The sequence below is a fragment of the Lachnoclostridium sp. An138 genome (assembly GCF_002160765.1).
Taxonomy (GTDB): Bacteria; Bacillota; Clostridia; order Lachnospirales; family Lachnospiraceae; genus Laedolimicola; species Laedolimicola faecalis.
In genome coordinates this window covers 171617-224678 of record NZ_NFLF01000005.1, presented here as the reverse complement: position 1 = coordinate 224678, position 53062 = coordinate 171617, and the positions used below count along the sequence as shown (strand labels likewise).

The 53062-nt window shown below is 51.9% G+C and carries 52 protein-coding genes and 3 tRNA genes (1 of these 55 only partly in view); 49 read left to right on the top strand and 6 right to left on the bottom strand.

Going from position 1 to position 53062, the window contains the following annotated elements; translation table 11 throughout:
• Positions 1-187: 187 nt before the first annotated feature.
• From B5E82_RS06600 to B5E82_RS06560, 9 genes are all read left to right on the top strand, one after another.
• Positions 188-259: transfer RNA gene (locus tag B5E82_RS06600), tRNA-Asn, on the top strand.
• Between the two features lie 462 nt (positions 260-721).
• Positions 722-1426 carry a response regulator transcription factor gene (locus B5E82_RS06595; RefSeq protein ID WP_087306766.1) on the top strand — a complete coding sequence of 235 codons (705 nt, stop codon included), beginning with the start codon at positions 722-724 and terminating at the stop codon, positions 1424-1426.
• Between the two features lies 1 nt (position 1427).
• Positions 1428-4094, top strand: coding sequence for a sensor histidine kinase (locus tag B5E82_RS06590; protein WP_087306765.1), 2667 nt, complete (start codon positions 1428-1430; stop codon positions 4092-4094).
• A gap of 231 nt (positions 4095-4325) precedes the next feature.
• Positions 4326-6611 carry a hydratase gene (locus tag B5E82_RS06585; RefSeq protein WP_087306764.1) on the top strand — a complete coding sequence of 762 codons (2286 nt, stop codon included), beginning with the start codon at positions 4326-4328 and terminating at the stop codon, positions 6609-6611.
• A 249-nt stretch (positions 6612-6860) separates the two neighbouring features.
• Positions 6861-7889 carry a cell wall hydrolase gene (locus B5E82_RS06580; protein ID WP_087306763.1) on the top strand — a complete coding sequence of 343 codons (1029 nt, stop codon included), beginning with the start codon at positions 6861-6863 and terminating at the stop codon, positions 7887-7889.
• A 245-nt stretch (positions 7890-8134) separates the two neighbouring features.
• Positions 8135-9106, top strand: coding sequence for a CPBP family intramembrane glutamic endopeptidase (locus tag B5E82_RS06575; RefSeq protein ID WP_087306762.1), 972 nt, complete (start codon positions 8135-8137; stop codon positions 9104-9106).
• 83 nt (positions 9107-9189) lie between these two features.
• Positions 9190-9630, top strand: a complete 441-nt coding sequence (locus B5E82_RS06570; RefSeq protein ID WP_087306761.1) for an NfeD family protein — start codon at positions 9190-9192, stop codon at positions 9628-9630.
• A 3-nt stretch (positions 9631-9633) separates the two neighbouring features.
• Positions 9634-10569 (top strand): SPFH domain-containing protein, encoded by a 936-nt coding sequence (locus tag B5E82_RS06565; RefSeq protein ID WP_087306760.1) that lies wholly within the window; start codon positions 9634-9636, stop codon positions 10567-10569.
• 125 nt (positions 10570-10694) lie between these two features.
• Positions 10695-11897, top strand: a complete 1203-nt coding sequence (locus tag B5E82_RS06560; protein WP_087306759.1) for a patatin-like phospholipase family protein — start codon at positions 10695-10697, stop codon at positions 11895-11897.
• 96 nt (positions 11898-11993) lie between these two features.
• Here B5E82_RS06560 and B5E82_RS06555 read toward each other — a convergent pair whose 3' ends face one another.
• A complete protein-coding gene (locus B5E82_RS06555) occupies positions 11994-13241 on the bottom strand; it encodes an IS110 family transposase (RefSeq protein ID WP_087306758.1) in 1248 nt (415 codons plus the stop codon).
• A gap of 338 nt (positions 13242-13579) precedes the next feature.
• On the opposite strand from B5E82_RS06555, the gene argF reads away from it, so the two are divergent.
• The 15 genes from argF (at position 13580) to B5E82_RS06485 (ending at position 27043) form a co-directional block, all read left to right on the top strand.
• Positions 13580-14569: an ornithine carbamoyltransferase gene (gene argF / locus B5E82_RS06550; RefSeq protein ID WP_087306782.1), complete on the top strand. Its 990-nt coding sequence runs from the start codon at positions 13580-13582 to the stop codon at positions 14567-14569.
• Positions 14570-14571: 2 nt separating this feature from the next.
• Complete coding sequence (locus B5E82_RS06545; protein WP_087306757.1) at positions 14572-14859, top strand: hypothetical protein; 288 nt, start codon at positions 14572-14574, stop codon at positions 14857-14859.
• A complete protein-coding gene (locus B5E82_RS06540; protein ID WP_087306781.1) occupies positions 14859-15863 on the top strand; it encodes a biotin--[acetyl-CoA-carboxylase] ligase in 1005 nt (334 codons plus the stop codon). Before B5E82_RS06545 ends, B5E82_RS06540 begins: the two co-directional genes overlap by 1 nt.
• Before the next feature lie 19 nt (positions 15864-15882).
• Positions 15883-16221, top strand: coding sequence for a DUF6145 family protein (locus B5E82_RS06535; protein WP_087306756.1), 339 nt, complete (start codon positions 15883-15885; stop codon positions 16219-16221).
• The gene (locus B5E82_RS06530) at positions 16214-17020 is read left to right on the top strand and encodes a prolipoprotein diacylglyceryl transferase (protein WP_087306755.1); all 807 of its coding nucleotides are present in this window, start codon (positions 16214-16216) and stop codon (positions 17018-17020) included. Before B5E82_RS06535 ends, B5E82_RS06530 begins: the two co-directional genes overlap by 8 nt.
• Complete coding sequence (locus B5E82_RS06525) at positions 17013-17279, top strand: hypothetical protein (protein ID WP_087306754.1); 267 nt, start codon at positions 17013-17015, stop codon at positions 17277-17279. The genes B5E82_RS06530 and B5E82_RS06525 overlap by 8 nt, the downstream gene beginning before the upstream one ends.
• A gap of 17 nt (positions 17280-17296) precedes the next feature.
• Positions 17297-18274 carry a tRNA dihydrouridine synthase DusB gene (dusB, locus tag B5E82_RS06520; protein ID WP_087306753.1) on the top strand — a complete coding sequence of 326 codons (978 nt, stop codon included), beginning with the start codon at positions 17297-17299 and terminating at the stop codon, positions 18272-18274.
• Positions 18275-18346: 72 nt separating this feature from the next.
• Positions 18347-19666 carry a transposase family protein gene (locus tag B5E82_RS06515; protein WP_087306752.1) on the top strand — a complete coding sequence of 440 codons (1320 nt, stop codon included), beginning with the start codon at positions 18347-18349 and terminating at the stop codon, positions 19664-19666.
• Between the two features lie 404 nt (positions 19667-20070).
• Positions 20071-20553: a transcription elongation factor GreA gene (greA, locus tag B5E82_RS06510; protein ID WP_087306751.1), complete on the top strand. Its 483-nt coding sequence runs from the start codon at positions 20071-20073 to the stop codon at positions 20551-20553.
• Between the two features lie 26 nt (positions 20554-20579).
• Complete coding sequence (gene lysS / locus B5E82_RS06505) at positions 20580-22532, top strand: lysine--tRNA ligase (protein WP_087306750.1); 1953 nt, start codon at positions 20580-20582, stop codon at positions 22530-22532.
• Positions 22533-22761: 229 nt separating this feature from the next.
• Complete coding sequence (locus B5E82_RS06500) at positions 22762-23877, top strand: Fic family protein (RefSeq protein ID WP_087306749.1); 1116 nt, start codon at positions 22762-22764, stop codon at positions 23875-23877.
• Between the two features lie 33 nt (positions 23878-23910).
• On the top strand, positions 23911-24066 hold the full coding sequence (locus B5E82_RS18105) for a hypothetical protein (RefSeq protein WP_162610727.1): 156 nt from the start codon (positions 23911-23913) through the stop codon (positions 24064-24066).
• Positions 24050-24589, top strand: a complete 540-nt coding sequence (locus tag B5E82_RS06495; RefSeq protein WP_087306748.1) for a hypothetical protein — start codon at positions 24050-24052, stop codon at positions 24587-24589. Before B5E82_RS18105 ends, B5E82_RS06495 begins: the two co-directional genes overlap by 17 nt.
• Before the next feature lie 197 nt (positions 24590-24786).
• On the top strand, positions 24787-25665 hold the full coding sequence (locus B5E82_RS06490) for a DUF3737 family protein (protein WP_087306747.1): 879 nt from the start codon (positions 24787-24789) through the stop codon (positions 25663-25665).
• The gene (locus tag B5E82_RS06485) at positions 25634-27043 is read left to right on the top strand and encodes an MATE family efflux transporter (RefSeq protein ID WP_162610726.1); all 1410 of its coding nucleotides are present in this window, start codon (positions 25634-25636) and stop codon (positions 27041-27043) included. The genes B5E82_RS06490 and B5E82_RS06485 overlap by 32 nt, the downstream gene beginning before the upstream one ends.
• Here B5E82_RS06485 and B5E82_RS06480 read toward each other — a convergent pair.
• A complete protein-coding gene (locus tag B5E82_RS06480; protein ID WP_087306745.1) occupies positions 26999-27535 on the bottom strand; it encodes a transcription repressor NadR in 537 nt (178 codons plus the stop codon). The genes B5E82_RS06485 and B5E82_RS06480 overlap by 45 nt on opposite strands.
• A 194-nt stretch (positions 27536-27729) precedes the next feature.
• Here B5E82_RS06480 and B5E82_RS06475 point away from each other — a divergent pair, with 194 nt between their 5' ends.
• The 12 genes from B5E82_RS06475 (at position 27730) to B5E82_RS06420 (ending at position 37494) form a co-directional block, all read left to right on the top strand.
• Positions 27730-28152: a PPC domain-containing DNA-binding protein gene (locus B5E82_RS06475; RefSeq protein WP_087306780.1), complete on the top strand. Its 423-nt coding sequence runs from the start codon at positions 27730-27732 to the stop codon at positions 28150-28152.
• Between the two features lie 47 nt (positions 28153-28199).
• Positions 28200-29165 (top strand): D-2-hydroxyacid dehydrogenase, encoded by a 966-nt coding sequence (locus B5E82_RS06470; RefSeq protein ID WP_087306744.1) that lies wholly within the window; start codon positions 28200-28202, stop codon positions 29163-29165.
• A gap of 113 nt (positions 29166-29278) precedes the next feature.
• Positions 29279-30436, top strand: coding sequence for a glycerate kinase family protein (locus B5E82_RS06465; protein WP_087306743.1), 1158 nt, complete (start codon positions 29279-29281; stop codon positions 30434-30436).
• Between the two features lie 120 nt (positions 30437-30556).
• A tRNA-Glu gene (locus B5E82_RS06460) sits at positions 30557-30628 on the top strand.
• A 51-nt stretch (positions 30629-30679) separates the two neighbouring features.
• Positions 30680-30750 (top strand) — tRNA-Cys (locus B5E82_RS06455).
• A gap of 117 nt (positions 30751-30867) precedes the next feature.
• Positions 30868-31233, top strand: a complete 366-nt coding sequence (locus B5E82_RS06450; protein WP_087306742.1) for a NusG domain II-containing protein — start codon at positions 30868-30870, stop codon at positions 31231-31233.
• A gap of 26 nt (positions 31234-31259) precedes the next feature.
• Positions 31260-31820 carry a Gx transporter family protein gene (locus B5E82_RS06445; protein WP_330398287.1) on the top strand — a complete coding sequence of 187 codons (561 nt, stop codon included), beginning with the start codon at positions 31260-31262 and terminating at the stop codon, positions 31818-31820.
• Positions 31821-31995: 175 nt separating this feature from the next.
• Positions 31996-33375 carry an electron transport complex subunit RsxC gene (rsxC, locus tag B5E82_RS06440; protein WP_087306741.1) on the top strand — a complete coding sequence of 460 codons (1380 nt, stop codon included), beginning with the start codon at positions 31996-31998 and terminating at the stop codon, positions 33373-33375.
• Positions 33372-34334 (top strand): RnfABCDGE type electron transport complex subunit D, encoded by a 963-nt coding sequence (locus B5E82_RS06435; RefSeq protein WP_087306740.1) that lies wholly within the window; start codon positions 33372-33374, stop codon positions 34332-34334. Before rsxC ends, B5E82_RS06435 begins: the two co-directional genes overlap by 4 nt.
• 107 nt (positions 34335-34441) lie before the next feature.
• Positions 34442-35872 (top strand): FMN-binding protein, encoded by a 1431-nt coding sequence (locus tag B5E82_RS06430; protein ID WP_087306739.1) that lies wholly within the window; start codon positions 34442-34444, stop codon positions 35870-35872.
• Between the two features lie 18 nt (positions 35873-35890).
• Positions 35891-36658, top strand: coding sequence for a hypothetical protein (locus tag B5E82_RS06425; RefSeq protein ID WP_087306738.1), 768 nt, complete (start codon positions 35891-35893; stop codon positions 36656-36658).
• Positions 36659-36888: 230 nt separating this feature from the next.
• Entirely contained in the window at positions 36889-37494 is a 606-nt protein-coding gene (locus B5E82_RS06420) for a copper homeostasis protein CutC (protein WP_087306778.1), read from the top strand.
• Between the two features lie 52 nt (positions 37495-37546).
• On the opposite strand, the gene B5E82_RS06415 is transcribed toward B5E82_RS06420, so the two are convergent.
• Positions 37547-38587, bottom strand: coding sequence for an FAD:protein FMN transferase (locus B5E82_RS06415; RefSeq protein WP_087306737.1), 1041 nt, complete (start codon positions 38585-38587; stop codon positions 37547-37549).
• A gap of 165 nt (positions 38588-38752) precedes the next feature.
• Here B5E82_RS06415 and B5E82_RS06410 point away from each other — a divergent pair, with 165 nt between their 5' ends.
• Positions 38753-39373: a PepSY domain-containing protein gene (locus B5E82_RS06410; protein ID WP_087306736.1), complete on the top strand. Its 621-nt coding sequence runs from the start codon at positions 38753-38755 to the stop codon at positions 39371-39373.
• Between the two features lie 79 nt (positions 39374-39452).
• Here the strand turns inward: B5E82_RS06410 and B5E82_RS06405 are convergent, their stop codons facing one another.
• The gene (locus tag B5E82_RS06405; protein WP_087306735.1) at positions 39453-40205 is read right to left on the bottom strand and encodes a sulfite exporter TauE/SafE family protein; all 753 of its coding nucleotides are present in this window, start codon (positions 40203-40205) and stop codon (positions 39453-39455) included.
• Between the two features lie 318 nt (positions 40206-40523).
• Between B5E82_RS06405 and B5E82_RS06400 the strand changes: the two genes are divergently transcribed.
• From B5E82_RS06400 to B5E82_RS06380, 5 genes are all read left to right on the top strand, one after another.
• Positions 40524-40751 (top strand): hypothetical protein, encoded by a 228-nt coding sequence (locus tag B5E82_RS06400; protein WP_087306734.1) that lies wholly within the window; start codon positions 40524-40526, stop codon positions 40749-40751.
• A gap of 4 nt (positions 40752-40755) precedes the next feature.
• The gene (locus B5E82_RS06395) at positions 40756-41526 is read left to right on the top strand and encodes a 4'-phosphopantetheinyl transferase family protein (protein ID WP_087306733.1); all 771 of its coding nucleotides are present in this window, start codon (positions 40756-40758) and stop codon (positions 41524-41526) included.
• Positions 41527-41623: 97 nt separating this feature from the next.
• Entirely contained in the window at positions 41624-42421 is a 798-nt protein-coding gene (gene srtB, locus B5E82_RS06390; protein WP_087306732.1) for a class B sortase, read from the top strand.
• Positions 42422-42449: 28 nt separating this feature from the next.
• The gene (locus tag B5E82_RS06385; RefSeq protein WP_087306731.1) at positions 42450-43175 is read left to right on the top strand and encodes an NAD-dependent protein deacylase; all 726 of its coding nucleotides are present in this window, start codon (positions 42450-42452) and stop codon (positions 43173-43175) included.
• Positions 43165-43359 (top strand): DUF951 domain-containing protein, encoded by a 195-nt coding sequence (locus B5E82_RS06380; RefSeq protein WP_087306730.1) that lies wholly within the window; start codon positions 43165-43167, stop codon positions 43357-43359. The genes B5E82_RS06385 and B5E82_RS06380 overlap by 11 nt, the downstream gene beginning before the upstream one ends.
• Before the next feature lie 196 nt (positions 43360-43555).
• Here B5E82_RS06380 and B5E82_RS06375 read toward each other — a convergent pair whose 3' ends face one another.
• Positions 43556-44686, bottom strand: coding sequence for a pyridoxal-phosphate-dependent aminotransferase family protein (locus B5E82_RS06375; RefSeq protein WP_087306729.1), 1131 nt, complete (start codon positions 44684-44686; stop codon positions 43556-43558).
• A gap of 236 nt (positions 44687-44922) precedes the next feature.
• Here B5E82_RS06375 and B5E82_RS06370 point away from each other — a divergent pair, with 236 nt between their 5' ends.
• The 6 genes from B5E82_RS06370 to B5E82_RS06345 all read left to right on the top strand — a co-directional run bounded on the left by B5E82_RS06370 (position 44923) and on the right by B5E82_RS06345 (position 51097).
• The gene (locus B5E82_RS06370; protein ID WP_087306728.1) at positions 44923-45603 is read left to right on the top strand and encodes a hypothetical protein; all 681 of its coding nucleotides are present in this window, start codon (positions 44923-44925) and stop codon (positions 45601-45603) included.
• A 5-nt stretch (positions 45604-45608) separates the two neighbouring features.
• On the top strand, positions 45609-46160 hold the full coding sequence (lepB, locus tag B5E82_RS06365; RefSeq protein ID WP_087306727.1) for a signal peptidase I: 552 nt from the start codon (positions 45609-45611) through the stop codon (positions 46158-46160).
• 438 nt (positions 46161-46598) lie between these two features.
• Positions 46599-48263, top strand: a complete 1665-nt coding sequence (locus B5E82_RS06360) for a putative manganese-dependent inorganic diphosphatase (protein WP_087306726.1) — start codon at positions 46599-46601, stop codon at positions 48261-48263.
• Positions 48264-48355: 92 nt separating this feature from the next.
• A complete protein-coding gene (locus tag B5E82_RS06355) occupies positions 48356-49066 on the top strand; it encodes a flavin reductase family protein (RefSeq protein WP_206415639.1) in 711 nt (236 codons plus the stop codon).
• On the top strand, positions 48954-49436 hold the full coding sequence (locus B5E82_RS18455) for a shikimate kinase (protein ID WP_242966257.1): 483 nt from the start codon (positions 48954-48956) through the stop codon (positions 49434-49436). The genes B5E82_RS06355 and B5E82_RS18455 overlap by 113 nt, the downstream gene beginning before the upstream one ends.
• Positions 49437-49474: 38 nt before the next feature.
• Entirely contained in the window at positions 49475-51097 is a 1623-nt protein-coding gene (locus tag B5E82_RS06345; RefSeq protein ID WP_087306724.1) for a peptidoglycan DD-metalloendopeptidase family protein, read from the top strand.
• Between the two features lie 493 nt (positions 51098-51590).
• Here B5E82_RS06345 and B5E82_RS06340 read toward each other — a convergent pair whose 3' ends face one another.
• Positions 51591-51995, bottom strand: a complete 405-nt coding sequence (locus B5E82_RS06340) for an amino acid-binding protein (RefSeq protein ID WP_087306723.1) — start codon at positions 51993-51995, stop codon at positions 51591-51593.
• Between the two features lie 267 nt (positions 51996-52262).
• Here B5E82_RS06340 and B5E82_RS06335 point away from each other — a divergent pair, with 267 nt between their 5' ends.
• A protein-coding gene (locus tag B5E82_RS06335) for a class I SAM-dependent methyltransferase (protein WP_087306722.1) crosses the window boundary here: on the top strand, positions 52263-53062 show its 5' portion. It continues 442 nt past the right edge of the window; the window shows 800 of its 1242 coding nt (coding positions 1-800); it begins with the start codon at positions 52263-52265; its stop codon lies beyond the right edge, outside the window.

The following is a 53062-nucleotide window of genomic DNA, read 5'->3' as shown; positions in this document are numbered from 1 at the left end:
TAGATAGGGCAGAGGTGGAAGCACGGTAACGTGTGGAGCTGACTGTTACTAATAGGTCGAGGGCTTGACCAAAAAGCGAAGAAAGCGAAAGCACTTCGCAAAGCGTCATAGGATAGAAAGAAAGTCTTAAAAATGGATTGACAGTATATAGTTTTGAAGGTATAAGGGAAGAACTTATGCCAGATAATCCTCGATAGCTCAATGGTAGAGCACACGGCTGTTAACCGTGGGGTTGTAGGTTCGAGCCCTACTCGGGGAGCTTCAGAGGAGAAAAACCTGCCGGCAGAATTGCCGGCAGGTTTTTTGTATGCTGGCGGAAAGACGGAATATTTTTCATTGCTTTTCCTTACCCTTAATTGACAAGGGCATACTCGCCTCCAGCGGTTTGGTTTCGGCCTTTTCCGCGTCATCGTCAATCGGCGTACGTCCGGTACGCCTCATTCCGTTTCCTTGAAAAGGTCGAAACCAGACCTACTGGAGGTCAAAGAGTCAGGCAGAGGCTGTTCCAGCGTCCTGCAAGGCGCTTGAACGACGCGTACTGGGTGTACGCGGAATGAAAAGCAACACAGCAGGACACCGGAACAGCCCTGCTCTGACCGAACATGCCCTTGTTAATTAAGGGTATCTCAATAAAATCTTAAGAATTCCCGGCCCCAGAAATTAAAAAAGCCTTGTTATAACTGATTACAGACAGTAAAATGGGAGTTAAGAGGTGAGAAGGATGACAAAAACCAAAAATACAATTCTGGTGTGTGATGACGATAAAGAAATTGTGGATGCTATTGAGATCTATCTGTCTCAGGAGGGATACCGGATTCTGAAAGCCTATGATGGCCTGCAGGCCGTGGAGATGCTGCAGAAGGAGGACGTACAGCTGCTTCTGATCGATATCATGATGCCGAAGCTGGACGGCCTGCGCGCGACGCTGAAGATCCGTGAGAAGAGCAGTATCCCGATTATCATTCTGTCTGCGAAATCGGAGGATGCGGACAAGATTCTGGGGCTGAACATCGGAGCGGACGATTATGTAACGAAGCCGTTTAATCCGCTGGAACTGGTAGCCCGGGTGAAATCCCAGCTCCGTCGCTATACAAAGCTGGGAACAGCGGCAGGAGAGAATCAGAAGGTCTACCAGACCGGAGGCCTGATTATCAATGATGATCTGAAAGAAGTTACAGTAGACGGAGAGCCTGTGAAGCTGACTCCCATTGAGTACAATATTCTTCTGCTCCTGGTGAAGAATCAGGGAAAGGTGTTTTCCATCAACCAGATTTATGAGAGTATCTGGAATGAGGACGCAATCGGAGCGGATAATACGGTGGCGGTGCACATCCGCCATATTCGTGAAAAGATAGAGATTAACGCGAAAGAGCCCCGTTACCTGAAAGTAGTCTGGGGAATCGGCTATAAGGTGGAGAAGCTGTAGAATGAAATGGGAGTATTCAAAAACCTGGAAAGCGCTGGCCATCGTTGTCAATCAGATTTGTGCGGTGGTTCTGGTTCTGTCCGTCGTTGTCTGTACCGTGTATGTGGGGAGCAGCGGCTTTGGCTGGGTCGGAAAAGATCAGAGTTTTGAGAGCACCGCTTATTATCAGAATGAGGTGCTGGAACAGATTTACCGCTGTATCCGCGCAGCCAGCCGGGAAAGCAAATTTGAAAAGAATGGCGTCTATGATGGAAGCCTCCTTGTAAATGTGGAAGAGTATGCGGAAAATAATACGATTATGGACAGCAATCCGGAGAGCGGAGGCCTGTATTACCGGCTGACGGATCTTCTGAACTGGTCCTTGGACGGGTTTGAGACCACTACCCTGATGAAGCTGACCTATGAAGACGGCTCAGTAGGATATTTGACGAAGGGCTCCCGGAATTATACGGAACAGTCATTGTATGAAGATGGCTCGGCGGTGGCTTCCATTTCCACAGTGGGGGGCAATAATGAGGAGTATTCCGAAGAAATCTTTGAAGATAGCGCGGATGAGAGCGAAATAAGCGCAGATACAGAAGAAGCGCAGGAGCCGGCAGAGAGCAGCACCACGGACGGTATGTGGGAAGAGGTTATCACGGAAGCGGACTCGGAAGCGCTGGCGGATATGGGGCTTTTTGACGCAGGCCAGGGGACTGTACAGAATGTGGAGCAGATAGAGGCGGTGGAAGAGCGCTACGCGCCAGTGGGGTATGACAGCATTACCTCCTATGCGGAGGAGCAGAAGCTGACCACCGGGCAGCTGCAGGCTCTCTACTATGATTTGGAAAATATTATTCCTGTCATTTACAATGATTTTTATGCCTATAAAGAAAATCTGGAGCTTTTCAGTCCCAGCATGACAAATATGCGGTATCTGCTGATTCCCAAATCAGTCACTGAGGTGACGCCGGATGATTTTGAGGAAAAGATCTACACAAATATCATGACCTTTGGGACAGCCGAATTTAAAGACACGGAAGGAATTCTGAATTATATCCGGGGATTTAAAGATTATCTGATTTATGACAGCTCCAATATGGACTTTCAGCCAAGCAATATGCCCATTTCCTTAAGTGAGCTGAGCAGCTATGTGAAGAGCTATCCACCCTCCATAGAAGGCGATTATATTCTGGCGATTGCTGTTGATCCCCAGTATATGGCCAGCGACAATCTGCAGCAGTATAAACAGCAGTTTGAGGAGATACGGCCTATCAGCCGGCTGGCTGTCTACGGTGTAGTGCTGGGAGCAGTGCTCTATCTTCTTACGATGGTGTATTTGACCATGGCTGCAGGCCGGAGCACAGAGGAAGAGGGAACGATCCGGTTGAACCGGTTTGATCATATCCGGACGGAAGCGGCGCTGCTTATGATTGCGCTTCCTTCGCTGGCCCTTTTGTTCGCGGCTACGCTGCTTTCTATCAGGAATCTGAGCATGACAGAGTTTGCCCTGTCCGGCGGCGGAATTGCTTTTCTGTTTAATCTGCTGTTTCTGAGCGGTTATCTGAGTCTGGTGCGGCGGCTTCGCAGCAAAACGCTGTGGTCGAACAGTATGCTGTGCAGAATGGTGGAAGGGTTCCGGAAGGCGCTTCGAAACCGGAAAGCGACGACCAAGTCTCTGCTGAGCTATGGCACGTTCCTGCTTATCAATATTGCATGTCTTTGTCTGGGAGGCGTGGGAATGTTCCTGGCGGTGCTGTTTGATATTGGGACAGGAGTTTTTCTGATAAAGCAGGCGGTGCAGCGCCAGAAAATTCTTGATGGAATCGCAAAGATTTCGGAGGGCGATCTGAACCATCAGATTCCTGTGGATAAGCTGGGAGGAGATAATCAGGTTCTGGCGGAAGCAGTGAATCAGATTGGAAAGGGACTTTCCATGGCAGTGGAAAAAAGCATCAAGGATGAACGTCTGAAATCAGACCTGATTACGAATGTGTCTCATGATATCAAGACTCCGCTGACATCGATCATCAACTATGTGGATCTGCTGAAGCGGGAGGATATTCAGAATGAACGGGCGAAGAACTACATTGCCATTCTGGAGGATAAGGCCCTGCGTCTGAAACATCTGACGGATGACCTTGTAGAAGCCTCAAAGATAAGCTCCGGAAATGTAAAGCTGGAGATGACCCGCATTAATTTCCAGGAGCTGATCAATCAGACAAACGGAGAATTCAGCGAGAAATTTGAGGATAAGGGACTGCAGTTCGTGATCAATATGCCACAGGAACCCGTGGTGATCGAGGCAGACGGACGGAGACTCTGGCGTATCGTAGAAAACCTGTATAACAACGCCGCCAAATACGCAATGCCCAATACCCGGGTCTATGTGGATCTGACGATTGTAGGACATATGGTGCGCTTCAGTATTAAGAATATTTCTGAGCAGCCTCTGAATATTGACGCGGGAGAGCTGACGGAGCGGTTTATCCGGGGCGACGTGGCCCGCAGCACAGAAGGAAGCGGTCTGGGCCTGTCCATTGCGAAAAACCTGACAGAGCTTCAGAAAGGAAGCTTCGACATCTATCTGGATGGAGATTTGTTCAAGGTAACGATCATTTTCCCGGAAGCGCCGGAACTCCGGCGGGATACGGCAGGCGGAGCCGGCCAGAAGGAACCGGAAGCGTAAATACGGAAGAAACCGGAAGCAGAAAGCGGCTTATAGGGAAGGAGCCGGAAGCAGAAAGCAGCTTATAGGGAAGGAGCCGGAAGCAGAAAACAGCTTGCAATCTTCAGGTTCTATATTTATAATAAATATAATGCGGGCCCTGCACGGGGAAGTGCAGGGCCTGCTTCTGTATGACAGAGAATCTGCAGAGCGTTTGCATGGCAGAGATTTTATCTGACAGGAGGAGAGAGCATGGTTCAATTATTGGAAGGCGGAGCATATCTGCTGAATGGAACGGAGATCGTTCCGGATACGAAGGACGCGGCCAGCGTGCTGGAGAGCCAGCTGGGCAGCGTGCCGTCCAAAGAGGATGCGAAAAAGCAGACCATTGCTTATGGCATTCTGGAGTCGCATAATACTTCCGGCAATATGGAAAAGCTGGAGATTAAGTTTGACAAGCTGACATCTCATGATATTACATTTGTGGGCATTATTCAGACGGCCCGCGCTTCAGGGCTGGAGAAATTCCCGATTCCTTATGTCTTGACAAACTGCCACAACAGTCTGTGTGCGGTAGGCGGTACGATCAATGAAGACGATCACATGTTCGGCCTGACCTGCGCCAAGAGATACGGCGGAATCTATGTGCCGCCTCATCAGGCAGTCATCCACCAGTTTGCCCGTGAAATGCTGGCAGAGGGCGGCAAGATGATTCTTGGCTCTGACAGCCATACCCGTTACGGAGCGCTGGGTACCATGGCTATGGGAGAAGGCGGACCGGAGCTGGTCAAGCAGCTTCTGAACAAGACTTATGACATTAATATGCCGGATGTGGTGGGCGTATACCTGACCGGAAAGCCCCAGAAGGGCGTGGGTCCCCAGGACGTGGCGCTGGCGATTATCGGCGCAGTCTTTGAAAAAGGATATGTAAATAATAAGGTAATGGAGTTCGTGGGCGACGGCGTCGGAAACTTAAGCGCGGATTTCCGTATCGGCATCGACGTCATGACCACGGAGACCACCTGCCTGTCCTCGATCTGGCAGACAGATGATACCATTAAGGATTTCTATGAGATTCACAAGCGGCCGGAGGCTTATAAAGAGCTGAAGCCGGGCAGCGTAGCTTACTATGATGGAATGGTTTACGTAGATCTGAGCGCAGTAAAGCCGATGATCGCAATGCCTTTCCATCCCAGCAATACCTATACCATTGAAGAACTGAAGGCAAACCTGGGCGATATTCTGCGGGATGTGGAGAAAAAAGCTCTGGTATCCCTGGGAGGAGCTGTGGAATATCATCTGACCGACAAGATTCATGATGGAAAGCTTTATGTAGACCAGGGAATCATTGCCGGCTGCGCAGGCGGCGGCTTTGAAAATATCTGCGCGGCAGCGGATATCCTGAAGGGCGCCAGCATCGGCCCGGATGAATTTACTTTGAGCGTATACCCGGCAAGTATGCCGGTTTATATGGAACTGGTGAAGAACGGGGCGGCAGCCACGCTGATGGAGACAGGCGCGGTCATGAAGACGGCCTTCTGCGGACCCTGCTTCGGCGCGGGCGATACGCCGGCCAACAATGGCTTCAGCATCCGCCACTCCACAAGAAACTTCCCGAACCGGGAGGGCTCCAAGCTCCAGAGCGGCCAGATCGCGTCCGTAGCGCTGATGGATGCCCGTTCTATCGCGGCGACAGCGGCGAATAAGGGATATCTGACAGCTGCCACAGAGATGGATGTGGATTATTCCAACCCGCGGTACTTCTTTGACAGCAAGATTTATGAAAACCGCGTCTTTGACAGCAAGGGCGTGGCGGACCCCTCCGTGGAAATCAAGATGGGTCCCAATATCAAAGACTGGCCTGCCATGCCGGCGCTGCCGGAGCACCTGATTCTGAAGGTGGTTTCCGAGATTCACGATCCGGTTACGACGACGGACGAGCTGATCCCGTCCGGAGAGACCTCTTCCTACCGTTCCAACCCTCTGGGACTGGCAGAGTTTACCCTGTCCCGCAAAGACCCGGCCTATGTGGGCCTGGCAAAGGAGATTCAGAAGGCGGAAAAGGCCATCGAGGCCGGAAACTGTCCCGCAGAGGCGGTGCCGGAGCTGAAAGGATTGTTCGCAGCTATCGATACCTGGTATCCGGGCGTCAATAAGACGAACCTGGGCGTGGGAAGCACAATCTTTGCGGTGAAGCCGGGAGACGGCTCCGCCAGAGAACAGGCGGCTTCCTGCCAGAAGGTGCTGGGAGGCTGGGCGAATATCGCCAATTCCTATGCCACCAAGCGTTACCGCTCCAACCTGATCAACTGGGGCATGCTGCCCTTCCTGATCGACGAGGGTGAGCTTCCGTTTACAAAGGGTGATTTCCTGTTTGTGCCGGATATCCGCAAGGCCATCGAGGACAGGCAGAGTGAGATTAAGGTCTATGTGAACGGCGAGAAGGAGCGTAAAGTGACGCTGCGCCTGGGCGGACTGACCGATGATGAGCGCGAGATCATTCTCAAGGGCTGCCTCATCAATTATTACAGAGGATAAATTTATTCATGACAGAATTGCGGAAGGCGGCGCCCGGGTGACGGACGCCGCCTTCCGCGTTTATCCGTAACTAAGCCGCCTTCAGAGGCTTTTCTGGCCTGGCTGGACAGAATTGTATGTTTTCAGATGAAGGCTTGACAAAAGGGAAAGCCTCTGTTACAATACCTCTCGTAACAGAAATGTAACATTTGTAATAATAATTGTAATAAGTGAAATAAAAATGTTACATCATTGTACAGGGAGGTTGTTATGAGCTTTATCAGCAAAAAGGTGCTGGCGCTTGGCGCTCTGGCGGTGCTCTGGGTCATGGGCTCCGGTTTTACGGGACTGAACGTGGAGATGGCGGCTGGCATCGAGTCCGTAATGGACGATCTGACAAGCGAGGATTTTGAAGAAATACAGGCGCAGAACGAATGGGACAGCAAAGTGCTTGCCGATGTGGAGGATTATGTGACGGTGCGTTCCGAGCCCAGCTCTGAAGCGGAAGCGGTGGGCCGCATGTTCAAGGGAGACGGCGGCGATATCGTAGAGCAGACAGAAGGATGGACCAAGATCAGCTCTGGAAATGTGGAAGGCTATGTGAGCAACGAGTATCTGCTGTTCGGTGAGGAAGCATACAATCAGGCACAGACGGAAGCGGAGCTTACAGCCACGTCGCTGACCGGAGGCCTGAGAATCCGCGAGGAGGCCAGCACAGACGCGAAGATCCTCAAGAATGTGGAGGAAGGCGCGAAGCTTGATGTGGTGGACGCCGGCGGCGAAGGATCGGAATGGGTCCAGGTAGAGTACGCGCAGGATAAGACAGGTTATGTCTCTGCCGAGTATGTGGATGTACAGTATGAACTGGGCGAAGCCATGACGATGGAAGAGATAGAGAAAAAAGAAGAGGAAGAGAAGCGAGAGGCTCTGAAGCAGCAGCTGGAGGCCTTTAAGGCAAATGGTGATGATGTGACTCTTCTGGCGGCTTTGATACAGGCAGAGGGCGGCAATCAGCCCTACGAAGGCCAGGTGGCCATCGGCGCGGTGGTTATGAACCGGGTAAGAAGCGGACGTTACGGAAGCACGATTGCAGACGTCATTTATGCTCCGGGCCAGTTCGGCGTGGTAAGCAATGGAACGATTCTGCGGTATACCAGCAGCCCCAAGGCAAGCTGTGTGCAGGCGGCGCAGGAGGCGATTAACGGCTATACCAATGTGGGCGGCTTCACCCATTTCAAGAATGCAAGATCGTCTGTAAGCTCTGATCACATTGTGATTGGAAACCATGTATTTTATTAAATCAGAAAGAGAATGCCGGCGTGTCAGAGGGGCGTACTGCTCCTGGTACGCCGGCGCTGGTTTTATATTGGGCAAGGAGCTCCGGGGAGAACCTGGGGCTCTTTGTCTGCCCGCCTCTTCTGCGATTCTTAAGAAAATCTTTCGTGTGAAAGAAAGAAGTCTGTGCTACAATAAAACACAGAAATATAGAAATACAGAAATACAGATACACAGACAGAGATTCTGGATGACGGAGGAAAAGAGGTATGAATGTGAAACTGGAGACGCCGACGGCGGTTCTGAAGGCCAGGGAGGCGAAGAAAGGAATGAACTGGTTCCTGGAAATCCTTGTGTTCGGGCTGGTATACCTTGCGGTATCCATAGGAGAAAGCGTGCTGATGCTCCCGGGCATGGTCTTCGTGATGCTTACGAATCCGGAGGTTATAGCGGCTGCCACGACCGGAGATACGGCGCAGGTGGAGCAGGCTCTCCTGGGGCTGGGAAGTTCCGACGCCCTGATGGTCTGCATGCTGTTCGCAAATCTGGCTATGATAGGAATCGTGATGCTGTTCTGTAAAGTGGTACAGAAGCGGAAAATGAATACGCTGGGGTTTGTGAAGAAGAATATGGGCAGGGAGTACCTGAAGGGACTTGGCTTTGGTTTCCTGCTGTTTTCCGCAGCGGTTCTGCTCTGCGTCGTCACAGGTTCCCTGAAGCTTAAGGGTATCTCGCCTGACTTTGCGCCGGGTATGTTCCTGCTCTTTGTCCTGGGCTTCCTGATTCAGGGAATGGCAGAGGAAGTACTGTGCAGAGGCTATTTCCTGGTATCATTTGGGAGACGCCATTCCATGTGGGCGGCGGCTCTGGCCAATGCTTTGCTGTTTGCCATGCTTCATCTGGGAAATGACGGAGTCTCACCCCTTGCGCTGATCAATCTGACATTGTTTGGCATCTTCGCTTCGGTTTATTTCATAAAGAGCGGGAATATCTGGGGGATCGGGGCTTTTCATTCCATCTGGAATCTGGCGCAGGGCAATTTCTACGGAATCCGGGTGAGCGGCATCGTGACAACGTGTTCTGTGCTTGCCAGCAGTCCGGTGGAAGGGAGAAGCCTGATAAACGGCGGTTCCTTTGGCCTGGAGGGCGGTCTGGCGGTCACGGTTGTCCTGCTGGCCGGAACGGCGTTTCTGCTGTGGAAGCACCCTGCCCGCGAGCCGCGGAGGGAGATGGAGCTGTAAGCGGACAGAAACTTTACTTGTAATCAGGCTGTAATTATAGTATATTAATCATAAGTTCGGGAAGGAAAGGAGAGCAGTGAGGTATGAATGCAGTTTACTGGCTGATTCTGATTATTGTGCTGGTGGTGCTGGAGATTATTACGCTTGGGCTTACGACGATCTGGTTCGCCGGAGGCGCTCTGGCAGGTTTTATTCTTTCCATGCTGGATGTGCAGCCTGTTCTTCAGTGGGCGGCGTTCTGCGTGGTGTCCCTGATACTGCTGTTCTGTACACGGCCCTGGGCTCTGCGCTATTTTAACAGCCAGAAAAAGGTGAAGACGAATGTGGACAGCCTGATCGGGAAGACGGCTGTCGTGACATCCGCGGTTTCCAATCTGGAGGGACAGGGTGAGGCTGTGGTGAACGGGCTGACCTGGACAGCGCGTACCGCTGATGATTCCGTGACGATACCCGAGGGCGCCCATGTGGAAATCACAGCCGTACAGGGCGTAAAGCTGATTGTAAAAAGAAAAGAGGAGGGCTGATATATGCCGCAGATAGTAGGTACCGTACTTGTAATTATTCTGATTATTTTCATTCTGCTGATTCTGGCTTCCTGCATCAAGATTGTGCCGCAGGCACAGGCGCTTGTTGTAGAGCGGCTGGGCGCGTACATGGGAACCTGGGGAGTGGGAATTCATTTCAAAGCTCCGTTTATTGACCGGGTGGCAAAGCGGATTACGCTGAAAGAGCAGGTCGTTGACTTCGCGCCCCAGCCGGTGATTACGAAGGATAATGTAACGATGCGGATCGATACGGTAGTATTTTTCCAGATCACAGATCCGAAGCTGTTTGCCTACGGCGTGGAGAACCCGATCATGGCTATCGAGAACCTGACGGCTACTACTCTGCGTAATATCATCGGCGAGCTGGAGCTGGATCAGACGCTGACCTCCCGTGAAGTGATTAATACCAAGATGAGAGCTTCTCTCGATGTGGCTACCGATCCCTGGGGCATCAAGGTAAACCGCGTGGAGCTGAAGAACATCATTCCGCCGGCAGCCATTCAGGATGCTATGGAGAAGCAGATGAAGGCAGAGCGTGAGCGCCGTGAAGCGATTCTCCGGGCGGAAGGAGAGAAAAAGTCCACGATTCTGGTAGCAGAAGGTAATAAGGAGTCCGCGATTCTGGACGCGGAGGCGGAAAAAGAAGCAGCTATCTTGCGCGCGGAGGCGAAGAAGGAAGCCATGATCCGGGAGGCGGAAGGCCAGGCGCAGGCGATTCTGAAGGTACAGCAGGCGAACGCGGATGGTTTAAGAATGCTGAAAGACGCCAACGCGGACAGCGCGGTTCTGCAGCTGAAGAGCCTGGAAGCCTTTGCGAAGGCGGCAGACGGACAGGCGACAAAGATTATTATCCCGTCCGAGATTCAGGGACTGGCGGGCATGGTAAAGGCCATTACGGAAGTGGCGAAGGAAGGATAGCATGCCGGCTGCATGTTGTCTGATCGGTTATAAAAGAAAATGATATGCTGGGGGCTGCGGCGCGGGAAAACTGCGCGCAGCCTCCTTGTGATAAAAAGAACCTCTGACTGGAGAAGGAGAATGTGATGGAACCAAGGCTGGATCTGACAAAAGAATACGGGCTTGTACTGGAAGGAGGCGGAGCCAAGGGGGCCTATCAGATAGGGGCATGGAAAGCGCTGAAGGAAGCCGGCGTGAAGATAAAGGGCGTGTCGGGCACTTCCGTGGGGGCTCTGAATGGAGCGCTGATCTGCATGGATGACCTGGAGAGGGCGGAAAATCTCTGGGCGAATATTTCCTATTCCCAGATTATCAACGTGGACGACGAGCTGATGGGACGGCTGTTTGATAAGAGCCAGATGAAGCCGGAGTTTTTAAGGGAGACTTTGAAGGAGATTTTCCGGATGCTGGGAGAGGGCGGCATGGATATCACGCCGCTGCGCCGCCTGATAGAGGAAAATATTGACGAAGATCTGATTCGGAAGAGTCCGGTGGAGTTCTATTCCTGCACCTATTCTCTGACGGACCGGAAAGAACTGAATGTAGACATGAAGACGGTGCCTGAGGGGCAGATGAAGGACATGCTTCTGGCCAGCGCCTATCTTCCGGGCTTTAAGAATGAAAAGCTTCACGGCAAGACCTATGTGGATGGAGGCGCCACCAATGTGCTTCCCATGGATGTGCTGCTGGAGCACGGCTATCAGGATCTGATTCTGCTGCGTATCTTTGGGGTGGGAAGAGAGAAAAAAGTCAGCATTCCGGAGGGGGTGAGCGTGACGGAGATTGCTCCCAGGGGAAATCTCGGAAATACGCTTCAGTTTGACGCGGGAAAAAGCAGAAAAAACATGCGCCTGGGGTATTATGACGCTCTGCGGGCAATATACGGCCTGCAGGGAAAAATATATTATGTTGAACAAACCCGGGAAGAGTGTTATTATTTAAAGCAATTGGTGCAGGCGAAGCCCGAAGTCCGCGCGGCTTTGCTGGAGGCCTATGAACTGGACCGGAGTCCGGAACAGGAGATGCGGAGCTTTGTGGAGCTGCTGCTGCCCCTTCTGGCCGTGGAGCTGAAGCTTCCGAAGGATTGGAATTACAGCAGTCTCTACCTGGCGATTCTGGAGACTGCGGCCCGCCACTGTAAGGTGCACAGATACCGGGTCTATACGGTGCAGCAGCTTCTGGAGGAGACGAAGAGAAAGATCGGAGAAAACGGGATTCCGGAAGGAATGCCGGACTGTGTACAGCTGATTCTCGATGTGAAATCGGGAGATGAGGAGGAAGAAGATTGAAAATGAGAAGTAGAGGATATTCATTATCTTTGGCACACGACAAATAAGCCATCTTTCGGTGGCTGCTTTAAAAATTGAATATTGAGAATGTTAAGGTTATGCAGTTGCTGACTTGATTTTATAACCCTGATTCCTCACTAGAATAATCGCCTGCTCCACCGTGATCTCACGATCAAGCGGAAGCGAATCGGATTTTTTATAAAGTTCCGCATTATAGTTTTCACCGTTCTTCAGCATGTGGTATAATGCAGTCAGAAGCATTCTTGCTATGGCAATGATTGCTTTCTTGTGACCGCGACGCTTTTTGATACGGAGATAACGGTTACGAATCTCAGGATGCTTTTTGCTGGTAACGACAGCATTGGCACACTGCACCAACAGTGGCTTGATATAGCATCCGGCCTTGGAAACCCGGACAGATTTTTTCTTCCCTGCGCTTTCGTTGTTGGTCGGAGTCAGTCCGGCCCAAGAGCATAAGTGTTTCGCCGAGGGAAAAGCCTCCATATTGGTACCAATTTCGGAAATGATCCCGATGGCAGTGAAGGTACTGCGGATACCAGGAGCGGTTTGGAGAATAGCAAGTTCCTGCTGATAGGGAGCGGCGAGCGCAAGAATGAGTTCTTCAAGCTCTGCTTTCCGGGATTCCAGGTTTTCATAATGAGCCTTAATTACCTTAAGTTTACCAGCCTGTTCCGGAGTGATATAGCCGTCAATGGCGTCACGGAGTTCAGGGAGTTTCTTTTTCAAACTTTTGTAAACAAGAGGTTCAAGGTCAAAGGAAGTATCTGCGGGATTTTCCAAAAGTTTATCCAGTATCGCCTGAGCAGATTTGCCGAAGGTGTCCGAAACAACGTTTCCCAACTGGATATTGGAAACCGTGAGACAGTTCTGCAAACGATTCTTTTCGCTTGACATAAAGCAGGTCAGTTTGAAACGGTAACGCATAAGGTCACGAAGCTGGCGGATGTCAGCAGGTGGCATAAAGCTACCGGCAACAAGATCATGCTTGAAGAGGTCAGCAATCCATCTGGCATCTTTCTTGTCAGTTTTCTTTCCACGGATAGCCTTAACATATTTGGGATGGGCAAGGACAATGGAACAATCATCTTCTAAGATGTTGTAAACAGGAATCCAGTATTTACCGGTAGATTCCATACAGACATCCCTGCAATTCCGTTTGAGAAGCCATTGTAACAAATCTTTCAGACCGCTCGTGTAGGTCGAAAAACGGTGGCTCTCATAAGTGGTGACGCCTTTATCATTGGTAGAGGCGATACAGGCCACTACAAAAGTCTTGTGGACATCAATGCCACAGCAGATTTTGTACACGATTTTTAAAGCCATAGGGACTCCTTTCAGAACCAATAGGTTCGCAAAAGATTATAGGGAGAGACGGCATTGACTGAACGCCTAAGCCATAAACGAGATTGTTTATACAAAGATAAGATTACGTGATCGGGTCACACTTATTTGTGCTTGAAAAGGCGGACTACACATATAAACATACGGTCATCCGGCACACCAAAAGAATACCTTGGTGAGCCGGAGGTCCCACTCACCTCCCCGTGATTTGTAGTATACCGGGTTCCCTATGAACAAGAATTATAACGAAAAAATAGGCTCAGGAAAACCATTTTCATAACGTTTTGTGCCTGAGCAAAGCGAAAGGAATGGATATAAACATGAATTTAAAAGGACGCGATTTTCTTACGCTCCGGGATTTTACGCCGGAGGAAATTGAGTATCTGGTGGATCTGGCCGCAGAGCTGAAGGCAAGAAAGAAGCAGGGAATTGTGGAACGTGATCTGAGAGGGAAGAATGTAGCTCTGATTTTTGAGAAGACGAGCACAAGAACCCGCTGCGCTTTCGAGGTGGCTGCCCACGACCTGGGCATGGGAACCACTTATCTGGACCCGTCAGGCTCCCAGATCGGAAAGAAGGAGAGCATCGCGGACACGGCCAGGGTGCTGAGCCGGATGTTCGACGGTATTGAATACCGGGGCTTCGGCCAGGAGATTGTGGAAGAGCTGGCGAAGTATTCTGACGTGCCGGTCTGGAACGGTCTGACCAATGAGTATCATCCCACGCAGATGCTGGCCATGCTTCTGACGGTCAAGGAGCATCTGGGGCGTCTGAAAGGCGTAAAGCTGGTGTATATGGGAGATGCCCGTTATAATATGGGAAATTCTCTGATGATCGTCTGCGCGAAGATGGGCATGCACTTTACAGCCTGCGCTCCAAAGGCTTATTTTCCGGCTCCGGAGCTGGTATCCTGGTGTCAGGAAGTGGCAAAGGAGACGGGCGCGTCCATTACGCTGACGGAAGATGTGGAGAGCGGTACGAAGGGCGCGGATGTGATTTACACAGATGTCTGGGTATCCATGGGAGAGCCGGACGAGGTGTGGGAGACGCGCATCCGGGAGCTCTCTCCCTATCAGGTGAACAGAAAAGTCATGGAGAATGCAGGGCCGCAGGCGATTTTCACCCACTGTCTGCCGGCATTCCACGATCTGAAGACCACCATCGGAAAGCAGATCGCGGAGAAGTTCGGCATTACGGAAATGGAATGCACGGACGAGGTGTTTGAGTCCGGCCAGTCCGTGGTATTTGATGAGGCGGAGAACCGTATGCACACAATCAAGGCAGTGATGGCGGCTACACTGGGGTTATAGAGATGCAGAAAAGGAAAAACAGGCTTGTCAGAGATCCCTATTACCACTGGAAGGCCCTCAATATGATTCTGGCCCTTGCGATACTGATTCTGGCGTTTCTGGTTCTGACAGGAAGAGAAGAAAAGTATCTGATTCCGGCGGCCTGTTTTCTCGGAGCTGTTATGTGCGCGCTGTCAGGAATTATGGAGCTGGCCAAGAATAAGAAGGTCATAGGTTATATCTGTTCCGTGTTTTCGGGAATCCTGGCGGTAGCTTTGATTTTAAATGTAATCTGGTTGTGGTTCATATGATAAAGGAAGAAATGTTAAAGGCGCTGAGAGAGTCGGGGGATTTCGTCTCGGGCCAGGAGCTCTGTGAAAGATTCGGCGTTTCCAGAACTGCGGTCTGGAAAGCCGCCGCCAGATTGAAAGAAGAGGGCTATGAGATTGAGAGCGTGTCCAACCGGGGTTACCGTCTGAAGGCCCTTCCGGATGTGGTGACGGAGGCCGAGATCGGAAGCCGGCTCAAGACAAGGGTGATGGGAAGAAACTGTGTCTGCTTTGACAGCGCGGACTCCACAAACGTGCAGGCCAAGCGGCTGGCGGAGGAAGGCGCTCCCCACGGAACACTGGTCTGCGCGGAGACCCAGACAGCCGGAAGAGGAAGACGCGGCAGAGCCTGGAGCTCGCCTCCCGGAGCGGCTGTCTATATGAGCCTTCTGCTTCGGCCCAAGGTCCGTCCGGAACATGCGTCCATGCTGACGCTGGTCATGGGACTTGCGGCGGCAGAAGCGTGCAATGAGCTTCTGAGCCGGGCCGCGGCCGGGAAACCTTCTGTACCGCAGACAGGCCTGAAATGGCCCAATGATCTGGTGCTGGACGGCAAGAAGACTGCCGGAATTCTGACGGAGATGAGTACGGAGGTCGATTTCATTCATTATGTGGTGATCGGCATCGGCATCAACGTAAACACAGAAGGGTTTCCGGAAGAGCTTCCCCATGCGGCGTCGCTGCGCCAGTACGCGGGAAAGCCGCTTCTCCGGGCAGAGCTCATCGCTCTGTGCATGGAATATTTTGAAAAATATTATGACAGGTTTGAAAAAAAAGAAGACCTGGGGGACCTGAAGGAAGAGTATGAGAGACTGCTGGTAAATAAGGGAAAGCAGGTGCGCGTTCTGGAGCCTGGCCGCGAGCATACCGGCACAGCTCTCGGCATCAGCAGCCAGGGTGAGCTTCTGGTGGAGCTGGAGGATGGCAGTATAGAAAAGGTCTATGCAGGCGAGGTATCGGTGCGCGGCGTCTACGGCTACGTGTAACCGTGCCTGGGAGGATGAAATGTATCAGGATAATGTAGTGCTCTGCGGAGCCAATTCTTATGAGGAGAAATATTATTTCAATGAGGATTTTGCGGCTCTTCCGGACGCCATAAAGAAAGAGCTGAGGATCATGTGTGTGCTCTTTGTGTCTGAAGTGGGAGGTATTCTGCTTCTGGAATTTGAAGAGGACGGGACGCTGATCTTTCAGGTGTCCAGCCGGGATGATGATTTCTTTTTCGATGAGATTGGGAGCGGCCTGAAGATCAGGGAGCTTCAAAAGGAAAAAGAAGAGCTTCTGAAGTCCTTGGAGCTGTTTTATAAAGTGTTTTTTTTGAATGAGGAGATTGAACATGCATAACGAACTGTTTTCCATAGGACCTTTCACTGTATACGGGTATGGGCTGATGATTGCCATTGGTATTTTTTCCGCCTACTGCCTGGCAGAATACCGGGCCAGAAAAATCGGACTGGATGATGAAAGAGTCTTTGGTCTTACGATTTGGGCTGTCATCGGAGGCATCGCCGGCGGCAAAATTCTTTATTACCTTACGATTCTTCCGCAGATTGCGGCGGACCCGTCGCTTCTTTACCGGGATCTGATGGAAGGCTTTGTGATTTACGGAGCGCTGATTGGCGGTTTTATCGGGATTGTTCTCTACTGCCGGCACTGGAAAATGAACGTGCTCAGCTATCTGGATCTGGCGCTTCCGTCTGTGGCGCTGGCCCAGGGCTTTGGCCGGATTGGCTGTCTTCTGGCAGGCTGCTGCTATGGACAGGAGACGGACAGCGCTTTCTGCATCGTCTTTCAGAATTCGGCCTATGCGCCTAACGGAGTGCCGCTGATTCCCACGCAGATTATCTCCAGCGCGCTGGATTTCCTGCATTTTGGCCTGCTGATTCTCTTCGCGAAAAGATGGAAGAAAGGGGAAGGCCAGGTGGCCGGCCTTTATTTCGCTCTGTACAGCGCGGGACGCTTTATTCTGGAATTCTTCCGGGGAGATCTGGAGCGGGGAAATGTGGGAGCGCTGTCTACCTCGCAGTTTATCGCCATATTTGCCTTTCTCTTCGGCGTGATCCTGTTTTTCTGGGCAGGAAAGCATGGGGGAAAGGCGGCTGAGGAAGCGTCTGCGGATACAGGAGAAATGAAAGATGAATAAAGCAGAGGGAAAAGCACAGACCTTTTTGTATTTTGGAATTCTTCTTGCGCTGATTGCCGTGGACTGGCATTGGTACGCCGGCCAGTTTCCGGATGAAAGCTTTGTGCTCCGGCTGCCGTTTATCGGGGCTGTCTATGTACTGTGGCTGGCAGCTATTGCGGTCTGCTTTGCGGCCAGTATTCTCCTGTTCTGGAAGGCCGGAAAGGAACAGCAGACCCACCGGCGCAGGCACAGGAAGTCAAATACTCCGCAGGAATAAAAGAAGAGGAACTGACAATGTCATTGAAAATAGGAAATACAGAGCTTCCGGGTTCTGTGATACTGGCGCCTATGGCAGGGGTAAGCGACCTGCCATTTCGTTTGCTCTGTCATGAACAGGGGGCGGATCTGGTCTGCATGGAAATGGTCAGCGCAAAGGCCATTGCCTACCATAACCGCAATACGGAAAAGCTTATGCAGATCAGCCCGGCGGAAGGCCCTGTCTCGCTGCAGCTCTTCGGGTCGGAGCCGGATTTGATGGCGGAGATTGCGAAAGAAATCGAGGAACGTCCCTTTGACATTCTGGATATCAACATGGGCTGTCCGGTTCCCAAGATCGTGGGAAACGGTGAGGGCTCAGCCCTGATGCGGGACCCGAAGCTGGTGGAGCGGATTGTCAGCAAGGTGGCAGGCGCCATCCAAAAGCCGGTCACCGTGAAGATTCGGAAAGGCTTTGACGATGATCATGTCAATGCGGTGGAGATCGCCCGGATTGCGGAGGCCAGCGGGGCCGCGGCGGTGGCGGTGCACGGCCGGACCAGAGAGCAGTATTATTCCGGAACGGCGGATTGGGAGATTATCCGCCGTGTAAAGGAAGCGGTGTCCATTCCTGTCATTGGAAACGGGGATGTGGATTCGCCGGAAAAGGCAAAGGCCATGCTGGAGGAGACGGGCTGCGACGGCGTGATGATCGGGCGGGCCGCCAGAGGAAATCCCTGGATTTTCCACCAGGTGGGAGCATACCTGAAAGAGGGGCGGCTGGAGCCGAAGCCTTCCCGGGAAGAAATCTATGCCATGATGCTCCGCCATGCCAGGATGCAGGTGGAATACAAAGGGGATTACACCGGGGTCCGCGAGATGCGCAAGCACATCTCCTGGTATACAGCGGGACTTCCCCATTCCGCAAAGCTGAGAGCGCGGATTAACAGTGTGGAAAGTCTGAAAGAGATGGAGGAGCTGCTGCCAGTTTTGACAGGTAAAAATAATTCGCACTAAATCCATTGAAAATACACAGCTTCATTGCGAAAATAGAGATGTTACAAAAAACTTTTTCGCAGTGAGGTTGAAATGGGAAGAAAAGAACGAAGGATTCAAAAGAAATTTGAAAAAAATCCAATCCGGGAATTGAATAAGATCCAAAACAGATTTTACAGCCAGCTCTTCTGGAAGTTTTCCCAGACAAAAGATCCCCGGCATCCAAGCTATATTACTTATACCAACCGTATGATGCTGGGGACGTTATATTATAAGGGGATTGCAGGGATAGACAGCATGCAGGAAATGACCGAAAAGTTTAATGATGAGGCAGTTTCTAGAAATCTGTCCGCATTCATGGGTGAAAAAGTAAAAGAGTATGTTCCCCACCATGTAACAGAGAATGAATATCTGGAAAAGCTTGATCCAGGGGAACTGGAAGAAATCAAGCAGGATCTGGTGTATCATTTAATCCGAAGACGATGTTTTGAGAATGCGAGATATAAGAAGAAATGGCTGGTCATTGTAGACGGGACGCAGCTGTACTGTGGCCGGAGAAAGCTCAATGAACACTGTTTGGAACGGCGCTGCAATAAAGGGACGGATAAAGAGATTACGCTGTATCACCGGGATGTGCTGGAGGCGAAAATCTATTTTGGCGAAAAGCTGGTAGCCAGCATAGGAAGTGAATTCATCGAAAATAATGGGGAAGACCGGAAGCGCCAGGAAAGCATGAGTGCTGAAGAAATCAAACAGGATTGTGAAACAAAAGCATTCGTTCGACTGGCGGAGCGGATCAAGAAGAGATTTCCCCGGTTACCAATCCTGCTACTGGCAGACAGTCTGTATGCGTCGAAACCGGTCATGGATCTGTGCAGGGAATATAAGTGGGAATTTCTGATCCGATATAAAAAAGGGAGTATTCCAAGCATAGCGGAAGAATACGAAAAGATAGCGGAAAAAGGAAAAACGGAGAAAGCGGAATTTGTGAATGATATCGATTATGAAGGGAAAGCAGTACACGTATTAAGGTATCGGGAAGAAAAGGATGGGGAGATAACAGAATTCCAATGGCTGAGCAGTATAAAGATTACCAAAGGAAATGCAGAAAGAATAGCAGAAACAGGGAGAAAACGCTGGAAGATAGAAAATGAAGGATTTAACCGGCAGAAAAACTGGCAGGGAAGCATTAGCCATACATGCAGCTGGAATGACCAGGCGCAGAAGAATCACTATCTGATGGAACAGATATCAGATTTTATGAAACAGCTGTATGAGTACTATTATCTCAAGAAAAATGAGATTAAAAAGAAACAAAAAAATATATCTTCCGATTTGTTAGCCAGCTTTGGACGGCAACTAACAAAAGAAGATATATTTCCAGTAGATGAAGCTACACAGTCATCCAACTGAGATAAGTATAGCAAAGGAAGTGGTGCCTGCCAAGAGGGAAATGAACCGAATTATTCACAAAAAGAAAGTATCGTAATAAGTGCGCTTATGGAATGTGGATAAAAGGTGCGGAAAAAAATAAAATGGGGATAACATAATTTCTCAAGAAATTTTTTCTTTATGGCAGGCAGACATATTTTTTACCGTTCAAAACTGAGCTGCTGCAGGAAATCTTGACAACAGGGGCCTGTTAAGATATAATACTGTGAATGTTTCCAGAGTTTTTCAGGCCGGAAGACAGCGGAAATGCTGGCGGAAAAGGAATGGAAAAATCAGGGACAGAATGCAGGAATAAACGGGACAGAAAAAGATATAATGAAATAGATTGAATTGGAATCAAGAAACAGGAAGGATGTAAAAAAAACATGGGTGAGAAGAAAAATTTACTGACTTATGAGGGATTGAAAAAGCTGGAGGATGAACTTCAGGATCTGAAGGTGGTTCAGAGAAAGGAGATTGCTCAGAAAATCAAAGAAGCGCGTGAGCAGGGAGATCTTTCTGAGAATGCCGAGTATGACGCGGCAAAGGACGAGCAGCGGGATATCGAAGCCCGTATTGAGCAGATTGAGAAGATTCTGAAGAATGCCGAAGTCGTGGTAGAGGACGAGGTGGATCTGGACAAGATCAATGTTGGCTGCGTGGTCAAGGTACTGGATGTGGAATTTGACGAGGAAGAGGAGTTCAAGCTGGTAGGCTCTTCCGAGGCGGACAGTCTGAATGGCAAGATTTCCAATGAGTCTCCGGTAGGAAAGGCTCTGATCGGAGCCAGAGTGGGAGATACTATCCAGGTGGAGACCCAGGCCGGAGTGATTGAATATAAAGTACTTGAGATACAGAGATCCAAGTAAGTGCGAGACGGGAGGAGTACGTAAGAATGGGAGAACAGAAAGTGCAGAATGCGCAGGAGCAGGATGTTAAGCAGCTTTTGAAAGTCCGCAGGGACAAGCTGGCTGAGCTGCAGGCGCGCGGAGAAGATCCGTTCCGCCTTACCAAATATGATGCGAGTCATCACAGCCAGGAGATTAAGGATCAGTTTGAGGAGCTGGAAGGAAAGGATGTTTCCATTGCAGGCCGTATGATGTCCAAGCGTGTCATGGGAAAGGCCTCTTTCTGCAATGTGCAGGATCTGAAAGGGAATATCCAGTGCTACGTGGCAAGGGACGCTGTGGGTGAAGAGCCTTATAAGGATTTCAAGAAATACGATATCGGCGACATTATCGGCGTCCGCGGCCAGGTATTCCGCACCAAGACAGGCGAGATCTCCATTCATGCCGCTGAAATCACCCTTCTGAGCAAAAGCCTTCAGATTCTTCCGGAGAAGTTCCACGGGCTGACGAATACAGACGTCCGTTACCGTCAGCGCTATATCGACCTGATTATGAACGCGGATGTAAAGGATACCTTTATCAAGCGGTCCAGAATTATCAGCAGCATCCGCCGTTATCTGGACGGCCAGGGCTTCATGGAGGTGGAGACCCCTATGCTGGTGTCGAATGCGGGCGGAGCGGCGGCGCGTCCCTTCATGACGCATTTTAACGCGTTGGATGAGGACTTCAAGCTGCGTATCTCTCTGGAGCTCTATCTGAAGAGGCTGATCGTGGGCGGCCTGGAGCGCGTCTACGAGATTGGCCGTGTGTTCCGGAATGAGGGACTGGATACCCGCCACAATCCGGAATTCACGCTGATGGAGCTGTATCAGGCTTATACAGATTATAACGGAATGATGGATTTGACAGAGAACCTGTACCGCCATGTGGCCCAGGAGGTTCTCGGTACCACAAAGATTGTGTACAACGGCGTGGAGATGGATCTGGGGAAACCCTTTGAGCGCATTACCATGGTAGACGCTGTTAAGAAGTATTCCGGTGTGGACTGGAATGAGGTAAAGGATCTGGAACAGGCCCGCGCTCTGGCGAAGGAGCATGAGATAGAGTATGAGGAGCGCCACAAGAAAGGCGATATTCTGAATCTGTTCTTTGAAAAGTATGCGGAGGAAAAGATGGTCCAGCCGACCTTTGTTATGGACCATCCCATCGAGATCTCTCCGCTGACCAAGAAGAAGCCGGACAATCCCGAGTATGTGGAGCGTTTCGAGTTCTTTATGAACGGCTGGGAGATGGCAAATGCTTATTCTGAGCTGAACGATCCTATCGATCAGAGAGAGCGTTTCAAGGCTCAGGAAGCGCTGCTGGCTCAGGGAGATGAGGAAGCGAACACCACAGATGAAGACTTCCTGAACGCCTTGGAGATCGGTATGCCGCCTACAGGAGGCATCGGTTTCGGTATCGACCGTATGTGTATGCTTCTGACAGACTCCGCGGCGATTCGTGATGTACTGCTCTTCCCGACCATGAAGAGTCTTGGCGGCTCTGATTCCGGAAAGGCGGAAAAGAGCACGGGTGACGGGAAGAAGACGGCTGGGGAAGCAGCTGCAAAGACTGGGGAGAAGATTGATTTCTCCAAGGTTCAGATCGAGCCGCTGTTTGAAGATATGGTGGACTTTGAGACATTCTCCAAGTCTGACTTCCGCGCGGTGAAGGTCAAAGAATGCGAGGCAGTTCCCAAGTCCAAAAAGCTTCTGAAATTTGTCCTGGATGACGGCACGGAAAATGACCGGATCATATTAAGCGGTATTCACGAGTATTACGAGCCGGAAGAACTGGTGGGCAAGACCTGTATCGCCATCACGAACCTGCCGCCGAGAAAGATGATGGGTATCGATTCCTGCGGTATGTTAATCAGCGCGGTACATCAGGAAGAGGGAGAGGAAAGACTTCATCTTCTGATGGTGGATGAGCACATCCCGGCCGGAGCGAAGCTGTACTAAGCGTAAGCGCCTGGGTTGTGAAAATTGTATAAGCAGTGAAAGGATGGGCAGTCTCTGAAAAGGGACTGCCCATTTGTGGTACAGAATAAGAAAAAGGATTCTTGATTTTTATTGTGTCAGAAAGATGATAGCGATATAATTTTTTTATACATTCGTATGTACTGCCGCCGGCAGCGGGCGGGCCCGCCTGTAATATAGGTAGTGACTGGAAAAAAGGTGGAAAATAGATATGGAAAAAGACCTCTTCAAGGAATATATAAAAGAATCCGAGCCTGACAAGGCCAGCAAAGGTTATGTTTGGAGTACAGCTATCGGACTGCAGGCGGTAGATGGACTGAAGCCATCAAAGTATTTGATTGATACAGCTATTCAGAATATTGAAGGCAATATTACCTTAAAAGAAGCGCAAAAACTCATTGACAGTTATTATGAACAAAAGCAGGAGGCTCCGGACGGTGAGCGTACCGAAGAAGCGGATAAGGTATCGGCACGAATTGTGGGAATTCTGTCGGAGGCTGCCTTTTCATTTTCACCAAATGAGTATATCTCTATCCACCGCAGGCTCTTTCGAGGGATATATGAGCATGCAGGAAAAATCAGGGATTATAATATAACAAAAAAGGAATGGATCTTAGACGAAGCTACTGTTTTGTATGGACGTGCGTCAGAGCTGAGAGCCACGCTGGAATATGATTTTTCTCAGGAAAGAGATTTCAGCTACAGGGGGCTTTCGATGGATGAGATTATCCATCACCTTGCGGTATTTGTATCAAGATTGTGGCAAATCCACATTTTCGGGGAAGGGAACACGAGAACCACTGCCGTCTTTTTTATCAAATATCTGCGGATGCTCGGATTTTCGGCAGCCAATGATATTTTTGCGGCGAATGTGAGGTATTTTCGAAATGCCCTTGTTCGTGCCAATTATACAAATCTGCAAAAGGGCATCCATGAAACAACAGAGTATCTTGAAATCTTCCTGAGAAATCTGCTTTTGAACGAAAAGAATGAACTGCATAGCCGCGATAAGCACATCAGTGGAATTTTCAGCACAGAAAAAGTGGATATTGACGGAATAAAAGTGGATATTCAAAAGAAAAAAGTGGACATTGAGACTGCTTTGTCTGAAAAACTGCTTGGTTTTTCGGATAAGACAGCAGCACATATCAATAAGATGTTTGATGCTTTTGGGTATGAGCATATATTTGGACGGAGTGCAGTCTGTGAACTGCTGGGACTTCAAAATTCAGGAGCGTCAAAACTGCTTGCGAAATTGGTGCAGGCGGATATTATTGAACCGGTATCTGGCTATGGAAAAGGAAAATACAGGTTTTTAAAGGAGTAGCCAGAGTCAGGAATGCTGGAGGAGTTACTGCAAATGACGAATCATACTTTTTTACGTTCCATTTTAGATGAATCAGAGGTCGGAGCTGTAAATTATACACGGCTGCCAATAAGCAGGCTGGCAGCTTTAGGAACAGCTTTTCAGCCACTTGTAACAGCTGTTCAAACGACAGTTGCTGGAGCAGCTTAAGGATTATCAGCTGGCATTATACATACCTGCGTTTTCATCATTTTTAGATGTAATGCTATTAGAAAATTATGAAAAAGAATACTTATCCAGTATTTCGGCAAAATTGGATAAGTACTCTTTACAATACAAAGAACTATATACTCAATGTTATGAAGAGATTTCAGGTTACTCTTCATCATCCCTTCAGTCATCGGTATTGAAAGGATTGTCCAAAGCTGCCATTGCTGTCGGAAAAGTTGTTGAAAAGATGCCCGTTGTGGGAGATACTCAGGCTGACGAAACTTTGGTTTCAGCCGGAGATAAATTAAATGATATAAGTGCAGAAAGGGTCCGCAGGCAGATGCAGAAACTTATTGAGCGGCAGAGCAATTTTGTAAGACCATTTATAGATAATATAAATATGATAAATGATCTCTATAACAAGCCGTTGCAGATGTTAGTTGATAAGGATAATTTGTATATTGCTAGCGTCGGTGTACCAAGGGCGTATTGCCCCTTGTACACCGACGCTACAATAGCATAATACAGAATGAAACGTGAACTTTGAAAATCTAAAGTTTCCATAACTTTTATCTATGACTCTCCATTCAATACAGGTATTTGCTATTCTGATTCCTCCGCCATATAATACAGCATAGAGGAAAAGCTTTCAGAGCCGTTTTCGGACAGAGGGCTCTGCCTGGCGCCGGAAGACGGCTGTTTGGATAAGGAGGAATCAAGATGACGACGATTGAAAATAAAACTTTTGATGAGGAGCGGGCGCTGTACGGCAGCCATGATGTTCTTTTGAAAAATTCTGCCTTTGACGGTCCGGCGGACGGAGAGAGCGCGTTCAAGGAGAGCAGCGATATTCAGGTGGACCATGTCTTCTGCAATCTCCGTTATCCCTTCTGGCACGATCACAGGCTGACCATACGAAACTCTGAGATGACGGAGCTCTGCCGGGCGGCGCTGTGGTATTCTGATCAGATAGAGATCACAGACACGAAGATGCACGGCATCAAGGCGCTGAGGGAGTGCAGCAATGTGACGGTGAAGAACTGCGATATTATTTCGCCGGAATTCGGCTGGTCGGTAAAGCATATCAGAATGGAGAACTGCACGGCTCAGAGTGAATACTTCATGATGCGCTCAGAGGATCTGAGCTTTTCAGACGTCCGGTTCCAGGGGAAATATTCCTTCCAGTACATTGAAAACGCAGTCTTTGAGAACTGCAGCTTTGATACGAAGGACGCTTTCTGGCATGCGAAAAATGTTACAGTGAAAAACAGCGTCGTAAAAGGCGAGTACCTGGCCTGGTATTCGGACGGGCTGACACTGATCGACTGTAAGATTATCGGAACGCAGCCTTTCTGCTACTGTAAGAATCTGAAGCTGGTAAACTGTGAGATGATGGATACGGATCTCTGCTTTGAAAAGTCGGAAGTGGAGGCTGTGGTGACGACTCCGGTTATCAGCATCAAAAATCCGACGGCGGGGCGGATTCGGGTTCCTTCGGTGGGCGAGCTGATTCTGGATGATGAAAACGCGAAAGCTGAGATTCTCATACAGGAGCAGAAAAAGGAAGATGGAAGAGAGAAAATGTGTGCCTGCGCCTGAGCAGGAAGAAGAACGAAATAAGGTCGGAGCGCGCAGCCGGGCGGACAGCATCGCTGTCCGCCCGCTTCTGCGCACGCTGGTTTTTCTGGCTTTTCCGACGATCGTGGAAGAAGTTCTGGCGACGCTGCTTCAGTATGTGGATACTGCCATGGTCGGGAGGCTGGGAGAGCAGGCCACAGCGTCAGTCAGCATCACAACCAATGTGACATGGCTGGTGAACAGTGTTCCAGGAGCCATCGGGACAGCGGTACTGGTTCTGATCTCGAAAGCGCTTGGCGCGGGGGATGAACGGCAGGTCCGCAGGCTGTCCCAGCAGGCGCTTTTTCTCGCCGTCCTTTTCGGTCTGCTGTTAAGCGTGGTTTCCATTATGCTCAGTCCTTATATTCCGGTCTGGATGGGAGCGGAAGAGGCGATTCAGGAGGAAGCCTCAAGGTATTTCTTTCTTATCAGCCTGCCTCTGGTCTTCCGCTGTGTCAGCTCTGTGCTCGGCGCAGCTCTCCGCGCTGTCCGGAATACAAAAACGCCCATGCTGATCAGCATGGCGGCCAATGGAGTCAATATTGTATTGAATTATCTGCTGATATACACAGCGGATCTCGGTGTGGCCGGAGCGGCTCTTTCTTCTGCCATTTCCTATGTTCTGTCAGGCGTGCTGATGCTGGCAGCCTGCAGGCGGAACCACTTTTTGACCTGGAAATGGAAGGGGTTTTCTCTGGATAAGGGACTGATGCGGGAGTGCGCGGCTGTGGGAACGCCTGTGCTGGGAGCCAGCGTGGTGTCCTGTCTGGGATATGTGGTGTTCGCCGGCCTGGTGTCAGGGATGGGAACTACGGTATTTGCGGCACATTCCATCGCGGTGACAGCTGAGACGATTTTCTATGTGCCGGGCTATGGACTCCGTTCTGCTGCTTCCACACTGATTAGCAGCGCCCGGGGAGAAGGCAATCGGGAAAGACTGAGAAAGACAGGCGTGCTCAGCGTACTGCTCACAATCGGCATCATGTGCGTCAGCGGAATGCTTCTTTATCTTGGCGCGCATCCTCTGATGCGTCTTTTTTCTCCCGTGGCTGAGGTGGTGAATCTTGGCGCAGAGATGCTCCGGCTTGTAGCATTATCAGAGCCCTTTTTCGGATTTATGGTTGTGCTGGAAGGAATCTTTTATGGGCTTGGGCGCACCCGCTATTCTTTCTTTGTGGAGACAGCCGGTATGTGGGGAGTGCGCATTCTGCTTACCTTTCTGTGCGTGCGCTTCTGGGAGCTGGGGCTTCGCGCGGTCTGGTACTGTATGATTGCCGATAACGTAGTCAAAGCCCTGCTGTTTGCTGTCCCTGCGCTACGTTTCCTGTTCCCAGGGAAGCCGCGGAGCGAGAAAGCCTGATTCCCGGAGCTTTTTCTCAATATTGTCCAGCCGTTCCGGGCTGGAGGCCTCCACAAGGTGGTAATGGTAGCCTGAGGTGGCCGAGCTTAAGACACTGGAGCTGCTGCCGCTTAAGGCTTCCATGAATTCAGCCACATCCTGACGGGAACGGATGTCCATATCGGCGGATATCCGGCCGTAGACCCGGTGGCTGATGCTGATGTTTTTCACATGTCCTCCGCAGTCCGCGATGAGATTCAGCTCTTTTTCCGTGTCCTCTTCCCGGTGTCGGACCTTAAACTCCCGGCAGCAGCTGTCTGTGCTGTCCTGCTGGAGGATGTAGCCCCGGGCGGTGGACAGGATGCCCGAAGTAGAGGCGCGGATCACGGCCATGTCCTGCACAATGACCTGGCGGCTTACACCGAAGCGCGCGGCCAGCTCTCTGGCCGGAACGGGGGAATCGGAGCTTTTCAGGATATCTAGTATTTCTGCACGGCGTTCTGCGGTAGTCATAAAAAACCTCCTGGTAAAAAGTAAGATTTTCTGTTTCCAGTGTACCACGGTTTTGGAAGCGCAACAAGCACAGGTTTACAGGTTTGCCTGCAGGCCGCGCCCTGGAACCGGATTTGCCGAAAGGCACTGTTGACAAAGAAAAAGGACCGGGATAAGATCTTAAAGAGAATAAATATATTATGGAGGGAATCGACATGGAGTACAGAAGGTTTGGGAATACCCTTGTGGCAAGAATCGACAGGGGAGAAGAGATTCTGGAGCAGGTCCGTGAAATTGCCCTGAAGGAAGAGATCGGGCTGGCGTCGGTTCAGGCTCTGGGGGCGATTAGCAGCTTTACAGTGGGTGTATTTAAGACGGATGAAAAGAAATACATGGCAAATGAATTTGAAGGCAGCTACGAGATCGTCTCCCTGACCGGTACGATTAATACCATGAACGGGGAATTTTACTGCCACCTGCATATGAGCGCGGGCAATGAAAAGGGCGAGGTATTCGGAGGCCATCTGAACCGGGCGGTGGTCAGCGCGACCTGTGAAATGGTGATCCGCCTCATAGATGGAGTTGTGGACAGACGCTATGACGAAGAGGTGGGGCTCAATCTGTTTCAGTTCGGCTGAGCAGGCGGAAGGCCGGAAAAGGGGCTGACAGAAAGGGGAGGAAGACTTTGAAAATCACAGTGCTGGACGGCGTCGTCGAAAATCCCGGTGATTTAAGCTGGAACGGGCTGGAACGGCTTGGAGAGCTTACGGTATATGACAGAACATCCATGACGGACGAGGATGAGATTGTGGAGCGCATTGGAAACGCCGAGGTGGTCATCACAAACAAGACGCCTCTGGGGCGCACTGTGCTGGAACGCTGCCCGTCCATACGGTTTATCAGCGTGCTTGCCACAGGCTACAACGTGGTGGACTGTGACTGTGCGAAGGAAAGAGGTATTCCGGTATCGAACGTGCCTGCCTATGGAACCGATGTGGTGGCTCAGTTTGCCATCGCCCTCCTTCTGGAAATCTGCCATCATGTGGGAGCCCACTCGGAGGCAGTGCGCCAGGGGCGTTGGGAAAACTGCCCGGATTGGTGCTTCTGGGATTATCCGCTCATAGAGCTGGCGGGAAAAACCATGGGAATCATCGGCTTCGGGCGGATCGGCCAGAAGACCGGAACGATTGCCAAAGCGCTGGGAATGCGGATACTTGCGTTCAGTCCCCATGAGAGCGAGACGGGCAGGAAAATCGGAGAGTATGTGGATCTGGATATGCTGCTGGCAGAGTCGGATGTGATTTCCCTGCACTGCCCCCTGTTTCCGGAGACGAGAGAAATCATCAATCGGGAGACCATTGCGAAAATGAAGGATGGCGTGATTCTTCTGAACAACAGCCGGGGACCGCTGATCAATGAGCAGGATCTGGCGGATGCCCTGAACAGCGGAAAGGTCCGGGCAGCCGGCCTGGATGTAGTCAGCGAGGAACCCATACGCAGCGGCAATCCGCTTCTGAAAGCAAAAAACTGTATCATCACGCCGCATATTTCCTGGGCGTCCAGAGAAAGCCGCCAGAGAATCATGGACTGTACCGTAAAAAATGTGAAGGCCTATCTGGATGGGGAGCCGGTGAACGTGGTGAACGGATAAAGCTGGCGCTCCAGGGACGCGCTGTTTTCCGGCACGCCGCGCCGGAACAAGGACAGATGCTAAAAGGATCAAAGAAGTCAAAGAAACCTGAGAAATCAAAGGAGCCGGAAACCATGAAGATAGCAGTAGCAGTGGATTCGATGAAAGGAAGCCTCACATCTCTGGAAGCAGGGGAAGCAGTAAAAGAAGGAATTCTCAAAGCAGATCCGTCCGCGGAGGTAAAGGTCTTTCCGCTGGCAGACGGCGGAGAGGGCACGCAGGAAGCCCTGACAAAGGGGCTCGGGGGGAAAGAGGTGCGCTGCAGGGTCAAAGGTCCCATGGGCAGGCCTGTGGACGCCGTGTATGGAATGGCAGAGGAGAAAAAGCTGGCAGTGCTGGAGATGGCTTCGGCAGCAGGGATTACCCTTGTGAGCCCGGAAGAGAGAGACCCGCTGCATGCGGCGACTTATGGCGTAGGGGAGCTGATCCGCGACGCGGTTAAAAGAGGCTGCCGTCAGTTTATCATTGGAATCGGCGGCAGCGCCACCACAGACGGGGGCCTGGGGATGCTTCAGGCGCTGGGATATGAATTCCTGGATGAAGAAGGAAATCCGGTGCCTGCGGACCCTTCCGGGATGGATCGGATCGCGGCCATACGAAGCGATCATGTGCTGCCGGAGCTGAAAGAATGCTCCTTTCAGGCAGCCTGCGATGTGACCAATCCTCTCTGCGGGCCCAATGGAGCAGTGCGGGTCTTTGGCGGCCAGAAAGGCATCCGGGAGCAGGAAATGGAGCAGTGGGACAGCCGCATAGCGCGGTATGCGTCGGTCTGCGAAGCCTTTACAGGGCGGAGCAGCCGGGAACTTCCGGGCGCGGGAGCGGCCGGAGGCCTGGGATTTGCGCTGCTGAATTTTCTTCAGGCAGAATTGAAGCCGGGGGCGGAACTGGTGCTGGAGACAGTGCGTCTGGAAGAAGAGCTGCGGGATTGTGACCTTGTCATCACAGGAGAGGGCCGTCTGGACGGGCAGACCGTCATGGGAAAGGCGCCGATCCGCACGGCACAGCTCGCGAAACGCTGGGGCATTCCTGTGGCGGCAGTGGCAGGCGCCGCCGGACCGGAGGCTGTCCGCTGCAATGAGGCAGGAATAGACGCCTTCTTTCCAATTCCCTCCGCTCCTCTTTCGCTGGAGGAGGCCATGGAAAAAGAGACAGCCAGGAAAAACCTCTCCCTGACTGCGGAACAGATCATACGTCTGCTTCAGGCATTTCAAAGCGGGGGAAGAAGAAAATAAGAAGAAAATACGGTAAGAAAAAATATAAAAAAGTGCTTGCAAAATACAAAAAAGTATGATAGTATAATCAGGCGCGGCAGAAGTAATGTCTGTGTCAAAGCCCAAAGGGGCAGAATACAGGGCTCCTTGGTCAAGCGGTTAAGACATCGCCCTTTCACGGCGGTAACACGGGTTCGATTCCCGTAGGAGTCATTTTCAATCTTGACGTATAATTACGTTTTTGATAAAATATAATAAGGATATGGCGACATAGCCAAGTGGTAAGGCGTGGGTCTGCAACACCCTGATCACCAGTTCAAATCTGGTTGTCGCCTCTGAATGAGGAAGAGCTGATTCCTGCAAATGCAGGAGGTCAGCTCTTTTTTCTGTATCATTGACGGGTATCATCGTGTATAACCGGCGGCGGCCGGAAGAAAACAGAGGAGTTCTTTATGAAGCAGAAAAAATGGCTTTTTCTTATATGCGGGGGATTGTTTCTGGCAGGCGTGATTGGCAGCATTCTGGTGCTGCGGCAGCCCAGGACCAGCCAGGTGGAAATCGTCCAGGACGGCAGGGTGCTGTACAGCTTTGACCTATCCTCAGAGGAAGATCGGATTATTGAAGTGGAGTATGAAGGCCAGGTGAACCGGATTGAGATTCGGGACCACCGGATTCACGTACTGGAGGCAGACTGCCCGGACCAGGTCTGTGTAGATATGGGCTGGCTGGATTCAGCGGCGCCGATTGTCTGCCTGCCCCATCATCTGGTGATTCAATTTACAGAAGGTTCCGGCAGTCTGGACGCAGTGGCGGGCTGACGCCGGGAGAAAAGGCGGGCCAAGCCATGCGGAGCGGAAGAGAAGGAATCGGAAGCCTGAATGCCGGAACCGGAGAGGAGTTGCGATTGAAGACAAAAAGACTGACAGAACTGGCGATGCTGACGGCCGTCGCCCTGATTATATTTGTGGTAGAGCTGCAGATCCCAAATCCCTTCCCGATTCCGGGAGTGAAGCTCGGACTGGCCAATATCATTACCGTGTATGCGGTGTACCATTACCGGCCTGCAGAAGTGATGATGATTGTCTTTGTGCGGGTATTTCTGGGCGCTCTGTTCGGAGGAGTTATGTCTACGCTGATTTACAGCCTGTCTGGAAGTATCTTCTGCCTGGCGGGGATGCTTCTTCTGCGCAAAGTGATCGAAGAGAAATATATCTGGCTCAGCAGTGTTATGGGAGCAGTCCTGCACAATATCGGACAGCTGACGGCGGCGGTTCTGGTTACGCAGACGCCGGGAGTGTTTGCCTACCTGCCGTTTCTCCTTGTGTCCGGCTGCCTGGCAGGAGCCTTCACGGGAATCTGCGCGCAGCTGATTCTGAAGAGACTTTCCGGGAAAAACTACAGCTGACGGGGGAAATCACTGTTGCCGGGGGAACGTCAGCCGGCGGAAAGCGGCGAATGAAAAGCAGCGAATGGAAATACGCTGCGATTGGAACAAAACCCTTGTCAAGGCGGCAGGGGTGTGGTAAGATACAAAACGTGTGAATATTTTAACAAGCAAAGAGGTTAAAGGAGAACAGGATATGCAGAAAAAAGGAAAATCTGTATTTCCGGGAGGTGTGCATCCTACGGATGGTTCAGATAAGGCACTGTCTATGGATGCGGCCATACAGCAGTATGAGCCCTCAACAGTCACTATTTTATCTGAGCAGTCTTTTGGCGGTAAATGCCGCCTTTTGGTGCAGCCGGGCGATACTGTGGAAGAAGGCCAGCTGATAGGAGAGCCGGAGGCGTTCATGGCGGCTCCGCTTCATGCCAGCGTAAGCGGAACGGTTCTGGATGTGAGAGAAGTCGTGAACCAGGGAAGGAAACTTCTGGCCTGTGTGATACAGAGGGAAAAAGAGTGCGCGGAGAGCAGCGCTTCCTATAGAACGGCAGCGGCGGATATCCGGGAAATTTCGCGGGAAGAGATCCTGGCGGGAATCCGGGACGGCGGACTGACAGGAATGGGAGGAGCTGGTTTTCCTGCTCATAAAAAGTATGAGACAGACAAGGATATCGATACGCTTCTGATTAACGGAGCGGAGTGCGAGCCCTACCTGACCTGTGATTACCGGCTGATGCTGGAAGAGGGTTATGCGCTGGTAAATGGCGCGCGTCTTCTTCTGAAGGCTTCAGGAGCGGAGCGGGCCTGTATCTGTCTGGAGGACAATAAGCCCCAGGCGGCAGAGAACCTGAGCCGTATTCTTGAGGAAGCGCGGAATCAGGGAATCATGGAAAGCGGCGAGCAGGTGGAGGTTAAGATATTTCCCACCAAATACCCGGAAGGCGGTGAGCGCCAGCTGATTCAGGCGGTTACGGGCCGGGAAGTTCCCATGGGAGGCCTGCCGGCGGATGTGGGAGTGATTGTCTCCAATGTGGGAACTGCCAAAGCGGCTGCAGACATGATTCTGGGCCACATGCCGCTGACACGGCGCATTGTGACGGTAACCGGCTGGGTGAAAAATCCAGGAAATTACCGTGTTCCCATCGGTACTTCCGCGAAGGAGCTGGTGGAGCTTGCGGGCGGTGTGACTGTACCGCAGAACAGGGTGATAGCCGGAGGCCCCATGACCGGCCCCTGTGTGGCTTCGGACTGGAACGGGGAAGAGGAACTGTTTTATATTACGAAAAATACATCCGGAATTCTTGTACTTCCGGATTCGGCCTGGGAAGAGCAGCCCTGCATTCGCTGCGGCGGCTGTGAGAACGCCTGCCCGGCAGGCCTGGTTCCCTGGCAGATTGATTTTGCGTTTCAGCAGGAGGACTATGAACTCTGCGAAAAGCTTTATGCCAGTGAGTGTATTGCCTGCGGCTGCTGCTCCTACATCTGTCCCGCAAAGCGTGAGCTGACTGTGCGGACGCGGATGGCAAGGGACGCGGTGAAGCAGAGAATGAGGGAAAGGGCGGTGAAGAAGGCATGAATCATGCGGGAACAGTGACAAAGCCTGCAAGGGTAATCAATGGGCCCCATGTGCGCACAGAGCGGACAACCAGATGGGTGATGCTTCATGTGGCTATTTCTCTGATTCCGGCTCTTCTGGGAGCCGTGTATTTCTTCGGAATCCGCGCCCTGTATCTGACGGCTCTTTCTGTAGCCGTGTGCGTGCTGACGGAATACCTGTGGCAGAAGATTACAAAGAAACAGATTACGGCAGGGGATTTCAGCGCAGTGGTTACTGGTATGCTTCTGGCTTTCAACATGCCGGCGACGGCTCCGGGCTGGGTCGTGGTGCTGACATCTGTATTCAGCATTCTGGTGGTGAAGCAGATGTTCGGCGGCATCGGCAATAACTTTGCGAATCCGGCGCTTATGGGCCGCCTTCTGGCCATGGTGGTATGGCCGGGCGCGGTTATGCAGTATATCGCTCCTGTGACCCTGAATGCGGACGCGGTGTCCTCCGCAACCGTTCTGGGAGCGGTGAAGACCGGAGGAGAGGCCGGATACAGCTATCTGCAGATGTTCCTGGGAGAGATACCCGGAGCGCTGGGAGAGACCAGCAAACTTCTTCTTCTGGTGGGCTTTGCGTATATGTGCTATATGGGAATCGTCAATGCGGAAGCAGCAGTCACGTATATTGTGACAGTGCTTGTCCTGACCTTTGTGTTCGGACCGGCAGGACTTTTTACCGGAGATATTCTGCTGAATCTCTTCGGAGGCGGACTGATCATGGGAGCCTGCTACATGCTGACAGACTATGCCTTTGTGACCAGGAGGGGAAGACTTCTGTACGCGGTCACGGCGGGAGTCATCACAGCAGCCATTCGTATATTCAGCATTTATCCGGAAGGAATCTGCTTTGGAATCCTGACGGCTAATTGTCTCGCGGGAGGACTTTCTCTGCTGAATAAGAGACACGTATACGGAACCAGAAAAGTGTAAGGTGAATTCCGCTGAAAGCGGAAGAGAAGACCCCCTGGGGGGTAAGGTGAATTCCGCTGAAAGCGGAAGAGAAGACCCCCTGGGGGGAAGAAAGGGAATGAAAGAATATGAAGAATAAAGAATTAAGAGGAATTCTTGCATTGATAGTAGTGACGGCTCTGTCGTTCGGTGTGATTGCCGGAGCGAGAGTCCTGTCCCAGGATATGGCAGGAGGCAGCGCGCAGTCCGGAGAGACTGCTGCCGCGGAAGAGTTTGATGTCAGCGGCGCGGAAGGTATTGAGGAAGCGGTCCGCCTGGAGGACGGCGGTTATATGGTGACGGTACGGCAGGCCGGCTATGCAGGCGATATCGTACTGCGGGTAACCTTTGAGGATGACGCGCAGACACTGCGCCAGGTGGAAGTGCTGGAGCAGAACGAGACAGAGACTCTGGGCTCCAGAATTACGGAGCCGGAGTTCCTGGATCAGTTCGCGGGCGCCAAGGCCCCGGTTTATCTGCCGGGAATGACCGTGGAGGCGGAAGGAAGCACCAGTGGAGCGGCAGACACTTCTGATGAGAGCGCTGAAGCAGGAACCACAGATATGGCGGAGACGCTGGCGGCTCTGGAGGGCGCGGCTTTAAACGATGGAACCTATGAAGCGGTGGGCGAGCCTTCCGACGGCTATACGGATCAGGTGTCTATGACTGTGGCAGACGGAAAGATTACGGAAGTGACCTGGGATTCTGTTGGAGAAGACGGTTCTTCTAAGACTGTGCTTTCCGAGAATGGCGAGTATGTGATGACCGAGGATGGCCTGACTTGGGCAGAGCAGTCCAGGGCGCTTGCAGAGGCTCTGATTGAAAATCAGTCCTTAAGCTTCCTGAATCCGAACGCGGAAGGAAAGACGGACGCGGTTTCCGGCGTAAGCATTTCTGTAAATGGTTTTATCAGTCTGGCGGCACAGTGTCTGGAGCAGGCGGCAGGTATCGCACAGCCTCAGGAGGCAGCCTTAGAGCTTGAGGACGGAACCTATCAGGCAGCAGCCTCTGAGGCGTCCAACGGATACACGGATCAGGTGACGATTACCGTGGCAGATGGGAAAATTACAGAGGTCAACTGGGAAGCAGTAGCAGAAGACGGTTCCTTAAAGAGCGTGATGTCTGAGAATGGCGAGTATGTGATGACGGAGGACGGTCCGACCTGGGCAGAACAGTCAAAGGCTCTGGCAGAAGCCCTGATTGAAAATCAGTCCTTAAGTTTCCTGAATCCGGACGCGGAAGGAAAGACGGACGCAGTGTCCGGCGTAAGCATTTCTGTCAATGGCTTTATCAGTCTGGCACAGCAGTGTATTGATCAGGCTGCCGGAATCGAGCATCCGGAGAACATGGAGACGGCTGAGGCAGAAGAGGCTGGAGCGGCAGAGGGAACAGAGACTGCCGGTGAGACAGCTTCCCAGAACGGTACGCAGGTAGACGGTATATCCGGAGCGACCAGATCCTCTACGGCGGCTGTGACAGCCATCAATAACGCGTACAGCTTTCTGCAGACAGTGAAATAAGGAAACGGGGGATTCGATATGAAACTAAAGTATCCGGCAGAAGCCTTTGCCCTGGGAATCGTATTGTTTTCCGCGGGTATGAGGGAAGCCTTTGCAGCCGGAATCCTTGTGATTTTGTCTGTGGTATTTGCGGAATTATTAAAGAATCTTCTGGAAAAGATCCTTCCTGCATGGAGCCTTCGTCTCTGCGTCTATATCGCTTCCGGAGCGGTGTGTGCCTCTGTGTTCCTGGTCGGCTTTGCGGCGCTTGGAACCCTGCTTGACACCGGCGTGTGGCTGATGACCTTTGTGATTGGTCTTCTGTGCGCCCATCAGGCACTGCGCGGCGATATTGAGGCAGATTACGGAGACCTTCTGTGGGAATCCGCCATTGCCTGGGGTTTCTGGATTCTTCTGGCTGTTGCCCGTGAATTTGCGGCAGGCGGACAGATTTTCGGCAATACGGTTCTGAAGCTCGGCTTTCAGTCGGCGGCCTTTGGAGAAGTGAGCTTCGCCTTTATCGCGGCGGGTCTTGTCCTGGCATTTACAAACGGAGTTCTGAAAAAGGACTGCAGAGGGCAGAACAGCTTTCTGGCAGCGGTTCCCGCCATGCTTCTTCTGCATCCTTTTACCACAAGGATCTTCGGAGAGACGGCAGGTCTAGTTCTGACGATTGTGATACCCGTGGCTTTGTTCTTCTCTGTAAAGCAGACGCTGAAGTTTTCCCGGGTGAGCAAAGCTTACTGCGGACTGCCGGTGGATATGCTGGCAGCCGGGATTATCTATATGATACTGAGCATTTACTAAAAGTACTAAAACAGGTTTGAAATGTAAAGCGGGCGGAGTGCGGAGCCTTATTTCCGGAAAGAGGGAAATGGCGTCTGCATTCCGCTTTTGTGTGCCGTTCTTTGCGTTTTTGCATAGGCAAGAGCTTGTGCAGAGCGCTGGTGTCTGTTATAGTGAAGAAAGACGCATCCAAAAACTTACAGGAGCGCAGAATATGTGTGAGAAAACTTAAGATTCCGGAGGAGAAAGAAATGATAAAAGAAGCAGCAGTAGGAAATTTAAGGGAAGCGCTTCAGGCGCAGGAAAGAGGCGCGGACCGTATTGAGCTCTGCGAAAATCTGGCGGAGGAGGGAACGACGCCTTCTTATGGGACGATTAAGGTCTGCCGGGAGCTTCTGCGGATTCCGATTGTAGTCATGATACGGCCCAGAGGAGGAAGTTTCGTCTATGACGACGGGGAATTCCAGGTGATGCTGGAGGATATACGCATCTGCCGGGAGCTGGGCGTAGACGGTATCTCCACCGGGATTCTGCGGGAAGATCACCGGGTGGATTTTGAGAAAATGAAGAAGATCGCGGAGTGCAGGGGCGCTCTGAAAGTGACGTTCCATAAGGCCATAGATGAGACGCCGGATTATGTGGAGGCGGTCCGGAGCTTAAGCAGTCAGGGCCTGATTGACCGGGTTTTGACATCGGGGCAGCAGGAGACTGCTCTGGCGGGACTGGAGCGAATCCGGGAGCTTCAGGACATTCCGAATCTGGAGGTAGTTGCCGCCGGAAGGATTACGAAGGAGAATCTGGCAGAGCTGGCTGGTCAGCTTAAAGTGACCTCTTTTCATGGGAAGAAAATAGTGTAGGAACCTGCTGAATATTCTGTATGGACCGGGCGCTTAGCAGACCAGGCAGGCTCTATTCCCCATAAGACACGGAAAAGGCATCCTCAAAGCCTTCGCTGAAATGCAGCCCGCCATCCTCTGTGATGAAAACCGCATACACATCCGGCAGGCTGTCAATCAGCTCCATGCCCTTTTCCAGTCCGAGGGCGAAACAGGAGGTGCTTAAGCCGTCGCCGTCTACGGACTCATCAGAAATAATGGTCACAGACACAAGGCCGTTGTCGTAGGGATAGCCGGTGTCCGGGTTCAGAATGTGGTGGTAAAGTACGCCGTCCTTTTCAAAATACCGCTCATAGATTCCCGAGGAGACGACCGATTTCCCGTCTATCTCCACAATGGCGGCCGTCTCGCTCCGGTCTGCGAAAGGACGCTGAATGCCGATGCGGAAGGGAGTCCCGTCGGTGCGTTCCCCGACGCAGAGAATATTTCCGCCCAGGTCGATGATCGCGCTTTCTACGCCTCGGGATACGAGATAATCCTTGATCCGGTCTGCGATATAGCCCTTTGCGATGGCGCCCAGGTCGAGCTCCATCCCCTCCATTCCAAAACGCAGGCTGTTTCCGTCGAGAAAGATCTGGCTGTGGTCCACAAGGGGGAGAGCTTCGGAAAGCGCCTGCTCATCCGGCAGCACAGCTTCTCCGGAGGTGAAATCCCAGAGAGAGGATACCGGAGCAATGGAGATATCAAAAGCTCCGCCGGATAGATTACTGTAATAAAGTCCCTGGGAGATCAGATCCGAGAGGGAGTCTGACAGAAGAAAAGCTCCATTTTCCTGGGGCAGCGTGCCGGCATTGAGCTGGTACAGCTCGCTTTCTTCCAAAGTGCGGCTGAAAATCCGTTCGTATTCATCGCAGAGCGCCAGGGCGCCGTCCAGAATCCCCTGATCCTGAGAGTCGTAAACAGTGATAGTGACTACGGTATTCAATTTGAACGCTGTAGCCGTGATTGGGTCCTGCTGCTGCCGGATCTGTCTGGAATAGAAAAACGCGAAGACAGCCAGAACAACAACTGCCAGCGGAATGAGAACAAAGATCAGCTTCTTTTTATCTGTCATGAAAACCTCCTGAAACAAACCTGGTGATGATATCTGAAAAAGTGAACGTAGATATGTTACCATAGACCCTCTGCGGTTTACAAGATAACTGTTGTGAAAATCTGAGAAATCCGTTAAAGTAGTGGTAGAACTGCAATTTGCGGCGCAGGAAGGGGGAAGAACGGTATGAACAGAAAAAAATGGCCGGCAGCCGCAGGCGCGGCGCTGCTCTGCCTTGCTCTGACGGGTTGTGGAAGCGCTGGCGGAGAACAGTGGGTTTCCTCCGGCGGGCAGCAGGAGTCCGGGCCGGTACAGGTACAGGAGACACAGATAATGGAAGGACAGACGGGAGAGGAAGCTTCCGCCGGAGAGATAGACAGGGACGGCGCGTTTGCGCTGGCGCTGGAGAATGCGGAGGTGCCGGAGGACGACGCGTACAATGTAAAAGTAGAGAAAGACAGAGAGAACGATATTTCCATCTGGCAGGTGGAGTTTGAGACAGACTATGGCGATTACGAGTATGAGATAGCTTCCGCGGATGGGAGGATCGTCGGAGCGGATTATGAGGTGGACGAAGAGTGGCTGGATTCTCTTGGCGGTTCGCCGGTAGATGAAGACGGGGCCAGAAGCATAGCGGCCGGCAAAGCAGGCGGGGCTTCTGCGGATGAGGTGCAGATCTGGCAGGAAAGCGATGATGGGCGGAGCCGGTTTGAGGGAGAACTGTTTTGGAATGGAATCAAATATGAGTTTGAGCTGGATGCCCAGACGGGGATTATCTTTGACTGGAACGCGGATATGAGAGAATAAGACAGGAATATGGCGCCGGCGCGGCGGGGAAATCGCTCCCGCCGTACCGGCGCCGGCTAAAGGAAAGAACGGATCTGTCTTACTCTCCTATCAGCACTTTGAGGAACAGTATGGCCAGCACAGTCAGAATTACCGGCTTTACGATCCGCGTTCCGTTTTTGACGACCATACCCGCGCCCAGGTAGTGGCCAGCGATGCAGAAGAGAGCGGCAGGCAGGCCGAGTCCGAAAAAGACCTTGCCGTTCAGGATAAAGACGGCGAGGGCGCCGATGTTGGAAGCAAGGTTTACAGCCTTTGTGTTTGCAGAGGCGGTAAGAAGGTCCAGTTTTGCCAGGCTGGTATATAAAAGGATCAGAAAGGTGCCTGTGCCGGGACCGTAAAAACCGTCATAGATGCCTACAAGAAAAGAGACCGGCATGGAGATCAGAAATGTCTTCTGCCGGGACAGTTTTTCCTGTTTGGGCTGATTCAAATCTTTTTTGCGCAGCACATAATAGGCGGCAACCGGGAGCACCGGCAGAAGCATGAACTGAATCAGCGCTTCGCTGGCAGTCAGCGCAAGAGAGGAGCCGGCGGCCGATCCGGCCAGAGAGCAGATGACGCAGGCTCCGGCCAGAGGCAGATCCATATATTTGAAAAGACGGGCAGCGGAAATGGTAGTGCCCAGAGATGAAGAAAGTTTATTGGTCGCAATAGCCATGTGAGGCGGGATTCCCGCGAAAAGGTAGGCAGGCAGCGAGATCAGGCCGCCGCCTCCGCCGATGGAATCGACGAGTCCCGCAAGAAATACCAGGGGGCATATGATTAAAAGCATATGAAGCGTAACTTCCATGACAGAGCCTTCTTTCTGTAAATTGATTGATGTATTTTTCTGTTTCAGCCAGACATTTGTTTCTTCCGGTGTCCGGGACCGCAGGGAAAAGAGGCTGAAAACCCGAAATATCCGGTCATAGATCTGTTTTACCCACGCTATTTTAGCCAAAGAGGAGCAGGCTGTCAATAGCGCCGGAATGCAGAAATAAAAGCAGAAATAAAAGCGAAATAAAAACCTGCCGCAATACAGAAATGTTTTGTGGGTATGGATAAGACGTGTTATAATAGCAGAAGAATCCGGTTCCTGCGCGCGGCGCGGAACTGCAGGGAGGGAAAGATGAAGTTTAAAGAGAGATATCTGGCCGGAGAGATTCCTTTTGAGGAAATAGACCGATATATTGAAGACTGGGGCAACAGCGACGAGCCCTGTACGCTGCGGGAATATCTGGGCCTGAACGCAGAGGAAGAGGATGTGTGGATTTCTGACAGCGACGAGGCTCTGATGGAGCTGCTGGATGCGCAGAAAAAGAAAGCCGGCATAAAAGGCACCCAGGCGGAGTCCTGAGGCTATGGTGCGGATCTATCTGGCTGAGATTCCGGAGCCGGCTGAAATGGAGCCGGGCGAAGTGGAACCGGCCGTAATGAAACCGGTTGAAATGGAATCAGCCGCAATAGAACCGGAGGCCGAAGAATCCGGGAAGGGGGCCGGCGGTCCCGGCGGCAGGCGCGCCCGCAGCCAGTCGGCAGCAGCGCGCCGTCTTCTGATGCGGGCGCTGGAAAAAGAGTATCCGGAGCTGGCGGGCACATTCCGGGTGGAAAAAGACGAGCGCGGCAAGCCCTTTCTAAAGGGTCACGAGGAGATCTGCATCAGCATTTCCCACAGCGGCAGACTTGCGGCCTGCGCTATCGGGGCAAAGACCGTGGGCGTGGATGTGGAGCAGCGCAGAAGCCGGCTGAATCAGGAACGGATTGCCCGCAGATTTCATCCAGGGGAACAGAAGGTTCTTGCGGCAGAGCCGGAGGATATGAAGGAGAGAGCCTTTTATGATCTCTGGGTCCGTAAGGAAAGCTTTCTGAAAGCGGTGGGAGAAGGCCTGCGTCTGCGGCTGGATTCCTTCTGTACCGTGGAAGAGGCCGAGACGGCCCAGTCATCAGAAGGGGGCGGGGCAGTCATCCGGGTTTCCCAGAATATCCGCAGGGAAGCCTGTTATATCCGGCAGTATGAGCTGGAAGGCGGAGAATACAGCCTGGCAGCCTGTTCGGAGGAAGCGGATTTTGCGGAGTATCCGGAATGGATTCTTTTGGGAACGCTTTCGGAAGAAGAGCGTTCTGGCCGCTGAAGGCCTGGAAATCCGTTTCGTCCCTGTCTGGAATGGAATTTTGTTCTGGCTTTTTACAGGTCAGTCTGATAGAATGAGGAAGAGGTGAGGAGTCATTATGGCAAAAAAACAGAAAAAGAAAAAAATGCCTGTACCGCTGCTGATTGTGCTGTGCGTCTGTGTGGCGGCGCTGGGTTTGAGTATCTGGCAGCTGTCTGATATATTTTTGGAGTATAAGGCCGGCACGGATGAATATGATGATTTGCAGCAGTATGTGATGGCGGAGGTGCCGGAGGACGGAGAAGGGACCGGAGATGCCGGAACAGAGGAGACGGGAGAAGACGGCACGGAGGAAGAACGGGTGCAGCGCGTGGCCCTGAGCGAGCTGCAGGCACAGAATTCGGATACCGTGGGCTGGATCGAGATCCCGGGGACGGGAATCAGCTATCCGCTGATGCAGACGGGAGATGATTCCTATTATCTGAATCATACCTTCAGCAAGAAGATAAACAGTGCCGGAAGCATCTTTGTAGAGACGCTGAACAGCGCGGATTTCACAGATCTGCATACCATTATTTACGGACATAATATGAAAAACGGTTCCATGTTTGCGGGACTGAAGAATTATGAATCGCCTTCTTATCTGGTGGCGCATCCTACGGTGTATATTGATTTGGCGGACGGAACGCACGCATATCAGATTTTTTCCGTTTATGAATCGCCCTCTGAGAGCGACAGCTATACGATTGGCTTTGCGCCGGACGAGCAGTATGAGACGTTTCTGCAGACGCTGAAAAGCCGTTCCTCCTATGATACAGGGGTGACTGTGACAAAGGATGATTATATTATTACGCTGTCCACCTGTACCAAGAGCGGTGAACACAGATACCTTGTGCATGCAAAGAAGGTATATTGAGAAAGAGTGTAATTAAGAGAAAGAAGGGATGGCTGTGAACCAGGATAAGGTGAAGCTTCTGAAAGAGTATGTGGAGGAATGCGGCTCCATTGTGTTTTTTGGAGGGGCAGGCGTGTCTACGGAGAGCGGGATTCCCGATTTTCGGAGCACAGACGGGCTCTATCATCAGGAGTGGAAGTATCCGCCGGAGACGATTCTGAGCCATACCTTTTTTGTGAGCCATACGGAGGAATTTTACCGGTTTTACCGAAAAAAGATGCTCTGTCTGGACGCAAAGCCCAACGCGGCCCATAAGAAACTGGCTGAACTGGAGGAGCGTGGAAAGCTGACGGCGGTGGTTACTCAGAACATCGACGGCCTTCATCAGATGGCCGGCAGCAAATGTGTTTATGAACTGCATGGTTCTGTTCACCGGAATTACTGCCAGCGCTGCGGCGCATTCTATGATGCCCGGTATATTCTGGAGTCAGAGGGCGTTCCCAGATGCAGCTGCGGCGGCGTCATCAAGCCGGATGTAGTACTTTATGAAGAGGGACTGGACAGCAAGGTGATTCGGGGAGCGGTGAATGCCATTTCCAGAGCTGACATGCTGATTATCGGCGGTACGTCTCTTGCAGTGTATCCGGCGGCCGGGCTGATTGATTATTTCTCCGGCAGGCATCTGGTGCTGATTAATCGGGACGCGACGCCCAGAGACCGGCAGGCTGACCTGCTGATCCAGGGAAATATAGGAGAGGTGCTCAGTGGAATATAAGGTAGGAGATATTGTAAAGCTGAAGAAACCACACCCCTGCGGGAGTTCCGAGTGGGAGATTTTAAGAGTCGGGGCGGATTTCCGGCTGAAATGTCTGGGCTGCGGCCATCAGGTTATGATTGCGAGACGGCTGGTGGAGAAGAACACCAGAGGAATCCGGACGCCGGATGGGGCTGGAACATAGACAGCGCGGAGCGGAAATTCAGCTGTTTTGCCTGCAGTGTCCCCAGGTATACCGGCGCTGAGAAACACTGGGATATTTTTTAATAGGGAATGCTTTGAATATTCGGAAAGGAGACAGACTGCGGGATTCAGGCTTTTAGAAGAGCTGAATCCATGCGGAACTGTCTCCTTTCTGTTTTTCTGCTCCGTCGGCGGATTCAGGTAAGAGAGTTTCTGTAGACTTCCTCCAGTCTTCCCGTAAGCGGTACGCCCAGTTTCGCCAAGACGGCGTCCAGCGCCTTCATGACGGCCGCAAGCTTTTCCTCCCGGGCATTTTCCCCCATATGGCCGATACGGATGACCTGGCCTTCCAGCACGTCGAAAGAACCGGCCAGCATCAGATTGTGATCTTCGCGGAGCGCGGTGAGAATGGCGGAGGCCGTGGTTCCCGCAGGCACGTCGAAGACAGAGACGGTATTGGACCAGCCATCCCGGGTATGAAGCCTGAGGCCGCAGCTCGTCAGAGCGGTGCGGACAGCCCGGGCGATCCGGGCATGGCGGAGAAGCATGTCTGAGTCGGCCTGAATATTTTCAAAGGCCGCGCGCAGTCCCCGGATATCGCTGATGGGCATGGTGTAGGGAAACCACTGCTTTTCAAAATAGCCGTCGAAGGCCAGGAGATTCGCATAGAAGGAGGCGATGGGAGTCCTGCGCTCCTTCATGGTTTTCCAGGCAGCCGGGCTTATTGTCACAAAGGTCAGTCCCGGAGGAGCGGAGACAGCTTTCTGGGAGCCGCCGCAGAGCAGATCGATGCAGAAATCATCCACACGGACCTCTTCGCCGAACATGGCGGACACAGAATCCACGACGGTCAGGATGCCCCAGGAGTTCAGCAGAGGGCAGATGCGGGAGATGTCGTTGAGCATACCGCTGGGCGTGTCGCAGTGGACCACAGTGGCATATTTAAAGTCATGGTCCTTTTCCAGAAAAGCGGCCAGCGCGTCCACGTCCAGGGTGTGGCGATAGTCTGTGGTGTAAAGCACAGGCTCTCCGCCGTAGATGCGCACGAAATCCGCGAAGCCCTTTCCGAAGACGCCGTTGTCCAGGACCAGCACCCGGTCGCCCGGTTCAGTCAGGCTGGCGCAGGCGGCTTCCAGGCCAAGGATTCCCTCGCCGTCCAGAATCAGAGTCTGATTCCCGGTGTGCAGAAGAGAGCTGATGAGCTCGCAGGTTTCTTTATAGAAAGTAAAAAAATCCGGGTCCAGGTCGGGATTGGTGCAGGGCAGAGCCCGCGCGGCCAGCACGTTCCCGCGGACCTGCGTGGGCCCGGGCGTCATGATGTCGTACATAATTCGTTACCTCCTTAAGCAGTCAGTCTGCAGAAAACGGTCCGATGGCGGAGCCCTTCTGCGCTTGTTTACGCTACTATAACGGGAAAGTGGCTGTTTTCAAATATCCAGTTTTTGAAAAATTGACCAGTCCAGTGTCTGCCAGAGAATAAAGGTTGCAAAATACAGGATTACAGGGTATGATGGAGAAAACACGGTCTGCCAGGAGCAGCGGACAGACAGGGGGAGGATGAAGCATGGAGATGCAGGAAAAAGAGAAGCAGGATTCGGCAGAATACACGCCGCTGGAGGTTCCGGAGGTGGTACCGGGCGTAACTGCCGTGGATTATCCGGAGATCAGTGATTTCCTGAAGAACATGAAACTGAAAGGCAGTCTGTTCGGTTTTCAGAAGGAAGATGTCTTTGAGAAAATGCAGAAGCTGAATTCCATGTATCAGGCCAGGGCCCAGCAGATGCGGGATCAGGCGCGGGGCCAGCTGGGGCAGGTGAAAAAGCAGCATCAGGAGGAGCTGGAGGCCCTGAAGGAGCAGCTGGAACAGGAAAAAGCGGACTTTCAGGCTGCGCTTGAGGAAGAGCAGAACCAGTTGAAAGCAGCTCTGGAGACAGAAAAAGCGGAAATAAAAGAACAGCTTGAGAAGGAACGGACAGAAGCAAAAGCCCAGCTCGAGAAAGAGCGGGAAGAAGCCGGAAAGCAGCTTGAGAAGGAACGGGAAGAGGCCAGAAAGCAGCTGGATGAAGAAGTGGTCCGGGCAAGGATTCAGATCCGCCGGGAGATGGAGGCGCAGCTTCAGGAAGAGACGGAGCAGAGGAACAGGGAGCTTGCCATGGTGCGTGAGGAGATGGACAGGCTGATAGAACGTCTTCATATGCTGAAAAGCAAGGTAAAGGCTGCAGAGGGAGAAGAACAGGCAGGATAACACAGATGAAAAAAGTTGGTAAGCAGTCAGTGGAAGAGATTCTGGAGGGAAAGATAGAAAAGGTCCAGAGAAGGCGCGAGTGGAAGCGTTTTCTGGTGGAGTGTGTCGTGGTGGTCGCGGCAGTCTACATTATCTTTCATTATTGCATCGGTCTGGCATTTGTGAGCGGGCATTCCATGGAGCCTTCCCTGAAAGACGGAGAACTGGTGGTGTTTTACCGGCTGGATCAGGCGTATCAGCCGGGCGATATTGTAATTATCCACCGTTCGGATAACATAGAGTACATCAAGCGTGTAGTGGCGGAGCCGGGAGACACAGTGGAGCTGTCGGAGGAGGGCGCCCTTCTGGTGAACGGAGAGGAAGAGGAAGGGCTGGCAGGCATGGGTAAGACCCTTCCCGTCCAGGACGGCGTGGAGTTTCCGTATGCTGTTCCGGAAAACTGTTACTTTGTGCTGGGAGACAACCGGGAGAACTCTCTGGATTCCCGAAGCTTCGGAGTGGTAAAGAAAGAAGAAATTACGGGACGTGTGTTTTTCCATCTGGGTATGACGAAATAGAACAGGCAGGCTGTCAGTGACCTGGCGGCCTGCCTTATAAAATGAGGAGTGCCCCGACGTACCAGGTACGCCGAGGCTATTATGAAAAAATTTATCTATATGTGTAGTGAAAGCATTTACATCTGTTCTAAGAGAATTCCTTTTGAAAAGCCCTTCTCTTAAGATGGTTTTAGTATAACAATGGAATATGAACAAAGTGTGAATAAAATGTGAACTTATTGTGAAAACGCACAAAATATTCAATCGACAAGTCAAAAATTAGGGCAAAATATATAAAACAAGCCGATAAGCTCTATCGTCGTATCGGGCAGAGTGTTCTTGCCAAGCTGCGGCGTATGATGTTAAAATAAGAAAAAACGGGTATCTTTACGCGGAAAGCGGGCAGCGGTCCGGGCGGGCCGGACCGCTGTGAAAACGCCCATCTTGAAAGGAAAAATCATGGAGAAGGATTTGACAAGACCGGTATTTATCATCGGACACAAGAATCCGGATACGGATTCTATCTGCTCGGCGCTGGCCTATGCCTACCTGAAAAATCAGGTGGAGGGAGGCGGCTATATCGCTGCCAGGGCAGGACAACTGAATCAGGAGACCCAGTATGTGCTGAACTTTTTTCAGGCGGAGGCACCCGTGTATGTGGCGGATGTGATGACTCAGGTGAGAGATATTGAGATACGCAAGACGGAAGGCGTGCGCGGCAATCTCTCTCTGAAGCAGGCCTGGAATCTGATGCGGCGGCTGGGTGTGGTGACGCTGCCGATTACAAAGGAGAAAAAGCTGGAAGGTCTGATTACCATTGGAGATATCACCACCTCCTATATGGATGTGTATGACAGCAAGATTCTGGCCCAGGCCAATACCCAGTACAGCAACATCATTGATACGCTGGAAGGCGAGATTCTGGTAGGTTCTGCCGAAGATTATTACAATAAGGGCAAGGTGCTGATTGCCGCGGCCAATCCGGATCTGATGGAAGACTATATCGAGGAAGGGGATCTGGTAATCCTGGGCAACCGTTATGAATCCCAGCTCTGCGCCATCGAGATGAAGGCCGGCTGCATCATTGTCTGCGAGGGAGCCAAGGTGTCCATAACCATCAAGAAGCTGGCCCAGGAGCACAACTGCGTAGTAATCAGCACGCCGCTGGATACATTTACGGCAGCCAGACTGATCAATCAGAGTATGCCCATTCAGTACTTTATGAAATCGGACAACCTGACCGTGTTCAATGTGAATGAGAAGACGGAAGATATCCGGGAGATCATGGGGCAGAAGCGCTACCGGGATTTCCCGATTGTGGACAAGGACGACAATTATGTAGGTATGATTTCCAGACGGAACCTGCTGAATCTGAAGCGCAAGCAGGTCATCATGGTGGACCATAACGAGGAGTCCCAGGCAGTGGACGGAATCGAGCATGCGGAGATCCTGGAGATCATCGATCACCACCGGCTGGGTTCTCTGGAGACTATGGCGCCCGTCTTTTTCCGGAACCAGCCTTTGGGCTGCACGGCTACCATCATGTATCAGATGTATCAGGAAAAGGGCGTGGAGATCCCGAAGAAGATCGCGGGCCTGCTCTGCGCGGCCATCATTTCCGATACGCTCATGTTTCGTTCGCCCACCTGCACGGCGGTGGATAAGGCGGCGGCGGAAAGCCTGGCGAAGATTGCGGATGTGGATATTGAGGACCTGGCCGTGGATATGTTCTCCGCAGGCAGCAATTTAAGCGCCCGGACAGCGGAAGAGATCTTCTTCCAGGATTTCAAGCGGTTCAGCGTGGGAAATATTCAGTTCGGCGTAGGCCAGATCAACTCCATGAACGCTATCGAGCTGGAGGAAATCAGGGAAAAGATCGTGCCCTATATTTCCACCGCCCTGAAGGAAAGCGGCCTCAATATGATTTTCTTTATGCTGACCAATATTATCCGGGAGACTACAGAACTGCTCTGCTGCGGGGCCAATGCGGATACTCTGGTAAAAGAAGCGTTTCAGCTGCCCGATGACAGCGACTGCTATGAGCTGAAGGGCCTGGTATCCAGAAAGAAGCAGCTGATACCTGCTCTGGCGGGCATGATTCAGCAGATGGAAGAGATGAGGTGAATTCCGGCAAAGCCGGAAGAGAGGACCCCCTGGGGGGTGAGGTGAATTCCGGCAAAGCCGGAAGAGAGGACCCCCTGGGGGGTGAGGTGAATATGAAAAAACAACACTGGAGAGCGGGAAATATGCTCTATCCCCTGCCGGCAGTCATGGTCAGCTGCGCCAGGGATGGAGAAAAACCGAATATTATTACAGCGGCATGGGTCGGAACAATCTGTTCCGACCCTGCTATGGTATCCGTGTCCATACGGCCGGAACGGTATTCTTATGATATGATCCGGGAGACGGGAGAATTTGTCATTAATCTGACCACAAAGAAGCTGGCATGGGCCGCAGATTACTGCGGTGTCCGTTCCGGGCGGGATGTGGATAAATTCAAAGAGACGGGGCTGACGCCCGGCAGAGCGCAGTACTTGAAGCTGGCTCCTGTGATTGAGGAAAGTCCGGTGAATATCGAGTGCCGGGTCACGGAGATCAAGGAACTGGGTTCCCACCATATGTTTCTCGCGGAGGTTCTCGGCGTGTCGGTGGATGAAGAATATCTGAACGAAAAAGGACGTTTTGAGCTCAATCAGACAGGGCTTATCGCTTATTCCCATGGAACCTATATGGCTCTGGGAGAGCCCTGCGGAAGCTTTGGCTGGAGTGTGAAAAGGAAGAAGAAGGATGAAAAAGAACGTAGTGCTGATCGGAATGCCCGGAGCGGGAAAGAGCACCATAGGCGTCATACTGGCGAAGGTTCTGGGAAAGGACTTCATCGACGCGGATCTGGTCATACAAAAGGAAGAAGGCCGTCTGCTCAGTGAGATCATTGAACAGGAGGGGCCGGACGGCTTTCTGGCTGTTGAGGAGCGGGTCAACGCGGGGCTGGAGCCGGAAGGAGCTGTGATTGCCACCGGGGGAAGCGTGGTGTACGGGGCAGGGGCCATGGAGCATCTGGGACAGATTGGCGTCGTTGTCTATCTCAGCCTTTCCTATGAGGCTGTGGAAGCGCGTCTGCGGGACATCAGAGGCCGGGGCGTGGTGCTTCGGGAGGGCCAGACTTTAAAGGGACTCTATGAGGAGAGAACCATCCTTTATGAGCGGTATGCGGATGTGACAGTAGAGGAAGACGGGCTGAATGTGGAAGAAACCTTAGAAAAAACTTTACAAGCGCTGAAAATGCTGATAGAATAAGAAATGTTACAAAAGTATTACATAAGAATGAAGAGCGAATGAGCAGAAAAAAGTTATTTTTTAATAAAAGATCCAAACTGACTTTTATTGAGGCCATGGCGATCACCTGCGGCTGTATGCTGGTGGGAGTTCCCCTTCTGGGCAGTGGTTTCGGCAATGGAAACAGCTATTACGAAGTGACGCTGGAGGGTAAGGTGGTCGGTTCCGTGCGCAATCCGGACGTGGTGGAGAATGCGTTTCTGGAGGCCAGGGCCCGGATTTCCCGGGAGACGGACGGGCTGGTGCTGGCGGACGTGGAATATGAGCTGGATAAGATTCCGAAGATTTTCGGAAGCACCATGGACCCGGAGACGCTGACAGAAGCCATTTACCAGGAGCTTCAGAACGTGGTGGCCACTGCGAAAAAGAAAGCCTATCAGCTGAAAATCAACGAATTCACAGTGACGCTGGGCGGATACCAGGACGTGATGGACGTGCTGTATGCCGCGAAGGATCGGTATGATACAGAAAATGAATTTCAGATCAGCATCGTCTCTGACGCGGAGAGAGAGCTGAACGTCTATACGGTGGAGGTATCGAAGCAGCAGACGGCGGAAGAACAGGAGGAGTCGGCGCCGGCCGGCATCGCTTCCGTTCCCGGAACAAGCGCCGGCATCGGAGACTTTGATGTAAGCTATGCGGTAGAGGATGTCATCACAGAGACGGTGACGGCTGAAAATATTGAGAACACCGAAGAGGAAGAAGAGAACACCACCGAAGTAGCCGGAGACGGCCTGCGGGACGTGGATTTCAGTGAAAAGGTGGAGATTGCGGAGGCTTATGTTTCTGAGGATCAGATCACGCCTACGGACGAGGCCATTGAACTGGTCACCAAAGAGACGGCAAAGAATACGGTCTATGAAGTCCAGAGCGGCGACACCCTGTCGGTGATTGCGAACAGCAACGGACTGCTGGTGGCTGAGGTGCTGGCCCTGAACGAGGGACTGTCGGAGGATACGGTGCTTCATCCCGGCGATCAGATCATCATTACGGTTCCGGAGCCGGAACTGACCGTAACCATAGTGGAAGAGTCCACCTACGAGGAAGACTACTACGCCGAGGTGCAGTATATAGACAATGACGAATGGTACACGACGGATACAGTTGTGCGCCAGGAGCCTGTGGCCGGCCATCATGAGGTCACCGCTCTGATTACCCGGGAGAACGGCACGGAGACAGGACGGGAGATTATTGCCGAGACTGTGATGACCGAGCCGGTACCGGAGATCATCGAGCGCGGCACCCAGACGCCGCCCACCTATATCAAGCCCCTGTCAGGCGGAACCTTCACCTCCGGCTTCAAATGGAGATGGGGCCGTCAGCACAAAGGCGTGGACTGGGCGACCCCGGTGGGAACCACGGTATTCGCTTCCTGCGGCGGCACTGTAACTCAGGCGGGCTGGTTCAGCAGCTATGGAAACTGCGTCACGATCCGCCATCCGGACGGAAATCAGACGCGTTACGCGCATCTAAGCCGTGTGCTGGTATCTGTAGGCGAGACTGTGGAGCAGGGCGAGCGGATTGCGCTGAGCGGCAATACCGGACGAAGCACCGGGCCGCATCTGCATTTTGAGATTATTGTCAACGGCTCTCAGGTTGATCCGCTGACGATGCTGGAGTAAAATAAAACAGAGTAGAAACAGAAAGCAGCGCCGGCTGGATGAGGGAGACTTCTGACAGCCGGCGCTGCTCTTATGAGTGGAGCTTTTCGGGGGTTAACGCAGATTTTACACCAACTTAAACGGACCTTTTCGAAAACAGGCTGGAGAATTTAACAGAACGCTTCCTATAATAAATAATAAACATAAAGGAAAAGCCGTAATGGCGGGAAAAGCACTGTTTGAAAGAAGGCGTCAATATGCAGGCTGGAAATGGAATCGATCTGGTATTGCTGGTACAGATACTCTGGCTGTCCGTCTGCTGCGCAGGTCTGGTTATCTGCCGGATTCGCAGCGGGAAAAAGGAAAATTAGAGGCAGGCAGCCGCGGAAAAGCCGGAAAAAAGAGGGCATCCCTCAGGTCATCAATCTTTCGTGATGACTGTGGGAATGCCCTCCTTTTATTTATATGGCTTATATGCCCGTATGCCATGCGGCGCAGTATCATATCGTCAGCATTATACCACGGAAAATCCTTTCTTGCGGATGCAGCTTTCCACCTCGGCGGAATCTTCCGTCTGGAATACCATAACAGGCAGGCCGGAATCGCGGTTGAAAGAAAGGTAAATGTAGTTGATATTGATATTGCTCTCTGACAGAGCCTGCAGAAGGCGGTTCAGATTTCCTACTTCATCGGCCAGCTCCACGCCGATGACACTGGTCAGGCGGCAGAGGTAGCCCGCGCCTTCCAGCGCTTCCATGGCCTTTTCGGGCTCGGATACAACCATTCGGTTGATTCCGTATTCCGCGCCGTCATTTGTGCAGGAGCCCCAGATATTGATCCCCGCGTCGGCGAGAATCTGCGTGATACTCTGCAGGGTGCCTTTTCTATTTTCTGCGTATATGGATAATTGTTTCAGCATCCGATCATTCTCCTTTGTGTCGAAATAGAGTGTGCAGTCAGGCGAAGCTGCCGGCTGTCGTTTGGAACAGCCCCGGGTGACTGGCGGCCGGGGCTTAGGAATACGCAAATATCATACCACAGAGCCTGATATTTTACAATGGCAATCAGAAAGACTTTGTGCTATACTACCGATTGACAAGGGCGTAAGACAGAGGAATACGGCCTGCAAACGGCATGGTGAAAAGAATGAAGACATCTGCTGTACGGATGTCATCTGAGGTATCATATGGAAGAATTGAGAAAATTACTTGAAAAATATATGGATCAGAATCTGGAGCGTCTTATTTTAAGCGCGCCCCGGAAAGGGCGGGAGGAGCAGAAGGTCCGGATTCGTCCGGTGCTCCTGAAGGGCCAGCTGAAATTTCAGGCGGAAATATTCCGGGGAACCCAGGCCTTTCATGAAAATATGAGCAGGGAGGAAGCGGCCGCCCGGATCTGCGGCTGGATGGAGGATACTTTCTGCCAGCTGCAGATGTCTGGGGCAGGAGGAGATGTGACGGCCCTGGTAAGCAAAAAGGGCCGGGTGACCGTGAAGGAAAAACGGCGCCCGGGCAGCGGGGGACCGGAGGCCTCCTGTGTAAACAAGGCAAATCTGGAGCATAATAGAAAGAAGGCATATCTTCTGGAGGAAGGGACGCCGGTTCCCTTTCTTGCGGATCTGGGAGTGATGACTGCAGAAGGACGTGTGGTGCGCGCACGCTACGACAAGTTCCGGCAGATCAACCGCTTCCTGGAGTTCATCGAGGATATTCTGCCGGCTCTTCCCCGGGACCGGGAACTGACAATTCTGGATTTCGGCTGCGGAAAGTCCTATCTGACCTTTGCCATTTACTATTATCTGAAGGAGCGCAGAGGGCTGGATGTGCGGATCATCGGTCTGGATCTGAAAAAAGACGTGATTCGGAAATGCAGCGAGCTGAGCCGGAAATACGGATATGAAAAGCTGACCTTTCTGCAGGGCGATATTGCCGGATACGAGGGCTGCAGCCAGGTGGATATGGTGGTGACCCTGCACGCCTGCGATAC

Excerpts from the sequence above, each read along its gene's own strand:
- B5E82_RS06595 (WP_087306766.1), top strand. The coding sequence starts at position 722 with ATGACAAAAACCAAAAATACAATTCTGGTGTGTGATGACGATAAAGAA.
- B5E82_RS06590 (WP_087306765.1), top strand. The coding sequence starts at position 1,428 with ATGAAATGGGAGTATTCAAAAACCTGGAAAGCGCTGGCCATCGTTGTC.
- B5E82_RS06585 (WP_087306764.1), top strand. The coding sequence starts at position 4,326 with ATGGTTCAATTATTGGAAGGCGGAGCATATCTGCTGAATGGAACGGAG.
- B5E82_RS06580 (WP_087306763.1), top strand. The coding sequence starts at position 6,861 with ATGAGCTTTATCAGCAAAAAGGTGCTGGCGCTTGGCGCTCTGGCGGTG.
- B5E82_RS06575 (WP_087306762.1), top strand. The coding sequence starts at position 8,135 with ATGAATGTGAAACTGGAGACGCCGACGGCGGTTCTGAAGGCCAGGGAG.
- B5E82_RS06570 (WP_087306761.1), top strand. The coding sequence starts at position 9,190 with ATGAATGCAGTTTACTGGCTGATTCTGATTATTGTGCTGGTGGTGCTG.
- B5E82_RS06565 (WP_087306760.1), top strand. The coding sequence starts at position 9,634 with ATGCCGCAGATAGTAGGTACCGTACTTGTAATTATTCTGATTATTTTC.
- B5E82_RS06560 (WP_087306759.1), top strand. The coding sequence starts at position 10,695 with ATGGAACCAAGGCTGGATCTGACAAAAGAATACGGGCTTGTACTGGAA.
- B5E82_RS06555 (WP_087306758.1), bottom strand. The coding sequence starts at position 13,241 with ATGGCTTTAAAAATCGTGTACAAAATCTGCTGTGGCATTGATGTCCAC.
- argF (WP_087306782.1), top strand. The coding sequence starts at position 13,580 with ATGAATTTAAAAGGACGCGATTTTCTTACGCTCCGGGATTTTACGCCG.
- B5E82_RS06545 (WP_087306757.1), top strand. The coding sequence starts at position 14,572 with ATGCAGAAAAGGAAAAACAGGCTTGTCAGAGATCCCTATTACCACTGG.
- B5E82_RS06535 (WP_087306756.1), top strand. The coding sequence starts at position 15,883 with ATGTATCAGGATAATGTAGTGCTCTGCGGAGCCAATTCTTATGAGGAG.
- B5E82_RS06530 (WP_087306755.1), top strand. The coding sequence starts at position 16,214 with ATGCATAACGAACTGTTTTCCATAGGACCTTTCACTGTATACGGGTAT.
- B5E82_RS06525 (WP_087306754.1), top strand. The coding sequence starts at position 17,013 with ATGAATAAAGCAGAGGGAAAAGCACAGACCTTTTTGTATTTTGGAATT.
- dusB (WP_087306753.1), top strand. The coding sequence starts at position 17,297 with ATGTCATTGAAAATAGGAAATACAGAGCTTCCGGGTTCTGTGATACTG.
- B5E82_RS06515 (WP_087306752.1), top strand. The coding sequence starts at position 18,347 with ATGGGAAGAAAAGAACGAAGGATTCAAAAGAAATTTGAAAAAAATCCA.
- greA (WP_087306751.1), top strand. The coding sequence starts at position 20,071 with ATGGGTGAGAAGAAAAATTTACTGACTTATGAGGGATTGAAAAAGCTG.
- lysS (WP_087306750.1), top strand. The coding sequence starts at position 20,580 with ATGGGAGAACAGAAAGTGCAGAATGCGCAGGAGCAGGATGTTAAGCAG.
- B5E82_RS06500 (WP_087306749.1), top strand. The coding sequence starts at position 22,762 with ATGGAAAAAGACCTCTTCAAGGAATATATAAAAGAATCCGAGCCTGAC.
- B5E82_RS18105 (WP_162610727.1), top strand. The coding sequence starts at position 23,911 with ATGACGAATCATACTTTTTTACGTTCCATTTTAGATGAATCAGAGGTC.
- B5E82_RS06490 (WP_087306747.1), top strand. The coding sequence starts at position 24,787 with ATGACGACGATTGAAAATAAAACTTTTGATGAGGAGCGGGCGCTGTAC.
- B5E82_RS06485 (WP_162610726.1), top strand. The coding sequence starts at position 25,634 with ATGGAAGAGAGAAAATGTGTGCCTGCGCCTGAGCAGGAAGAAGAACGA.
- B5E82_RS06480 (WP_087306745.1), bottom strand. The coding sequence starts at position 27,535 with ATGACTACCGCAGAACGCCGTGCAGAAATACTAGATATCCTGAAAAGC.
- B5E82_RS06475 (WP_087306780.1), top strand. The coding sequence starts at position 27,730 with ATGGAGTACAGAAGGTTTGGGAATACCCTTGTGGCAAGAATCGACAGG.
- B5E82_RS06465 (WP_087306743.1), top strand. The coding sequence starts at position 29,279 with ATGAAGATAGCAGTAGCAGTGGATTCGATGAAAGGAAGCCTCACATCT.
- B5E82_RS06450 (WP_087306742.1), top strand. The coding sequence starts at position 30,868 with ATGAAGCAGAAAAAATGGCTTTTTCTTATATGCGGGGGATTGTTTCTG.
- B5E82_RS06445 (WP_330398287.1), top strand. The coding sequence starts at position 31,260 with ATGCGGAGCGGAAGAGAAGGAATCGGAAGCCTGAATGCCGGAACCGGA.
- rsxC (WP_087306741.1), top strand. The coding sequence starts at position 31,996 with ATGCAGAAAAAAGGAAAATCTGTATTTCCGGGAGGTGTGCATCCTACG.
- B5E82_RS06435 (WP_087306740.1), top strand. The coding sequence starts at position 33,372 with ATGAATCATGCGGGAACAGTGACAAAGCCTGCAAGGGTAATCAATGGG.
- B5E82_RS06430 (WP_087306739.1), top strand. The coding sequence starts at position 34,442 with ATGAAGAATAAAGAATTAAGAGGAATTCTTGCATTGATAGTAGTGACG.
- B5E82_RS06425 (WP_087306738.1), top strand. The coding sequence starts at position 35,891 with ATGAAACTAAAGTATCCGGCAGAAGCCTTTGCCCTGGGAATCGTATTG.
- B5E82_RS06420 (WP_087306778.1), top strand. The coding sequence starts at position 36,889 with ATGATAAAAGAAGCAGCAGTAGGAAATTTAAGGGAAGCGCTTCAGGCG.
- B5E82_RS06415 (WP_087306737.1), bottom strand. The coding sequence starts at position 38,587 with ATGACAGATAAAAAGAAGCTGATCTTTGTTCTCATTCCGCTGGCAGTT.
- B5E82_RS06410 (WP_087306736.1), top strand. The coding sequence starts at position 38,753 with ATGAACAGAAAAAAATGGCCGGCAGCCGCAGGCGCGGCGCTGCTCTGC.
- B5E82_RS06405 (WP_087306735.1), bottom strand. The coding sequence starts at position 40,205 with ATGGAAGTTACGCTTCATATGCTTTTAATCATATGCCCCCTGGTATTT.
- B5E82_RS06400 (WP_087306734.1), top strand. The coding sequence starts at position 40,524 with ATGAAGTTTAAAGAGAGATATCTGGCCGGAGAGATTCCTTTTGAGGAA.
- B5E82_RS06395 (WP_087306733.1), top strand. The coding sequence starts at position 40,756 with ATGGTGCGGATCTATCTGGCTGAGATTCCGGAGCCGGCTGAAATGGAG.
- srtB (WP_087306732.1), top strand. The coding sequence starts at position 41,624 with ATGGCAAAAAAACAGAAAAAGAAAAAAATGCCTGTACCGCTGCTGATT.
- B5E82_RS06385 (WP_087306731.1), top strand. The coding sequence starts at position 42,450 with ATGGCTGTGAACCAGGATAAGGTGAAGCTTCTGAAAGAGTATGTGGAG.
- B5E82_RS06375 (WP_087306729.1), bottom strand. The coding sequence starts at position 44,686 with ATGTACGACATCATGACGCCCGGGCCCACGCAGGTCCGCGGGAACGTG.
- B5E82_RS06370 (WP_087306728.1), top strand. The coding sequence starts at position 44,923 with ATGGAGATGCAGGAAAAAGAGAAGCAGGATTCGGCAGAATACACGCCG.
- lepB (WP_087306727.1), top strand. The coding sequence starts at position 45,609 with ATGAAAAAAGTTGGTAAGCAGTCAGTGGAAGAGATTCTGGAGGGAAAG.
- B5E82_RS06360 (WP_087306726.1), top strand. The coding sequence starts at position 46,599 with ATGGAGAAGGATTTGACAAGACCGGTATTTATCATCGGACACAAGAAT.
- B5E82_RS06355 (WP_206415639.1), top strand. The coding sequence starts at position 48,356 with ATGAAAAAACAACACTGGAGAGCGGGAAATATGCTCTATCCCCTGCCG.
- B5E82_RS18455 (WP_242966257.1), top strand. The coding sequence starts at position 48,954 with ATGCCCGGAGCGGGAAAGAGCACCATAGGCGTCATACTGGCGAAGGTT.
- B5E82_RS06345 (WP_087306724.1), top strand. The coding sequence starts at position 49,475 with ATGAGCAGAAAAAAGTTATTTTTTAATAAAAGATCCAAACTGACTTTT.
- B5E82_RS06340 (WP_087306723.1), bottom strand. The coding sequence starts at position 51,995 with ATGCTGAAACAATTATCCATATACGCAGAAAATAGAAAAGGCACCCTG.